General features: G+C 68.8%; 51 protein-coding genes and 2 pseudogenes (1 of these 53 only partly in view). 29 read left to right on the plus strand and 24 right to left on the minus strand.

Features of this window, described 5'->3' with window-relative positions; translation table 11 throughout:
- The 5 genes from QMG61_RS00820 to QMG61_RS00840 all read left to right on the plus strand — a co-directional run.
- A protein-coding gene (locus tag QMG61_RS00820) for a nitrate reductase subunit alpha (protein ID WP_502846980.1) crosses the window boundary here: on the plus strand, positions 1–2,027 show its 3' portion. 1,753 nt of this gene lie to the left of the window's left edge; the window shows 2,027 of its 3,780 coding nt (coding positions 1,754–3,780); its start codon lies off the left edge, out of view; its stop codon occupies positions 2,025–2,027.
- Complete coding sequence (narH, locus tag QMG61_RS00825; protein ID WP_283492431.1) at positions 2,028–3,695, plus strand: nitrate reductase subunit beta; 1,668 nt, start codon at positions 2,028–2,030, stop codon at positions 3,693–3,695.
- Complete coding sequence (gene narJ / locus QMG61_RS00830; protein WP_283492432.1) at positions 3,692–4,384, plus strand: nitrate reductase molybdenum cofactor assembly chaperone; 693 nt, start codon at positions 3,692–3,694, stop codon at positions 4,382–4,384. The genes narH and narJ overlap by 4 nt, the downstream gene beginning before the upstream one ends.
- Positions 4,381–5,154 carry a respiratory nitrate reductase subunit gamma gene (gene narI / locus QMG61_RS00835; protein WP_283492433.1) on the plus strand — a complete coding sequence of 258 codons (774 nt, stop codon included), beginning with the start codon at positions 4,381–4,383 and terminating at the stop codon, positions 5,152–5,154. Before narJ ends, narI begins: the two co-directional genes overlap by 4 nt.
- Positions 5,155–5,307: 153 nt before the next feature.
- Positions 5,308–5,787: a DUF2231 domain-containing protein gene (locus tag QMG61_RS00840; RefSeq protein WP_283492434.1), complete on the plus strand. Its 480-nt coding sequence runs from the start codon at positions 5,308–5,310 to the stop codon at positions 5,785–5,787.
- Between the two features lie 101 nt (positions 5,788–5,888).
- On the opposite strand, the gene QMG61_RS00845 is transcribed toward QMG61_RS00840, so the two are convergent.
- The 7 genes from QMG61_RS00845 to QMG61_RS00875 all read right to left on the minus strand — a co-directional run bounded on the left by QMG61_RS00845 (position 5,889) and on the right by QMG61_RS00875 (position 11,763).
- Positions 5,889–7,214: an MFS transporter gene (locus QMG61_RS00845; RefSeq protein WP_283492435.1), complete on the minus strand. Its 1,326-nt coding sequence runs from the start codon at positions 7,212–7,214 to the stop codon at positions 5,889–5,891.
- A gap of 221 nt (positions 7,215–7,435) precedes the next feature.
- Positions 7,436–7,675, minus strand: coding sequence for a MoaD/ThiS family protein (locus tag QMG61_RS00850; protein ID WP_283492436.1), 240 nt, complete (start codon positions 7,673–7,675; stop codon positions 7,436–7,438).
- Positions 7,675–7,962 carry a DUF6457 domain-containing protein gene (locus QMG61_RS00855; protein WP_283492437.1) on the minus strand — a complete coding sequence of 96 codons (288 nt, stop codon included), beginning with the start codon at positions 7,960–7,962 and terminating at the stop codon, positions 7,675–7,677. Before QMG61_RS00855 ends, QMG61_RS00850 begins: the two co-directional genes overlap by 1 nt.
- Positions 7,959–8,726 carry a molybdenum cofactor guanylyltransferase gene (gene mobA, locus QMG61_RS00860; protein WP_283492438.1) on the minus strand — a complete coding sequence of 256 codons (768 nt, stop codon included), beginning with the start codon at positions 8,724–8,726 and terminating at the stop codon, positions 7,959–7,961. The genes QMG61_RS00855 and mobA overlap by 4 nt, the downstream gene beginning before the upstream one ends.
- A 2-nt stretch (positions 8,727–8,728) precedes the next feature.
- The gene (moaC, locus tag QMG61_RS00865) at positions 8,729–9,226 is read right to left on the minus strand and encodes a cyclic pyranopterin monophosphate synthase MoaC (protein ID WP_283492439.1); all 498 of its coding nucleotides are present in this window, start codon (positions 9,224–9,226) and stop codon (positions 8,729–8,731) included.
- Positions 9,223–10,548, minus strand: coding sequence for a molybdopterin molybdotransferase MoeA (locus QMG61_RS00870; RefSeq protein ID WP_283492440.1), 1,326 nt, complete (start codon positions 10,546–10,548; stop codon positions 9,223–9,225). The genes moaC and QMG61_RS00870 overlap by 4 nt, the downstream gene beginning before the upstream one ends.
- A 3-nt stretch (positions 10,549–10,551) precedes the next feature.
- On the minus strand, positions 10,552–11,763 hold the full coding sequence (locus QMG61_RS00875; protein ID WP_283492441.1) for a ThiF family adenylyltransferase: 1,212 nt from the start codon (positions 11,761–11,763) through the stop codon (positions 10,552–10,554).
- Positions 11,764–11,938: 175 nt separating this feature from the next.
- Here QMG61_RS00875 and fdhA point away from each other — a divergent pair, with 175 nt between their 5' ends.
- From fdhA to fdhD, 3 genes are all read left to right on the plus strand, one after another.
- On the plus strand, positions 11,939–13,153 hold the full coding sequence (gene fdhA, locus QMG61_RS00880; protein ID WP_283492442.1) for a formaldehyde dehydrogenase, glutathione-independent: 1,215 nt from the start codon (positions 11,939–11,941) through the stop codon (positions 13,151–13,153).
- Between the two features lie 391 nt (positions 13,154–13,544).
- Positions 13,545–14,663, plus strand: coding sequence for a GTP 3',8-cyclase MoaA (gene moaA / locus QMG61_RS00885; RefSeq protein WP_283492443.1), 1,119 nt, complete (start codon positions 13,545–13,547; stop codon positions 14,661–14,663).
- 6 nt (positions 14,664–14,669) lie between these two features.
- Positions 14,670–15,551, plus strand: a complete 882-nt coding sequence (fdhD, locus tag QMG61_RS00890; protein WP_283492444.1) for a formate dehydrogenase accessory sulfurtransferase FdhD — start codon at positions 14,670–14,672, stop codon at positions 15,549–15,551.
- Here the strand turns inward: fdhD and QMG61_RS00895 are convergent.
- Both QMG61_RS00895 and QMG61_RS00900 read right to left on the minus strand, forming a co-directional pair.
- A complete protein-coding gene (locus tag QMG61_RS00895) occupies positions 15,533–16,066 on the minus strand; it encodes a dihydrofolate reductase family protein (RefSeq protein ID WP_283492445.1) in 534 nt (177 codons plus the stop codon). The two genes, fdhD and QMG61_RS00895, sit on opposite strands and share 19 nt — an antisense overlap.
- A 127-nt stretch (positions 16,067–16,193) precedes the next feature.
- Positions 16,194–18,509: an FdhF/YdeP family oxidoreductase gene (locus QMG61_RS00900; RefSeq protein WP_283492446.1), complete on the minus strand. Its 2,316-nt coding sequence runs from the start codon at positions 18,507–18,509 to the stop codon at positions 16,194–16,196.
- 167 nt (positions 18,510–18,676) lie between these two features.
- Here QMG61_RS00900 and QMG61_RS00905 point away from each other — a divergent pair, with 167 nt between their 5' ends.
- Both QMG61_RS00905 and QMG61_RS00910 read left to right on the plus strand, forming a co-directional pair.
- Positions 18,677–20,866, plus strand: a complete 2,190-nt coding sequence (locus QMG61_RS00905) for a glycosyltransferase (protein ID WP_283492447.1) — start codon at positions 18,677–18,679, stop codon at positions 20,864–20,866.
- Positions 20,863–22,176, plus strand: a complete 1,314-nt coding sequence (locus QMG61_RS00910) for a nucleotide disphospho-sugar-binding domain-containing protein (protein ID WP_283492448.1) — start codon at positions 20,863–20,865, stop codon at positions 22,174–22,176. Before QMG61_RS00905 ends, QMG61_RS00910 begins: the two co-directional genes overlap by 4 nt.
- Before the next feature lie 6 nt (positions 22,177–22,182).
- Here the strand turns inward: QMG61_RS00910 and QMG61_RS00915 are convergent, their stop codons facing one another.
- The 3 genes from QMG61_RS00915 to QMG61_RS00925 form a co-directional block, all read right to left on the minus strand.
- Positions 22,183–22,731: a DUF2017 family protein gene (locus QMG61_RS00915; protein ID WP_283492618.1), complete on the minus strand. Its 549-nt coding sequence runs from the start codon at positions 22,729–22,731 to the stop codon at positions 22,183–22,185.
- The gene (gene clpS, locus QMG61_RS00920; protein ID WP_502846981.1) at positions 22,731–23,015 is read right to left on the minus strand and encodes an ATP-dependent Clp protease adapter ClpS; all 285 of its coding nucleotides are present in this window, start codon (positions 23,013–23,015) and stop codon (positions 22,731–22,733) included. The genes QMG61_RS00915 and clpS overlap by 1 nt, the downstream gene beginning before the upstream one ends.
- A 93-nt stretch (positions 23,016–23,108) precedes the next feature.
- Complete coding sequence (locus tag QMG61_RS00925; RefSeq protein WP_283492449.1) at positions 23,109–23,741, minus strand: nucleotidyltransferase family protein; 633 nt, start codon at positions 23,739–23,741, stop codon at positions 23,109–23,111.
- 68 nt (positions 23,742–23,809) lie between these two features.
- Between QMG61_RS00925 and QMG61_RS00930 the strand changes: the two genes are divergently transcribed.
- Together QMG61_RS00930 and pulA are read left to right on the plus strand one after the other, a co-directional pair.
- Positions 23,810–24,349, plus strand: coding sequence for a SixA phosphatase family protein (locus tag QMG61_RS00930; protein ID WP_283492450.1), 540 nt, complete (start codon positions 23,810–23,812; stop codon positions 24,347–24,349).
- Positions 24,350–24,560: 211 nt separating this feature from the next.
- Positions 24,561–30,302: a pullulanase-type alpha-1,6-glucosidase gene (pulA, locus tag QMG61_RS00935; RefSeq protein ID WP_283492451.1), complete on the plus strand. Its 5,742-nt coding sequence runs from the start codon at positions 24,561–24,563 to the stop codon at positions 30,300–30,302.
- Between the two features lie 46 nt (positions 30,303–30,348).
- On the opposite strand, the gene QMG61_RS00940 is transcribed toward pulA, so the two are convergent.
- From QMG61_RS00940 to QMG61_RS00950, 3 genes are all read right to left on the minus strand, one after another.
- On the minus strand, positions 30,349–33,144 hold the full coding sequence (locus QMG61_RS00940) for a molybdopterin-dependent oxidoreductase (RefSeq protein ID WP_283492452.1): 2,796 nt from the start codon (positions 33,142–33,144) through the stop codon (positions 30,349–30,351).
- Entirely contained in the window at positions 33,141–33,995 is an 855-nt protein-coding gene (locus QMG61_RS00945) for an FAD binding domain-containing protein (protein WP_283492453.1), read from the minus strand. Before QMG61_RS00945 ends, QMG61_RS00940 begins: the two co-directional genes overlap by 4 nt.
- Before the next feature lie 159 nt (positions 33,996–34,154).
- Entirely contained in the window at positions 34,155–34,676 is a 522-nt protein-coding gene (locus QMG61_RS00950; protein WP_283492454.1) for a MogA/MoaB family molybdenum cofactor biosynthesis protein, read from the minus strand.
- 101 nt (positions 34,677–34,777) lie between these two features.
- Here QMG61_RS00950 and QMG61_RS00955 point away from each other — a divergent pair, with 101 nt between their 5' ends.
- The 6 genes and pseudogenes from QMG61_RS00955 to sufU all read left to right on the plus strand — a co-directional run bounded on the left by QMG61_RS00955 (position 34,778) and on the right by sufU (position 39,629).
- On the plus strand, positions 34,778–35,182 hold the full coding sequence (locus QMG61_RS00955) for a TOBE domain-containing protein (protein ID WP_283492455.1): 405 nt from the start codon (positions 34,778–34,780) through the stop codon (positions 35,180–35,182).
- On the plus strand, positions 35,182–35,988 hold the full coding sequence (gene modA, locus QMG61_RS00960; protein WP_502846985.1) for a molybdate ABC transporter substrate-binding protein: 807 nt from the start codon (positions 35,182–35,184) through the stop codon (positions 35,986–35,988). The genes QMG61_RS00955 and modA overlap by 1 nt, the downstream gene beginning before the upstream one ends.
- Entirely contained in the window at positions 35,975–36,811 is an 837-nt protein-coding gene (locus QMG61_RS00965) for an ABC transporter permease (RefSeq protein WP_502846982.1), read from the plus strand. Before modA ends, QMG61_RS00965 begins: the two co-directional genes overlap by 14 nt.
- A pseudogene (locus QMG61_RS00970) lies at positions 36,808–37,536 on the plus strand (sulfate/molybdate ABC transporter ATP-binding protein); the annotation flags it as partial. The gene QMG61_RS00965 and the pseudogene QMG61_RS00970, both read left to right, overlap by 4 nt.
- Positions 37,537–37,812: 276 nt before the next feature.
- A complete protein-coding gene (locus QMG61_RS00975) occupies positions 37,813–39,129 on the plus strand; it encodes a SufS family cysteine desulfurase (RefSeq protein ID WP_283492457.1) in 1,317 nt (438 codons plus the stop codon).
- Positions 39,126–39,629, plus strand: coding sequence for a Fe-S cluster assembly sulfur transfer protein SufU (sufU, locus tag QMG61_RS00980; RefSeq protein ID WP_283492458.1), 504 nt, complete (start codon positions 39,126–39,128; stop codon positions 39,627–39,629). Before QMG61_RS00975 ends, sufU begins: the two co-directional genes overlap by 4 nt.
- A gap of 159 nt (positions 39,630–39,788) precedes the next feature.
- Here sufU and QMG61_RS00985 read toward each other — a convergent pair whose 3' ends face one another.
- The 9 genes from QMG61_RS00985 to QMG61_RS01025 form a co-directional block, all read right to left on the minus strand.
- A complete protein-coding gene (locus tag QMG61_RS00985) occupies positions 39,789–40,733 on the minus strand; it encodes an N-acetylglucosamine kinase (protein ID WP_283492459.1) in 945 nt (314 codons plus the stop codon).
- A 36-nt stretch (positions 40,734–40,769) separates the two neighbouring features.
- Positions 40,770–41,012, minus strand: coding sequence for a hypothetical protein (locus QMG61_RS00990; RefSeq protein WP_283492460.1), 243 nt, complete (start codon positions 41,010–41,012; stop codon positions 40,770–40,772).
- An 11-nt stretch (positions 41,013–41,023) separates the two neighbouring features.
- Entirely contained in the window at positions 41,024–41,983 is a 960-nt protein-coding gene (locus QMG61_RS00995) for a hypothetical protein (RefSeq protein ID WP_283492461.1), read from the minus strand.
- Positions 41,980–42,681, minus strand: a complete 702-nt coding sequence (locus tag QMG61_RS01000) for a cytochrome b N-terminal domain-containing protein (protein ID WP_283492462.1) — start codon at positions 42,679–42,681, stop codon at positions 41,980–41,982. Before QMG61_RS01000 ends, QMG61_RS00995 begins: the two co-directional genes overlap by 4 nt.
- A complete protein-coding gene (locus tag QMG61_RS01005; protein ID WP_283492463.1) occupies positions 42,678–42,845 on the minus strand; it encodes a hypothetical protein in 168 nt (55 codons plus the stop codon). Before QMG61_RS01005 ends, QMG61_RS01000 begins: the two co-directional genes overlap by 4 nt.
- Before the next feature lie 398 nt (positions 42,846–43,243).
- Positions 43,244–43,627, minus strand: a complete 384-nt coding sequence (gene fliW, locus QMG61_RS01010; protein ID WP_283492464.1) for a flagellar assembly protein FliW — start codon at positions 43,625–43,627, stop codon at positions 43,244–43,246.
- A 26-nt stretch (positions 43,628–43,653) separates the two neighbouring features.
- A complete protein-coding gene (gene flgL / locus QMG61_RS01015) occupies positions 43,654–44,562 on the minus strand; it encodes a flagellar hook-associated protein FlgL (protein WP_283492465.1) in 909 nt (302 codons plus the stop codon).
- 3 nt (positions 44,563–44,565) lie between these two features.
- Positions 44,566–46,032 (minus strand): flagellar hook-associated protein FlgK, encoded by a 1,467-nt coding sequence (flgK, locus tag QMG61_RS01020; RefSeq protein ID WP_283492466.1) that lies wholly within the window; start codon positions 46,030–46,032, stop codon positions 44,566–44,568.
- Between the two features lie 10 nt (positions 46,033–46,042).
- The gene (locus QMG61_RS01025) at positions 46,043–46,528 is read right to left on the minus strand and encodes a flagellar protein FlgN (protein ID WP_283492467.1); all 486 of its coding nucleotides are present in this window, start codon (positions 46,526–46,528) and stop codon (positions 46,043–46,045) included.
- Between the two features lie 433 nt (positions 46,529–46,961).
- On the opposite strand from QMG61_RS01025, the gene QMG61_RS01030 reads away from it, so the two are divergent.
- From QMG61_RS01030 to QMG61_RS17475, 11 genes and pseudogenes are all read left to right on the plus strand, one after another.
- Positions 46,962–47,774, plus strand: a complete 813-nt coding sequence (locus QMG61_RS01030; RefSeq protein WP_283492468.1) for a sigma-70 family RNA polymerase sigma factor — start codon at positions 46,962–46,964, stop codon at positions 47,772–47,774.
- Between the two features lie 120 nt (positions 47,775–47,894).
- Positions 47,895–49,052: a flagellin N-terminal helical domain-containing protein gene (locus tag QMG61_RS01035; protein WP_283492469.1), complete on the plus strand. Its 1,158-nt coding sequence runs from the start codon at positions 47,895–47,897 to the stop codon at positions 49,050–49,052.
- Between the two features lie 154 nt (positions 49,053–49,206).
- A complete protein-coding gene (gene fliD, locus QMG61_RS01040) occupies positions 49,207–50,595 on the plus strand; it encodes a flagellar filament capping protein FliD (protein WP_283492470.1) in 1,389 nt (462 codons plus the stop codon).
- 11 nt (positions 50,596–50,606) lie between these two features.
- Positions 50,607–51,038 carry a flagellar export chaperone FliS gene (gene fliS, locus QMG61_RS01045; protein WP_283492471.1) on the plus strand — a complete coding sequence of 144 codons (432 nt, stop codon included), beginning with the start codon at positions 50,607–50,609 and terminating at the stop codon, positions 51,036–51,038.
- Positions 51,031–51,357 (plus strand): hypothetical protein, encoded by a 327-nt coding sequence (locus tag QMG61_RS01050; RefSeq protein ID WP_283492472.1) that lies wholly within the window; start codon positions 51,031–51,033, stop codon positions 51,355–51,357. The genes fliS and QMG61_RS01050 overlap by 8 nt, the downstream gene beginning before the upstream one ends.
- A 334-nt stretch (positions 51,358–51,691) precedes the next feature.
- Positions 51,692–52,750, plus strand: coding sequence for an IS110 family RNA-guided transposase (locus QMG61_RS01055; RefSeq protein WP_283492473.1), 1,059 nt, complete (start codon positions 51,692–51,694; stop codon positions 52,748–52,750).
- A gap of 99 nt (positions 52,751–52,849) precedes the next feature.
- On the plus strand, positions 52,850–54,277 hold the full coding sequence (locus QMG61_RS01060) for an FAD-binding oxidoreductase (RefSeq protein WP_283492474.1): 1,428 nt from the start codon (positions 52,850–52,852) through the stop codon (positions 54,275–54,277).
- Between the two features lie 160 nt (positions 54,278–54,437).
- Positions 54,438–54,857: a hypothetical protein gene (locus tag QMG61_RS01065; RefSeq protein WP_283492475.1), complete on the plus strand. Its 420-nt coding sequence runs from the start codon at positions 54,438–54,440 to the stop codon at positions 54,855–54,857.
- A gap of 191 nt (positions 54,858–55,048) precedes the next feature.
- Positions 55,049–56,332 (plus strand): hypothetical protein, encoded by a 1,284-nt coding sequence (locus QMG61_RS01070; protein WP_283492476.1) that lies wholly within the window; start codon positions 55,049–55,051, stop codon positions 56,330–56,332.
- A 223-nt stretch (positions 56,333–56,555) separates the two neighbouring features.
- Positions 56,556–57,290, plus strand: coding sequence for a J domain-containing protein (locus tag QMG61_RS17470; RefSeq protein ID WP_502846983.1), 735 nt, complete (start codon positions 56,556–56,558; stop codon positions 57,288–57,290).
- Positions 57,291–57,461: 171 nt separating this feature from the next.
- Positions 57,462–57,593, plus strand: a pseudogene (locus tag QMG61_RS17475) (nuclease-related domain-containing protein); the annotation flags it as partial.
- Positions 57,594–57,671 lie beyond the last annotated feature (78 nt).

Raw genomic sequence — 57,671 nt, forward strand, 5'->3', positions numbered from 1 at the left:
TGACCGGGTGCCAGGGCGTCAACGGCGGCGGCTGGGCGCACTACGTCGGCCAGGAGAAGGTGCGCCCGCTCACCGGCTACGGCCAGTACGCCTTCGGACTGGACTGGGTGCGACCGCCCCGCCAGATGATCGGCACCGGCTTCTTCTACCTCGCCACCGACCAGTGGCGCTACGACGGTCTCTCCGCCGACACCCTGTCCAGCCCCCTCGGCGCCGGATCCTTCACGGGCCGCACCACCGCGGACTGCCTGGTCGAATCGACCAAGCGCGGCTGGATGCCCGGGTATCCCACCTTCAACCGCAACTCGCTCGACCTCGTCGACGACGCGGTCGCCGCCGGTGTCGACCCGGCCCAGTACGTCGTCGAGTCCCTCGGCGACGGCACCCTCGAATACGCGGTGGAGGACCCCGACGCCCCGGAGAACTTCCCCCGGGTGCTCGTGGTCTGGCGGGCCAACGTGATCGGCTCCTCCGGCAAGGGCAACGAATACTTCCTCAAGCACCTGCTCGGCACCACGAGCGCCGTGCGGGCGCCGGAGTCGCCGCCGGAGAAGCGACCCAAGACCATGAAGTGGCACGAGACCGCCCCTGAGGGCAAGCTCGACCTGATGGTCACCAGCGACTTCCGGATGACGTCGACCACCATCTTCAGCGACGTGGTGCTGCCGCCGGCCACCTGGTACGAGAAGAACGACCTCTCGACGACGGACATGCATCCGTTCATCCACTCGTTCAACCCGGCGATCACCCCGCCGTGGCAGGCCAAGACCGACTTCGATATCTTCCACATCCTCGCCGAGAAGATTTCCGAGATGTCGGTCGACCACCTCGGGGTGCGCCAGGACCTCGTCGCCGTGCCGTTGCTGCACGACACCCCGGATGCGATGAGCGCCCCACACGGCATCGTCGAATACGACCAGGTGCTGGTGCCCGGCGTCACCATGCCCAAGCTCGTCGTGGTCGAACGCGACTACCCGGCCTTCGCGGCCCGGCTCGGCGCACTGGGCCCGCTCACCGAGAAGCTTGGCATGGTCACCAAGGGCGTCAAGTTCAACCCCGACGTCGAGGTTGCCTACCTTGCCAAGAAGAACGGGCTAGTGGAGAGCGGCCCCGCCGCGGGCCGGCCACAGCTGAAGACCGCCATCCAGGCCTGCGAAATGGTGCTGGCGCTGTCCGGCACGACCAACGGTCGCCTCGGCACCCAGGGATTCCGGCAGATGGAGGAGCGCACGGGCATGAAACTGGCGCACCTGGCCAGCGACAACGAGGGCAGACGGTTCTCCTACCCTGATGTTCAGGGTGCGCCGGTCCCGGTGCTCACCTCACCGGAATGGTCGGGCAGCGAGCACGGCGGCCGCCGTTACAGCGCGTTCACGATCAACGTGGAGCACCTCAAGCCCTGGCACACCCTGACCGGGCGGCAACACTTCTACCTCGACCACGACTGGATGATCGAGCTGGGGGAGACCCTGCCGATCTTCCGGCCGCCGCTGGACATGCACCGCCTGTTCGACGATTCGATCGTCGGGTCCACCGCGGCGACCGGGGCGACCGGCTCGAAGGGTCGGGCCGAGGTGGCCGTGCGCTACCTCACTCCGCACTCGAAGTGGTCGATCCACTCCGAATACCAGGACAATCTGATGATGCTCTCGCTGTCCCGCGGCGGCCCCACCATCTGGATGTCCCCGCTCGACGCCGACAAGATCGGCGTGCGCGACAACGAGTGGATCGAGTCCTACAACCGCAACGGTGTCGTCGTCGCCAGGGCGATCGTCTCGCACCGGATGCCGGAGGGCACCGTGTACATGTACCACGCGAAGGATCGCACGATCAACGTGCCGATCGCGGAGACCAGCGGCATGCGCGGTGGCACGAATAACTCGCTCACCCGGATCCTGCTCAAGCCCAGCCACCTGATCGGCGGCTACGCCCAGCTGTCCTTCGCCTTCAACTACCTCGGCCCGACCGGGAACCAACGCGACGAGGTCACCGTGATCCGTCGACGCAGCCAGGAGGTTGAGTACTAAATGCGCGTTATGGCTCAAATGTCGATGATCATGAATCTCGACAAGTGCATCGGCTGCCACACCTGTTCCGTCACCTGCAAACAGGTCTGGACCAACCGCACCGGCGTCGAATACGTCTGGTTCAACAACGTGGAGACCAAGCCGGGCGTCGGCTACCCGCGCCGCTATGAGGACCAGGAGAAGTGGAAGGGCGGCTGGATCCGCAACAAGCGCGGCCGGCTGAAACTGCGCTCCGGCGGCCGGCTCAAGCGCCTGGCCACCATCTTCAACAACCCGGACCTGCCCGTGATCGACGACTACTACGAGCCGTGGACCTACGACTACGACATGCTCACCAAGGCCCCGCTCAGCACGGAGAGTCCCGTCGCCCGGCCCAAGTCGCTGCTCACCGGCAAGAACATGGACATCAAGTGGTCCGGCAACTGGGACGACAACCTGGGCGGCTCGCAGGAGACCGCGGCCGACGACCCCATCCTCGCCACCATGAGCGAGCACGTGAAGATGGAGTTCGAGAACACCTTCATGTTCTACCTGCCGCGCATCTGCGAGCACTGCCTCAACCCCGCCTGCGTCGCGGCCTGCCCGTCCGGCGCCATGTACAAGCGCGAGGAGGACGGCATCGTCCTCGTCGACGAGGACGGCTGCCGTGGCTGGCGGATGTGCGTCTCGGCCTGCCCGTACAAGAAGGTCTACTTCAACCACAAGACCGGCAAGGCGGAGAAGTGCACGCTCTGCTATCCGCTGATCGAGCAGGGTAAACCCACCATCTGCTCGGAGACCTGCGTCGGCCGGCTGCGCTACCTCGGCCTGATGCTCTACGACGCCGATGCGGTCCTGGCGGCGGCCAGTATCGAGAACGACCAGGATCTGCTCGACGCGCAACGCGGAGTGTTCCTCGACCCGTTCGACCCGGCGGTCATCGCCGCGGCGAAGGCCGAGGGGATGGAAGACGACTGGATCCTCGCGGCCCAGAACAGCCCCATCTACAAGCTCATCTCCGAGTACAAGGTGGCCCTGCCGCTGCATCCGGAATACCGCACCATGCCCATGGTCTGGTACATCCCGCCGCTGTCCCCGGTGGTCGACGTCATCTCGACCACGAACAACGACGGGGAGGATGCGCGCACCCTCTTCGCCGCCATCGACAAGCTCCGGATTCCGGTCGAGTACCTCGCCGGCCTGTTCTCCGCCGGCGACGTCGTGCCCGTCGAGTCCTCGCTGCGCAAGCTCGCCGCCATGCGCTCGTACATGCGCGACATCAACCTGGGTCGCGACCGCGACGAGTCGATCCCTGAGGCGGTCGGCATGACCGGCACCGAGATCGAGGCGATGTACCGTTTGCTGGCGATCGCCAAGTACGAGGATCGCTATGTGATCCCCAAGGCGCACGTCGAAACGGCTCGTGACCTGGAAGAACTGGCCTGCTCGCTCGACACCGACGGCGGGCCCGGTATGGGGGGACCCACCGCATCCACCGCGTCCGGGCCATCCGGGAAGACTCCGGGCATGCCCCTGAACGGAACGGTCGACAACTACAACGAGATGGTCGGCAAGGGCGGGGAACGCACCAAACCGACGACGCCCGGCCGGGTCAACCTGCTCAACTGGACCGGCGGAGGCGTGCCGGATGGCATGTTCCCGCCCAAGGCAACCGGGGGCCCGGCATGAGGCTCCCAGGGCTCCCGCCGCGCCGGGTGAATGCCCTCGCGCTGTCCGCCGAAGACGGCCGGATGGCGCACATGGCGGCATCCATTCTGCTCGACTACCCCACCGAGGAGCGCCGGGCGCGGTTCACGGCCGTTGCCGCGTCGGTGGCGTTGTTGCCGGACCCGCTCCGGAACGCGTTCGGCGCGTTTCTGGCCGCGGCGGAGGCGATGAGCCAGCAGGAGCTGGAGATCCATTTCACGGCGACCTTCGACCTCAAACGCAAGTGCTGCCCGTACCTCAGCTACTACGCCGCGGGCGACACCCGGCGTCGGGGGATGGCGCTCGTGCGTTTCGTGGAGGCCTACCGCGCTGCGGGATGGGAGGTTGCGGCGGACGAGTTGCCCGACTACCTGCCGATGGTGCTCGAATTCTCCGCGCTCAGCGACTCGCCGATCGCGCAGGAACTCCTCGCCGCGCACCGGGACGGAATCGAGGTGCTCCGCACCGCCCTCGAGGCCGTGCCGAGCCCGTACGCGCACGTCGTGGAGGCGGTGTCCCTGTCGCTCCCGGCGATCGACGAGGAGACCCGCCAGCGCTACCTCAACCTCGTCAACGAGGGGCCGCCGACCGAGACGGTCGGCATGACCTTCCTCGGCAATCTCAAACCGTTCTCGCCGTCCGGCGTTTCCAGTGAGGACCTCAGGGTATGAATCCGATCGACTTCCTGCTCTGGGTGGCGTTCCCCTATGCGGCCATGGCGGTTTTCGTCGTGGGCCACATTCTCCGCTACCGGCACGACCAGTTCGGTTGGACCTCCCGGTCGAGCCAGACCTACGAGAACCGGTTGCTCCGGTGGGGATCGCCGATGTTCCATTACGGCATCCTGATGGTGCTCGGCGGACACGTCGTCGGGCTGCTGGTGCCCAAGGAGTGGCTGGAGTTCTTCGGCGTCACCGAGCAGATTTACCACATCGGTGCCACCTGGCTCGGCAGCGTGGCGGCCGCGCTCACCCTGGCCGGCCTGGCCATCCTGATCTATCGCCGCCGGCTGAACTCGCGGGTGCTGCTGGCCACCACGGTGATGGACAAGGTCATGTACCTGCTGCTGGGGGCGACCCTGGCCTTCGGGACGACCGCCACGGTGCTCTTCCAGGTGCTGGGTGCCGGCTACGACTATCGGGGCACGATCTCGCCGTGGGTGCGCGGGCTGCTCTTCGCCCAGCCCGATCCGTCGCTGATGAGCGACGTGCCCTTCTTCTTCCAGTTGCACGTGTTGACCGCGACCCTTCTGTTCCTGCTCTGGCCCTTCACCCGGCTCGTGCACGTGTTCTCCGCGCCGCTGGCGTACTTCGTGCGGCCGTACATCGTCTACCGGTCGCGTGACGCGCACCGCGGTTCGGGATCCCGCAAGCCTCGACGCGGCTGGGAGAAGAGCGAGCTGCCCGGGAGCGCCGGGAACCGCCAGGACACCCACCGGTAGTCGCCCGCCTCGTCGCTGCCGGATTCACCGGGTCGCGGAGGCGGGTGCCCTCCCGACAGGGCAGGCTGCCCTGTGTGGACCGCCGGGGCGAGAATGCCTAGCATGAGGGTGGCGGGTACCGCACGGCGTCTGCCCGGTAACCCTGGGAGACTCATGTTCGACACATTTTTCGGCCTGCCCGCGCACCCCCTGATCGTGCACGCGACCGAGGTCATCGTCCCCGCCGCGGCGGTGATCGTCGTCCTCGCGGCGCTGTGGCCGCGTTTCCGCCGCTGGGCGGGGCTGCTGCCGCTCGGCCTGGCAGTGGCGGCCCTCGTTCTCGTGCCGCTCTCCGAGCAGTCGGGGGAGAGTCTCCAGGAACGGGTTCCGGAGTCGAGCCTGGTCGAGACGCACGTGGAGCTCGCCGAGGGGCTGCTGCCCTGGGTCATCGGCCTGGTCGTCGTCGCCGCCGTGCTGTTCTGGTGGAACCACCGGGAACGCGCGGAGCGCCGTGCGCCCCGCTGGATCGCCATCGCCCTGATCGCGGCCGCGCTCCTCGCCGGGACGGGAACGAGCGTGCAGGCCATCCGGATCGGTCACAGTGGTGCCGCCGCCGTCTGGTCCACCACCGTCACCACCCCCTCCGGAGACTGACCCTCCCCTGAACCACGCGAAAGTGCAGTTTTCGCCCCTTCAGGTCGCCTGAAGGGGCAAAAACTGCACTCTCGCGGGCAGGATGCGCGGGGTCGGGGTGGTCAGCCGGGGAAGGGGGCGCCCGGACGGGCGTAGTAGTGCCAGGCGAGGGCGGTGCAGAAGACGCAGAAGACGGCGCAGCCGATGAAAAACGCGGTCGGGCTGATGGCCGTGAGTGAGATCCCCACGATGAACGGTCCGAAGGCGGCGATGGCGGAGGTCCAGGCGATGGCGCCGCCGGCCTGGCGCTTCGGGAAGATCATCGGCATCTGCTTGAACGTGCCGGCGTTGGCCATGCCGGAGAAGAAGAAGATCACGATCATCCCGGTCAGGAATCCCCAGAACTCCTCCACCCTGGTCGGGTTCAGGAAGAACGCGGTGAAGACCGTGCCGGTCACCATCCCGACGCCGCCGATGAAGGTGAAGATCGCCCCGCCCCAGCGGTCGCAGCCCGGTCCGCTCGCGGCGCGCACCAGGGCGCCGACGACCGGGCCGATGAAGGCGAAGGCCAGCGGATTCGGGGCATCCGGGAAGTCCCCGTAGACGTTGAGGATGATCAGGCCCATCTGCGCGGCCAGGCCGCTGTACGCGCCGAAGCTCATCAGGTAGATCGCGGTCATGATCCAGGTGTGCTTGATCCGGAAGATGTCCATCTGCTCGCGGAAGTTCGCCTTGACTGGCACCCGGCGCAGGTAAATCATCGCCAGCACGGTGCCGAGGAGCGCCCAGGGGATGAGGACCAGGCCGCCGTTGTGCAGCCAGACCAGGTCGCCCCTTGCGCTGCTCTGCGGGGTGAGCGCGGCGGTGCCGAGCAGGCCGAAGCCGACCACCCAGGGGAGCAGGAGCTGGATCAGTCCGATGCCGAAGTTGCCGAGGCCGGCCTGCAGGCCGAGGGCCGTGCCGGCGAGGCGCTTCGGAAAGAAATAGCTCGTCGAGGCCATGAAACCGGAGAAGGTTCCGCCGCCGATGCCCGCCGCGAAGGCGAGGGAGAGCAGCACCCAGTACGGGGTGGACGTGTCCCTGGCCGCGATGGTCCAGCCCAGCATGGGCAGCACCAGCATGGCCGAGGACATGGCGACGAGGGCGCGGGTGCCCATGATCGGGGGGAGGAACATGAAGACCAGGCGCAGCAGGCCGCCGGCCAGGCCGGGCAGGGCGACGAGCCAGTACAGCTGCGCCGGCGCCAGGGAGTAGCCGATGTCGTTGAGGCGGGGGGCGATCGCGCTGACCAGGTACCAGGCGGCGAAGCTGAGCGTGAGGACGTAGGTGGTGATCCACAGGGTGCGCCAGGCCAGCCGGGAGTCCCAGGTTTCTTCATGCTCCGGATCCCAGTTCGACAGGTCCGGATTGAGCTGCGTGGACACGGGCGGTGAAGAGGCGACTGACATATGCTTCCTTGGCCTGGGCGTATGGTCGGGCGCCGACGGCCCGCGTAACTACCACCCTGACCGTGCACGCGCGCGGCGACAACGCGGGAACACCGTGAAAAATCACCATTTCCCCGGCAGCGGGGGCTCGGGCGGGTTCACCGCCCGCGAAAGTGCACTTTTCGCCCCCTCGGCTCGGCGATAGGGGCGTAAAGTGCACTCTCGCGGTGGGGGTGGGGGCTTCAGCCGCCGGCGAAGGGCGGGAGGACGTCGACGGTGTCGGTCGGGGTGAGGGCGACCGCGTCATCCGTCGCCCGGGTGCCGTTGACCAGGAGCGAACAGAGCCCGAGGATGCGGTCAAACTCGGCGCCGAAGCGGACCGTGAGCTCCGAGCGCAATTCGCCGATCGTGCCGGCGTCGATCGCGGCCCCGTCGGCGGCGGCGGCCTCGGCGGCGGCGGCGAAAAACCGCACCGTGGCCATCAGCGCCCGGCCTGCGGGTGGTCGTCGGCCCAGCTGAGGGCGAGTCCGGTCGCCAGGGCGGCGGCCCGTTCGATGTCCGCCGCGGTGCCGCCGTTCCGGGCGGCAGCGAGCCCGACCAGGAAGGTGCTCAAGGGGGCGGCCGGCCTGGCCACCCCGTGGGCGACGTCACGAGCCACGTCGAGCAGTCGGCCGACGGGGATGTCGGCCGGGTCGAGGTCGAGGGCGGCGGCGAGGGCGGCCAGCCAATCGTCGAGGGCTTCCGGGGGAAGCGGGGCCTGGCTGCTCATGTGACGTCACTCTTCCGTGGGGTGCTCCGCGACGGGGTCAGAAGCGCGGTGCTCTGCTCAACATCCTGCCACGTGTCCACGTCGCTGCCCGCGTGGCCGGCATCCCGGATGCCGCGGAGCGAGAGGCCGGTCAGAAGCTGCCGCACGCTCGCTCCCCGTGCTTCGCTCCCGAGCCGGCGCACCCCGGCCCGGAGCGCGTCGCCGCGGTAGATCCCGGCGAGCCACTGCTCCCGGCCGTCGGCGTCGACCAGGTGGAATCCGTCGAGTTGCCCTGGCCCGTCGAGTTGCCCTGGCCTGTCGAGTTGCCCTGGCCTGTCGAGTTGCCCGGGCCCGTCGCGTTGCCCGGGTGCGCTGGCCGCAACGATCAACAGCCCGGCGGCATCCGCCGCCCAGGGCAGGTCGCAGGCGAGCACGAGCAACCAGGGGTTCCGGGCCAGGCCTGGTTCTACCTCGGCCGCGCAGTCGAGTGCCGCGAGACCGGCGACGATGCCGGCGACCGGGCCTCCGAACGGCGGATCCTCCAGCGCCCAGAGCAGACCGGCGGGCTGCGGGCCTGCCGCCTCCCGTGCCGAATCCGGCCCGACGACGACGACGCGGTCCGCGAGCCCTCTGGCATCCAGCACCCGGGAGAGCAGGGTGCGACCGGCCACCTCCACGGCCGGTTTCACCGCGCCGCCGAGCCGGCTGCCGCGGCCTCCGGCGAGCACGATCAGGTCAGCGATGGGCGGTACGGCCGGGCTCGGAGGCGGAACGGGGAGCGACATGGTCAGCCGTCGCTGCGGTGCCAGTCGCCGGACTTGCCGCCGGTCTTGGTGAGCAGGCGCACGTTCTCGATCAGTACCGATTTGTCCATGCCCTTGACCATGTCGACGACGGCCAGCGCGGCGATGGAGACCGCGGTCAGCGCCTCCATCTCGACCCCGGTGCGGTCAGCGGTGCGAACGGTGGCGGTGACCCGCACACCCTCGTCCTCGATCGCGAGGTCGACGGCGGCGCCGTGTACCCCGATGACATGGGCGAGGGGGAGCAGGTCGGCGCACTTCTTGGCACCCTGGATGCCCGCGATGCGCGCCACCGCCAGCACGTCGCCCTTGGGGGTGCTGCCGTCCCGGAGCGCGGCAACGACCTTCGGGCCGCAGCGCACGAACCCGGCCGCGGTCGCGCTGCGCACGGTGGGCTGCTTGTCGGTGACGTCCACCATCCGGGCCTGACCGGCCGAATCGAGGTGGGTGAACGGGTGCGGGGTCACGGGAGTTGAGGTCACGACAACAGCATGACAGTCAGGAGGTCACCCTCGTCAATCCGGGTGACGTCCTCCGGTACGAGGGCGAGCCCGGTGGCCTGGCCGAGGCCGGCCACGAGGTGCGAGCCCGAGCCGCCGGCGGCCGCGGGGCGCACCAGCGTGCCCGTTCCCGTGCGCTCGATCGTCACCGGCATGTACTGGGCGCGTCCGGCCGGCGAGTTCCAGCCCTGCGCGGCGGATGCGGTAACCGTGGGCCGGAGCAGCTCGGTGTGCCCGGCCAGCCTGCGCAGGGCGGGCCGCACGAAGACCTCGAACGAGACGAAGGCGCTGACCGGGTTGCCGGGCAGCGCGAAGATGACCGGCCCGGGCGCGTCGTCGTCGGTCGTCCATCGGCCGAAGCCCTGCGGTTTACCGGGCTGCATCTTGACCGGGCCGAAGGTCATCGTCGGCAGGGGCGCGAGTACGGCCTTGACCACGTCGTAGACGCCGACGCTGACCCCGCCGGAGAGCACAATCGCGTCGACGGTGTCGGCGAGGGTCGTGATGAGATCCCGGAGGGTGTTCTCGTCGTCGGGTACCGCTCCGATCCTGATCGGCACGCCGCCGGCCTCGGCGACGGCCGCGGCCAGGAGGTAGGAGTTGGAGTCGGGGATCTGCCCGCGCCGGGGGACCTCGCCGGGGGTGACCAACTCACTGCCGGTCGAGATCACGGCCACCCGTGGGGCGGGCTGGGCCAGCAGCGACGATCTGCCCGCGCTCGCCGCGGCGGCGAGGCGGGTGGGCCAGAGCACGGATCCGGCGGTGAGCACGATGTCGCCGGCGCGGGCGTCCTCTCCGGCTCGACGGATGTGCGCGGCCGGCTCCGGCTCGCGCAGCACGGAGGCGAAATAGAGGCCGCCGTGGTCGGTGTCCTCGATCGGCACGACGGCGTCCGCGCCGTCGGGGAGAGGGGCGCCGGTCATGATCCGTGCGGCCTGCCCCGGGTCCAGGGCAGGATTCTCGCTCGTCCCGGCGGCGAGGTCGGCGACGACCTGCAGGGATATGGGGTTCCGCGCCGAGGCGCCGAGCAGGTCGGCCCGGCGCACGGCGTACCCGTCCATTGCCGAGTTGTCGAACGGGGGCGTCGCGGTGGCGCTGTGGATGTCTTCGGCCAGTACCAGACCGTGGGCCGCGTCGAGGGAGGTGAGCGCGGGGGCGAGGGGAGCGGCGATCTGGAGCACGGCGGCAAGGTGCTCGGCCACGGTCTCGGCGTCGGCCGGGGCGGCGCAGGCATCAGGGGCGGAATGCCCGTGCGCCCGCTCGTGCTCTCGCGCCTGCTGGTCCGCTGTCCCGTTGTGGCGCATCGGTCAGTTCCCGTTCGAGAGGGATTCGGCCGCGGCCCACTTGCTTCCCGAGCCGGGCGCGGTGCCGGCGGCCACCGCGGTGTCCCAGGCGACGATGCCACCCGAGAGCACGGACAGCCCGGTGAATCCGGCCAGGTGCAGGGCGGTTGCGGCGGTCTGGGCCCGGGAACCCTGGTGGCAGTGCAGCACGAGCGGAACATCCGTCGGCAGGGAGGCCAGGCCCTCCTCGGTGAGGAGGCTGCCCAGTGGCAGCAGCACCGCGCCGGGCACCGCGCTCTCGGCGTGCTCGTCGGGTTCGCGCACGTCGACGACGAGGAACGGGTCGCCGCCGGCGGCCAGCGCGGCCAGGCGGTCGGCGAGCTCGGTTGCAGTGACCACCGGCCAGGCGGGGACCGGGGCGGCGTCGACCGGGGCCGGCCGGGGGTCGGTCGCGGCGATGCCGGTACCGACCAGCGGCACCTCACTGAAACGACCGGACAGGGCGTCGATCACCAGGATGCGCCCGATCAGCGGGGTGCCGATCCCGGCGATGAGCTTGATCGCCTCGGTGGCCATCAACGAGCCGACCTGGCCGCAGAGGGCGCCCAGCACGCCGGCCTCGGCGCAATTGGGCACCTCGCCGTCGGCGGGTGGGGTCGGGAAGAGGTCCCGCAGATGCACCCCGACGAGTCCGCTGTCGGCGGGGGGCGTGGCCCAGAAAACCGAAAGCTGGGCGTCGAAGCGCAACACGGATGCCCACACCAGCGGCAGCCCGAGCGCGGCGCAGACATCGTTCACCAGGAACCGGGTCGGGAAGTTGTCCGTGCCGTCGATGACCACGTCGTAGCCGCCGATGATGGTCGCCGCATTGTCGGCGGTGAGCCGTTCGGCGTGCTGCACCACTCGCGCCTCCGGCGCGATCGCCGCGATCGACTCCGCCGCGCTGACCACCTTGGGCCGGCCCACGTCCTCGGTTCCGTGCACGATCTGACGCTGCAGGTTGCTGGGCTCGACATCGTCACTGTCGACGATACCGATCGTGCCGACCCCGGCAGCTGCGAGATAGATCAGGGCGGGGGAGCCCAGACCCCCGGCGCCCAGCACGAGTACCCTCGCGTTCGCGAGGCGGCGCTGGCCGAGCTCGTTCAGCTGGGGAAGACGGCGTTGGCGGGCTGTGCGAGCGGACTCGGCGGCGCTGAGCTGCGCCACGGGCTCGACGAGAGGGGAAAGGGCCATACTCCCACGCTAGGCGCTGATTCGGGGGTTCGGCTGCGGATCGGTGAATCCCCTTGTATTCTCAGGGTTTTTGTTGTCGAGTGGTAGGGCACCAACTAGAAATCCCCTGCAATCTCGCGCGACCGAAGGGGCCGCGTTTCGAGAAATGACGACAAGGAACTAGGAAGGTACTTTCATGACGGGGAACAGAGCAGTTGCCTACAAGAGCCCGGGTCACGTCGAGGTCATCGACATCGACTACCCGAGCTTCGAACTGAAGGACGGGCCGGGCGTGAACCCGGCGAACGTCGGCAGGAAGGTGCCGCACGGCGTCATCCTCCGCACGGTCACCACGAACATCTGCGGCTCGGACCAGCACATGGTCCGCGGTCGCACGACCGCACCGATGGACCTCGTCCTCGGGCACGAGATCACCGGTGAGGTGGTTGAGACCGGGCCAGACGTGGAGTTCATCAAGGTCGGGGACATCGTCTCGGTGCCGTTCAACATCTCCTGCGGGCGGTGTCGGAACTGCAAGGAGCGCAAGACCGGGATCTGCCTCAACGTCAACCCCGACCGCCCCGGCAGCGCCTATGGCTATGTCGACATGGGTGGCTGGGTCGGCGGACAGGCCGAGTACGTGCTGGTGCCCTACGCGGACTGGAACCTGTTGAAGTTCCCGGACCGCGACCAGGCGCTGGAGAAGATCATGGACCTCACCATGCTCTCCGACATCTTCCCGACCGGCTATCACGGTGCGGTCAGCGCGGGTGTCGGAACGGGGTCCACGGTGTACGTCGCCGGGGCCGGACCGGTCGGCCTGGCGGCCGCGGCATCCGCGCACCTGCTGGGCGCCGCCGTCGTGATCGTCGGCGACCTCAACGAGGAGCGGCTGGCGCAGGCCCGCAGCTTCGGCTGCGAGACCATCGACCTCCGCAAGGGCGACCCGCAGGACCAGATCGAGCAGATCCTCGGGGTTCCCGAGGTCGACGCCGGTGTGGACGCGGTCGGCTTCGAGGCACGCGGACACGGCCAGAGCGCGGGGGAGGAACGGCCGGCAACCGTACTGAACTCGCTGATGACGATCACGGCCGCCGGTGGCGCCATGGGCATCCCCGGGCTGTACGTCACCGGTGACCCGGGCGGGGTCGACGAGGCCGCGAAGGTCGGTTCCCTGTCGATCAGGCTGGGCCTCGGCTGGGCAAAGTCGCTGTCCTTCACCACCGGACAGTGCCCGGTGATGAAGTACAACCGGCAGCTGATGATGGCGATCCTGCACGACAAGGTGCAGATCGCGAAGGCGGTCAACGCCCAGGCGATCACCCTCGAGGATGCCCCGCGCGGGTACGCCGAGTTCGACGCCGGCGCGGCCACGAAGTATGTCCTCAACCCGAACGGCTACGTGAAGTAAGCGGCGCCGCTCACCGGCCGGCCTGTCGGGATCCGCGGATCCCGCGGGCCGGCTCCCAAAACCGGGATCTCGACAAGCTCGATCACCGCGTGCGAGTCGAGCCATGCGGTGGTCGAGCCATGCGGTGGTCGAGCCATGCGGTGGTCGAGCCTGTCGAGACCCGGCGGCCTCTCCTTCAGGTTTCCCGGTGGTCGAGCCTGTCGAGACCCGGCGGCCTCTCCTTCAGGTTTCCCGGTGGTCGAGCCTGTCGAGACCCGGCGGCCTCTCCTTCAGGTCTCCCGGTGGTCGAGCCTGTCGAGACCCGGCGGCCTCTCCTTCAGGTTTCCCGGTGGTCGAGCCTGTCGAGACCCGGCGGCCTATCGTTCCCGGCCGGCGCGATTAGTGTGGTGACATGACCGGTGCCGAAAATCAGGAACCCGTCCCCAGGTTCTACAGTTCCCTGGCGGACCTCCCCGCGGTGACCGAAACCGCGACGGGCCGGGTCGCCGACACGCTCAACCGGCCGCTGCACGACCTGCGGATCTCCGTCACCGACCGCTGCAACTTCCGCTGCGTCTACTGCATGCCGAAGGAGGTCTTCGGCAAGGACTTCGCCTTCATGGAACGCGACGAACTGCTCTCCTTCGAGGAGATGACCAGGCTGGCCAGGATCAGCGTCGCCCACGGGGTCGAGAAGATCCGTCTCACCGGCGGGGAACCGCTGCTGCGCAAGGGCCTCGAGGAACTCGTCGCCATGCTCGCCGCCCTCCGCACCCCCGACGGGCGACCCGTCGACATCGCCCTGACGACGAATGGGTCGGCGCTCGCCGTGAAGGCGCAGGCGCTGAAGGATGCCGGGCTCACCAGGGTGACCGTGTCGCTCGACTCTCTCGACGACGCGACCTTCCGAACGATGAACGACGTGAACTTCCCGGTGGCGAAGATCTTGAACGGGATCGACGTGGCGCACGAGGTGGGCCTCGGCCCGATCAAGATCAACATGGTGGTCAAGCGTGGCCAGAACGAGCACGACATCGTGGCCATGGCCCGGCACTTCAAGGGCACCCCGTACATCCTCCGCTTCATCGAATTCATGGACGTCGGTTCCAGCAACGGCTGGGAAATGGGCGCCGTCGTGCCGTCCCGCGAGGTGCTCGACCTGATCAACGCCGAACTGCCGTTGGAAGAGGTGGCCCCGAACTACGACGGCGAGACCTCTCGCCGCTGGCGGTATCGCGACGGGAGCGGCGAGATCGGCGTGATCTCCAGCGTCACCCAGTCGTTCTGCCATTCCTGTTCCCGGGCGCGGGTCTCCACCGACGGCAAACTGTTCACCTGCCTGTTCGCCACCGACGGTCACGACCTGCGCGCCCTGATGCGCGGGGGTTGCACCGACGAACAGCTCACCAGCGTGATGGCGCAGATCTGGCGGGAACGCACCGACCGCTACTCCCAGCTGCGCAGCGCCAAGACGATCCAGCTGCGGGCGGCCGGCAAGAAGAAGATCGAAATGTCCTACATCGGAGGTTGAGACCTGATGAGCAGAATCACCGCCCGGCGCAAGGTCGTGCGACTGACGACCGGGCATCCGCCCACCAGCCGTGAAGACGTGCTCGCCGTGGAGGAGCCCCTGGAAATACGGGTGAACGGTCGTTCCCTGGCCGTGACGATGCGCACGCCGGGCAACGATTTCGACCTGGCCGCCGGCTTCCTCGTCTCCGAGGGCGTCATCACAACGGGGGAGCACTTCTTTGCCGCCCGCTACTGCGCCGGCGCCACCGTCGACGGGCTCAACACCTACAACGTGCTCGACGTGTCGCTCGCCCCGGGGGTTGCGCCGCCCGACCCGAGCCTGGAACGGTCATTCCTCACCACCAGCTCCTGCGGCCTCTGCGGCAAGGCCAGCATCGACGCCGTGCGCACGAAGTCCTCGTTCCCGGTGGTGGATGATCCGGTGCGAGTCGACGCGGAACTGCTCACGACTTTCCCTGACCGGCTACGCGCTGAGCAGACCGTGTTCGAGAAGACCGGGGGAATCCACGCTGCCGCGTTGTTCGACGCCGCCACCGGGCGGATGCTCGTGCTGCGGGAGGACGTGGGCCGCCACAACGCGGTCGACAAAGTCATCGGCTGGGCGGTCAAGGAGAACCTGCTGCCCCTGACGGGCACGGTGCTCATGGTGTCGAGCCGGGCCAGCTTCGAGCTGGCCCAGAAAGCGATGATGGCCGGCATCCCGGTGCTCGCCGCCGTCTCGGCGCCGTCGTCGCTGGCGGCCGAGTTCGCGGCCGAGGTGGGCATGACGCTTGTCGGCTTTCTCCGGGGCGATTCGATGGTGATCTACACCGGCGACGAACGGATCGTCGAGAGCGAACGGGCCGAGAGCGAACGGGCCGAGAGCGCTCAGCGCACCACGGTGTAGCGTTCCTGGACCATCCCGCCGCCGATCGGGGCGGCGGCCAGGGACTCGAGCCGGACATCCGCCGGCAGCGCCCCGAACAGCGGCAGCCCGGCGCCGAGCAGCACGGGGACCCGGGTGATCACCAGGTCGTCGATGAGGCCCGCGGCGAGGCAGGACGTGATGACCCGGCCGCCGTCGACGTACACGCGCTCGGCACCGGCGTCGGTGAGGAAGTCGACGGCGTCGTCGAGGCTGCGCACAACGGTGACGCGGTCGTCGTCCGTGCTGAGCGTGCTGCTGAGCACGACGACCCTCATCCGCGAGTACGGCCAGGGGTCGAAGGCGGCCACCGTCTCGTAGGTGCCGCGGCCCATCAGCAGGTGATCGATCGCGGCCGTGAACTCTGAGTAGCCACCGTCGCCGTCGGGCGCCGGCCCGTCGGTGAGCCAGTCCAGCCCACCGTCCGGCCTGGCGATGTAGCCGTCGACGCTCGTCGCGATGAAGACGTGGCCGGTCCAGGTGCGTGGCGTGGTCATGGTGATCCTCCGTGGGGTGTCGGCCCAGTGTCGCAGGGCTGTCTCGCCGCGCCCGAAACCGCAGCCCGCGACCGCGGCGGAGGGCGCGGGCTGCGGAAAGGGGCGCGGCGGCGCGGGGCGGGGCGGGTCAGCTGAGCTGCGGGACCTCGACCGGTTCGTGCGCGATGAAACGCACGGCCATCGCCTTGAAGCCGGGGGTGTTCGACTCGCGGGCGACGAGTTCCCGATGCATCAGGGCGTTCGCCTCGGGGAAGTACGCCGCCGCGCAGCCGCGCGGGGTCGGGTAGAACACCAGCCGGAACTCGTTCGCCCGGCGCTCCTCGCCCCGGAAGGTGCTGATCACGTCGACGACGTCCTGGTTGGCGAAGCCGAGCTCCGCGGCATCCTCCTCGTGGATGAGGATCACCCGGCGGCCGTTGGAGACGCCGCGGTAACGGTCATCGAGCCCGTAGATCGTGGTGTTGTACTGGTCGTGGCTACGGATGGTCTGCAGGATCAGGTGCCCGGCCGGCGGGGTGAGGTACTCCAACGGGCTGACCGTGAACCGGGCCCGGCCGATATCGGTGGCGAAGCTGCGGCTGTCGCGCGGGGGATTGGGCAGCACGAAACCGTTCTTCGTTCTGAGCCGCGTGTTGAAATCGGCGAAGCCGGGCAACACCCGGGAGATGTGGTCACGGATCACGTCATAGTCCTCCGCCATCGCCTTCCAGTCGACCATGTGGTCGTCGCCGAGGGTTGCTGCGGCCATCCGCGCCACGATGACGGGCTCGGCGAGCAAATGGTCGGACACCGGTTCCAGCCGACCCTGCGTCGAGCGCACGACCGACATCGAGTCCTCGATCGAGAGCAGCTGACGGCCGCCCGGATGCTTGTCGTCGGTGTCCGTGCGGCCGAGGGTCGGCAGGATCAACGACGTCATCCCGTGCTTGACGTGCGAGCGGTTCGGCTTGGTCGACACGTGCACGGTGAGCCCCACCCGCTGCATCGCGGCCTCCAGGGCCACGGTGTCCGAGCACGCCGACGCGAAGTTGCCGCCCATCGAAATGAACACGTCGACGTCGTCGTTCTCGAACGCCTCGACCGTGTCGACGGAATCGAACCCGTGCTTGCGCGGCGCCTCGATGCCGAATTCCTTCTCCAGGGCGGCGAGCATCCACTCGTGCGGCTTCTCCCAGATGCCCATCGTGCGGTCGCCCTGCACATTGGAGTGACCGCGCACCGGGCAGGCTCCCGCGCCGGGTTTGCCGAAGTTGCCCTGCAGCAGGAGCAGGTTGATGATCTCCTTGAGCGTGTTCACCGAGTGGGGCTGCTGGGTGAGGCCGAGAGCCCAGCAGATGATCGTGGCCTTCGAACCGACCAGGAGCCGGGCGACGCTGGCGATCTGCAGCCGAGACAGGCCGGTCGCCTTCTCGGTCTCGTCCCAGTCGATCACAGAGCGGGCGGCCCGGTACTCGTCCAGGCCGGCCGTGTTGGCTTCGACGAACGCGTGGTCGACGACCGATCCCGGCACGCGCTCCTCCTCCTCGAGCAGCAGGTGGCCGAGAGCCTGGAACAGGGCCAGGTCGCCGCCGACCTTGATCTGGAGGTACTCGTCGGCGAGTGCGGTGCCGCTGCCGATGAGCCCGGACAGCGTCTGGGGGTCCTTGAAGGTGAACAGCCCGGCCTCCGGAAGCGGGTTGACGGCGACGATCTTGCCCCCGTTGTCCTTGCATTCCTTGAGGGCCGACAGCATCCGGGGGTGGTTGGTGCCCGGATTCTGGCCGACGACGAGGATCAGCTCTGCCTCATGGATGTCTTCGAGCGAGACGGTGCCCTTGCCGATGCCGATCGTGGGGTTCAACGCGGACCCCGACGATTCGTGGCACATATTGGAGCAGTCCGGCAGGTTGTTCGTGCCGAGCGAACGGGCGAACAGCTGGTACAGGAAAGCGGATTCGTTGGCGGTGCGCCCCGAGGTGTAGAACACGGTGCGGTCGGGGGTCGTCGCCCGGATGGTCTCGCCGATCAGGTCGAAGGCGTCGTTCCAGCTGATCTGCGAGTAGTGCGTGTCGCCGGGGCGGATGACGACCGGATGGGTGATCCGGCCCTGGTTGCCCAGCCAGTAGTCGGTCTTGCCGGCCAGCTCGGCGACCCCGTGCTCGGCCCAGAACTCCGGCGTGACGGTGCGCACGGTGCTCTCCTCGGCGACGGCCTTGGCGCCGTTCTCGCAGAATTCTGCCGTCTTGCGGTGACCCAGCGACTCCGGCCAGGCACAGCCGGGGCAGTCGGTGCCGTCGCGCTGGTTGAGGCGCAGCAGCGCACGCGCGGTACGGCTGACGCCCGCCTGCGCGACACCGCGTTCGAGGGCGACGACCACGGCCTCCAGCCCGGCCGCCGACTTCTTCGGCTTCTTGATCCGCAGGGTGTTCTCGTTGATGTCTTCGATCGGTGCGCGACGGGTCATACGTCCATCCTGCCCCCGATGCGCGGTAAATGGACCAGGCGCGGAAGTCTCGGCGGATTCCCAGCCGCTATCTGAGCGCTGGTCAGGCAAATGATGTTGACTCGATAACCCGGCCGGGCTCGCCAGCTTGCGCGGCCCGATTGCACCGACGACAGGGAGAATGCCCCGTGGGAACCCATACGACCCTGGACACCCTGCGCCAGGCGCGTTCGATCCTGGAGAGCATCCGCGCCGCGGACGACCTCACCGTCGCCGCGAGCCGGGACGGCGGCGTCCGGGCCGTGCGCCTGCTCGCCCAGGCCGCGGTCGACCCGGGGGACCAGCTCACCGCGATCGCGGCGATCCATGCGCTCGCTCAGGTCTTCGACGAGTCGGCGGACGATGTGCTCGTTTCCCTGCTCGGCGACGAGACCCCGTTCATCCGCGAGCATGCGGCCTGGGCCTTCGGCGCGCGACTGCCGCGCCTCGACGCCATCTCCGGCCTGGTCTCCCTGGTCGTCGCCGGCGGCTTCCCCGGGATGATCGCGCAGCGCACCCTCGAACAATGGGCGTCCTCCGTGCCCGACCACACGGCCCTCGCCCTCGAGGGAGCCCTGGTCGGGGTGGCCTCGCCCGGGCCCCGGTCCCGCCTGGTTGAAACGCTCGGTCTCGTCTCCGGTCGCATCCCCGAGCGGCTGCTCCGCCGCGTCGCCGTGGACCCGTCCGAGGCGACCGAGGTGCGGGTGGCCGCCATCGCCGCCCTCGGCGACCTCGGCCCGAACGACACCACCATCGCGATCGTGGCCCAACTGGCCGGGGGAGACGATGTGCTCGCCGAGGTGGCCAGGCTCGCCATGGTCGACCTGACCGTGCCGGCCTACCCCCGACCGCCCTGGAGCCGGGGGGCGACGATCGCCCAGCTCTTCCTGCACGCCGACATCGACCGTGACCTCAGCCAGGTCGGCGCCGGCGACAACGGCGGGATCGCGACCCTGCTGGTGCGCCTCGGCGACGCCCTCGTCACCGAGACGGGCCCCGACCGCGAACGACGGGTCGAACGCGTGCTCACGCTGTCCAGGGGCGGCTTCACCGCCGCCTTCGACTCCCTGGCGGAGGCCGGATCCAGTCTGGCCACGCACGCCTTCGCGACCGTCCCGTTCCTCGGCGAGTCGGTCGCCTCCGTCGACGCCTGGCCGCGTCGGATCGCGACCCAACGGGGCATCCGTCGCATCCTGCGTGCCGCGGGAACGGTCGACGCGATCCACCTGCGGATGGGGGACGTCGGCACCCTCGCCGCCGCCACCGTCGCCAGGGAGCTGGACATCCCCATCGTGTTCACCGTGGCACCTGACCCGCACGGCGTCATCCGCTCACTGGACGACTCCGGCGCGTTGACCCGCGCGAATTTCGGCACCATCGATGCGGCCGAACACTTCTGGTTCCGGGTGCGACTCGTGCAGCGAACGGCCGCGGATGCCGCGCACACGGTGATCTTCCCTCGGCCAGACCTGCAGCGGGACCTGCGTGACCTCGTCGGAATCGACCTCCTGGAGCATCCGGAGCGGCACTCCGTGATCGCCGAGGGTATCGACCTGGCCGTGACCGGGCTGGCGCTGGCGGATGCCGCGGCCGCGCGCGCGGACGCAGCCGGCCCCGTGAGCGCGGTCGGCGCCGCGGCGTTCTCCGATCTCGACGACCTGCTCGCCACCCTTCCACCGGAGCGCCGGGACCTGCCGCTCGCCATCACGGTCGGGAGGCTGCACCCGGTGAAGGGCATGGCCGCCCTCGTTGAGGCCTGGGCGGCGGATCCCGCCCTGAGCGCGGCGTGCAACCTCCTCATCGTCGGCGGTGACCTGCACGCCCCGTCGGCGGACGAGCGCGCCCAGCTGGACCGGATCGCTCTGGTCGTGCCGCTCGCGGATGCCGCCGGCCGGGGTGTCCTGCTCGCCGGGCATCGCAGCAACGACACCGTGGCCCGGTGGCTCGCGGCGACGCGGTTCGGCCGCACCGGATTGGCCGCACCGATGGGCGTGTATGTCTGCGCGAGCATGAAGGAGGAATTCGGGATCGCGTTGCTCGAGGCGATGGCGACCGGCCTGCCGGTGGTGGCCCCGAACTCGGGCGGACCGGCAACCTACGTCGAGAACGGGGTGACCGGCCTGCTCGTGGACACCGGCGACCCGGCAGCACTGGCCCGCGGGATCACCGACGCCCTGGCCATCGCGGCCGGACCGTCCGGGACCGCCTTCGCCGAGCGCGCCGCCGAGATGGTGACCCGCTCGTTCACGATTCAGGCCATGGCGTCCACCCTGGCGGGGGTCTACCAGGCGGTCTCGCTCCCGAGTGTCGAGCCCGTCGCGATGCGGCGCCCGTCATGACGCTGCTGATCATCAGCCCCGACTACGCCTCACACCTCTTTCCCCTGGCGACCCTGGGCACGGCCTGGCAGCAGGCAGGCGAACGCGTCGTCGTGGCCAGCGGCCCCGCCACCGCGGAGATCGTGAGCGCCTTCGGTTTCGAACGGATCAACCTGCAACTGGGCCGCGGCTCGAATCCAGGCACGATCCGGGCGGAGCAACAGCCGAGCGGTGAGGACGACGCCCTCCGTGGTTTCTTCGACGCGACCAGGCTGGGAATGGTGGAGACGCTCCTGTTCCAGGCCGAGGCGCGCAGTGCCGACCTGCTCTGGAACCCGGTTGAGGTCGCCCGCGCGGTGCAGCGGATCGTGCGTGAGGTGAATCCCGACCACGTGATCGTCGACCACCTCGCGTTCAGCGCCCGGCTCGCGTTGCAGAGCGCGGGCATTCTTCATGCGGACGTCGTGCTCGGGCATCCGTCGGCCCTGCCGCTCGGCGACGAGGTGTACGGCTTCCCGCCGGAGTGGCCGGTCGCGTTCCGACCGGACCCGGCCGCGCTCGGCGCCCTGCGACTGGTCTGTGAGCGGGTGCGCGATGCGTTCACGGCGCAGTGGAACGCCGCCCTGCTCTCGCTTGATCCGACGGCGGCCCCGAGCCAGGATGCCTTCGCCCAGTCGGGCGAGGTGCTCCTGCTCAACTATCCGGCCGAGTTGCACGACCCGGCCCGCACCGCATTGCTGCCGCCGCACGCGTTCCTCGGCTCCGCTGTGCGCGAGGAGGCCCGCGACGACGAGGTCGAACGGTGGCTGGCGGACGGCATCCTGCCGGTCGTCTACGTGAGCTTCGGCAGCTTTCTCTCCGTGCGCGGCGACGTGCTCGCCCGGGTGGCGGCGGCGTTGGGCGGCCTGGCCGTGCGGGTCGCGATCGCGACGGGCGTGACCGACCCGGCCGAACTCGGTCCGATCCCCGACGGGTGGCTGGTGCGCGGATTCCTGCCCCAGGTCACCCTGCTCCGCCGGGCGGTGATGGCCGTGACCCACGGCGGCAATAACAGCGTCACCGAGGCGATGACCGCCGGGGTGCCGCTGCTCGTGCTGCCCTTCTCGACCGACCAGTTCGCCGGCGCCGCCGCGATCGAGAGGGCCGGATTCGGGCTCGCCCTCGACCCGAACACCGTCACCGTCGACGAGCTCAAGGTGGCGGCCGCGGCCCTGCTCGCCCTCGATGGCCCGGCCCGACTGCACCTGGACCGGCTCAGTGACTCTCTCGCCGACGGCGCGGGACCACGGCGGGCCTACGAGGCGCTGCTCGCCATTCCCGTGGTCGGTTAGTCAGGGTCAGACGTCGATGGCGTAGACGAGGGACTCCTGCACCATCCCCAACCACTCGTAGACGTCGTGCAGGAATGGGGCGTCCTCCGAGTCCCGCCGGGGCACCCCGTCCGGGGCGATATCGAGGCGTTCGGCCAGGGTGAGGCGGAGGTCGGTGAGGGTGCGGAGCCAGGACTGCACGTCCGGCGGGTCGAGCACGATCGCGAGCGGCGCCTCGTCATAGTCGTCCTGGAGCAGACTCTCGTCCGGCTCGTCCGAGATCGGGTCCAGCGGTTCGTCGCCCAGAGTCGCCAGCACGACCTTCGCGTTGAGGACCTTGCGGTCGAGGAGATCGCCGGCGGTGAAGCGCCGGAACTCCGCCGCGGCCTCCGGGTCGTCGTGATAGGCATCCGGCAGCAGTCGTTTCAGGGCGGGGTCGGCTGCCTCGGCCGGGGCGCTCGCGTCGCTGGCCTCGAGCATCTCAACCAGCTGGCTTGTCGCCAGGCGGAGCAGCCCCACCTCGACCAGTTCGAAATGCGCCGACACGCGCCCTTCCGCGGCCGGCTCGAACTGCATCACGAGTCCTCCCTGGCCAGCGTTGCCGACAGGCCGTAACCGTGCATGGCCTCGACGTGTCGCTCCATCGCTTCCCGGTTGCCCGTGGCGACGACGGCTCGACCGGTGTTGTGCACCTGCAGCATCAGGCGCTCCGCATCCTCGGCGGTGACGCCGAAGTAGCTGCGGAAGACGTAGGCGACGTAGGACATCAGGTTCACCGGGTCGTCCCAGACGATCGTGACCCATGGTCGGTCCAGGGATACCGTCTCCTGCAGATCGGGGCGTTCGACAGTCTTCGGCACCCCCCTAGGCTCCCACGCCGGGGACGGGATTTCCACCGGTTCCGCCTCGCGGCCTGGCCGGCCAGGGGGTGTCGACGGCCAGGGGGTCGACGGTCAGGGGGTGTCGACGTCGGCCCCGGATTCGAGGTCGCCGCATTCAACCCGAACAACGTCGTGCGCGAGCAGGTAGGGGCGGGCGCCGGCGTCCCCGGCCAGCGAAGCGACGAGGTCACCCCAGTGAGCGCGCCCGATCACGACCGGATGCCCGGGCCGCCCGCCGAATCGGGCTTGCCGCAGGGTGGCGGGACCGATATCAGCCGGGCCGAGTGCCGCCGGACCGTCCGGTGCCGCTCCGATCAGCCGCCGCACGGTCGCCTCGGCCAACCCGGGTACGTCGACGGGGACGACAGCCACCGCGACCGGGTGCGAGAGGAGGGAGGTGGCGGCCAGCAGGCCCGCCCGAAGCGAGGCGGAGACCCCGTCGGCCCAATCCTCGGCCCGCACGATCACCGGTGCGGGTGTCGCGGCGTCCAAGCCGGAACTCCGCAGCAGGGCCGTGGCCTTGTCGGCCCCGGCCCCGAGTACCACGATGACCGGGCTGCAGCCGGCGGCGGCGAGCGTGTGGGCCGCCCCGGCCAGCCAGGACCTGCCGTCCTTCGCCACGACGAGCGCCTTCGGCATCCCGTAGCGTGAGCCGGCTCCGGCGGCGAGAACGAGACCGGCGACCTGCTGGGCGGGGGGTGTCATGCCTGCCATCGTAAGGCGACCCTGCCCCGAACGGTGGCGGCCGACCGAACGGTGGCAGACTGGGCCACATGGCGCAGCGACACGACGGACCATCGATTCCCGAACCATCGACCGACGAGCAGACCGCGCGGTCCGAGCGCACACTGATCCTGCTGCGGCACGCCAAGTCCGATTGGGCAGGCGACGAGGCAGACATCGACCGCCCGCTCAACGGTCGGGGTCGGGACCAGGCACCGCTGGCCGGACGCTGGCTGGCCAGCAGCGTGGCCGGGATCGACCTGGCCGTCGTTTCGCCGGCCAATCGGGCCGTGACCACCTGGGAGCTCGTCTCGGCGGAACTCGGCGCCCGGCCCGCCACCCGGATCGACGAACGTGCATACGCCGCCTCGGCGGGGCAGCTTCTCGGGGTCGTACGTGAGCTGCCCGACGATGCGGTCACCGTGGTTCTGGTCTGCCACAACCCGGGGATCGAGAGCCTGATCGCCCTGCTGACGGGGGAATCGGTGCGGATGTCGACCTCCGCGCTCGCGGTCATTGCGTTCGAGGGCGACTGGTCTGCCGCCGGTCTCGCACCCGCGGTTCTGCGCGCCTCTGGCCGTGCTGAATAGAGTCAACAGCACCGATTTGCAAACGTTTGCAGACCAGGGAACGACCAATGGCGGGAATTTGACTCTCCGACGAGGGGTTTTTCGGGCCGATATGGGTCAAACGGGCCAATCGTCGATCTAAGTCATGTAAACGCTTGCAGGATGGGCGCGGCGCGGAGTAGCGTCTGACCTGTTGTTCTTTGCGCCGTTCGGCGCCGAACGGGGAGAGTCAATGCTGACCACGCGCACCGCTGCACGCCGAATTCTGGCCACGATCGGTTCCGGGGCGATCATCGTCTCCGGCCTCGTCTTCGCTCCGATCGCCGCGGTGGCGGCAGCGCCGACCGTAGCCCTGGTCGGAAGCCTCCAGAACGAACTCGGCTGCAGTGAGGACTGGCAACCGAGCTGCGCAGCGACCGAGCTCGCCCCGACGGGGACCGACGGCGTCTGGGCGGCCGAGTTCACTCTCCCGGCGGGCAGTTACGACTACAAGGTTGCGCTGAACGATAGCTGGGATGTCGGCTATGGACTCGACGGCGGCGCCGACAACATCCCGTTGACGATCGCGGGCGAGAGCACCCTGCGGTTCACCTTCGACCTCGCCAAGAAACGGGTCGGTCTCGACGCGGTGTCCCTCGCCGGCCCGTATTCCGGAGCGGATGCCGCACTCGCGGCCGCCCCCATCCGCGAACCGGGCAGCGACGAGCAGTTCTACTTCGTGATGACCGACCGGTTCAAGGACGGCGACCAGACCAACAACACCGCCGGACTCGGTGCCGATCCGCTGGTCTCGGGCTTCGACCCCACCAACAAGGGTTTCTACAACGGCGGCGACCTGGCCGGGCTCCGCTCCTCCCTCGACTACATCCAGGGGCTCGGCACGAGCGCCCTGTGGCTCACGCCGTCGTTCATGAACAACCCGGTGCAGGGCGAGGGGGCCAACGCCTCGGCCGGGTACCACGGCTACTGGATCACCGACTTCACCCGGATCGACCCGCACCTGGGCACGAACGCCGAGCTTGAGGCCCTCATCGCCGACGCGCACGCCCGCGGCATCAAGGTCTACTTCGACATCATCACCAACCACACCGCAGACCTGATCGACTACGCAGAGAAGCAGTACAGCTACATCGACAAGGCGACCTCGCCGTACACGACCGCCGCGGGCGTCGCCTTCGATCCGGCCGACTACGCCGGCACGGCCGACTTCCCCGTGCTCGACACGACCTCGTTCCCGTACACGCCGACCGTGACCCCGGCCAACGCCGACCGCAAGGTGCCGGCCTGGCTGAACGACCCCACGCTCTACCACAACCGTGGCGACTCGACCTTCGAGGGCGAGAGCGCGCTCGACGGCGATTTCTCCGGCCTCGACGACCTGATGACGGAGAACCCCGCCGTCGTGAACGGCTTCATCGACGTCTACAAGACCTGGGTCGACCTCGGCATCGACGGTTTCCGGATCGACACCGTCAAGCACGTCAACCTCGAGTTCTGGCAGACCTGGTCCACCGCGGTGCGCGACTACGCACGCTCCACGGGCAAGCCCGACTTCTTCATGTTCGGCGAGGTATACGACGCGGATGCCGCCAAGACCTCTCCCTACGTGCGGAAGACCGACCTCAGCTCCGTGCTCGACTTCGGCTTCCAGTCGCAGGCCACGAGCTTCGCGGCCGGCAACTCGGCCAAAGGCCTCAGCCAGCTGTTCGCCGGCGACGACCGGTACACGACCCCCGACTCCAACGCCTACGCCCTGCCGACCTTCCTCGGCAACCACGACATGGGCCGGATCGGGTCCTTCCTGAAGAGCACCGACTCCCCGGTGCAGCGGGACAAGCTCGCCCACGAACTGATGTACCTGACCCGCGGCCAGCCCGTCGTCTACTACGGCGACGAGCAGGGCTTCGCCGGCTCCGGCGGCGACAAGGACGCCCGCCAGTCCCTGTTTGCCAGCCAGGTCACCGATTACACCAACCAGCCGCTGATCACGGGGGAGACGGCCGGGTCGGTCGACCGCTTCGGCACGGATGCCCCGCTGTACACCTTCATCAGCGCCCTCTCCACACTCCGCAAGGATCACCCGGCGCTGGCGACCGGCGCGCAGATCGAGCGTTACACCGACACCGGAGCCGGCATCTACGCTTTCAGCCGGGTCGACCGCACCGAGAAGATCGAGCACCTCGTCGCCGTCAACAACTCGGCTGCCGCGAAAACCGTCACGGTGCCGACCCTCACCGACGGCGCGGCCTTCTCCGTGCTCTACGGATCCGGCACCCCCGGCAGCGCCACCGCCACCGGTGAGCTGTCGGTGACCGTCCCCGCGCTCGGCTCGGTCGTGCTCGTCGCCGATCGCCGGGTCACGGCGCCGAGCGCGGCCGCCGCGATCACGGTCGCCGTCCCGCAACCCGGCGCCGGCGTATCCGGAATCTCCCCGGTCGCCGCCACGGTCGACGCGAACACCTGGGCCGAGACCGGCTTCGCCTGGCGCGTGGTCGGTGCCCCGGACTGGACCGCCCTCGGCACCGCCGAAAACACCAGCCCGCGGGTCTTCCACGACACCGCCGGACTGGCCAGGGGAACCCTGGTCGAATACCGTGCGGTGACCACGGATGCCGCCGGCAACCGGGCGGCCGCCTCCACCTTCGCGTCGGTGGGCAACACCGTCACCCTCGCCGACACAGGCACCCCTGCGCCGGCCATCGACCTGGTCACCGTCGCCGGCAGCCTTGACTCGGAGATCGGCTGCGCGGGCGACTGGCAGCCGGGCTGTGAGGCCGCGAAACTCACCAAACGCGCCGATGGCATCTACGCCGGCACCTTCGACCTGCCGCCCGGTGACTACGAGTACAAGATCGCGATCAACGGTTCCTGGGACATCAACTACGGTGCCGGCGGCGTGCCGAACGGCGCGAACGTCGCCTTCACCACCCCAGGCGGTCCGGTGACGTTCTACTTCGACCCGCGAAACAACTTCTTCCAGAACTCGGCGCAGGGCCCGATCGTCGTGGCTGCCGGTTCCTTCCAGGAGGAGGCCGGTTGCCCCGGCGACTGGAAGCCCGACTGCCTCGCCACCTGGCTGCAGGACATCGACGGCGACGGCATCCTCACCTGGAGCACGAGCGCCCTTCCCACCGGCAGCTACGAGGGCAAGGTCGCGCACAATCTCGGCTGGGCCGAGAACTACGGCGCGAACGGCGTGCCGAATGGCGCCAACATCGGCTTCAGTGTGACCGAGGGCAAGCAGACCACGTTCAGCTACGACCTGGCCAGCCACGTGCTCACCATTCTCGCCACCGACCCGCCGCTCGCCGGCACCGGTCAGCAGCGCGCCCACTGGCTGGGCGAGAAGACGCTGGCGTGGCCGCGCGACCTGCTGCCGGTGAATGCGGACCCGGCCGACCTGGTCTACGCCCTCCACACCTCACCGGACGCGACCCTGACCCTCGCAGAGGGCGCCGTGACCGGCGGCGACACCGTGAAACTCGCCTACGACACGGCGGGCCTGACCGACGCGCAGAAGAAGGCGTTCCCCGCGCTGGCGACCTCCGTCGTGCTGCGCCCGGTCGGCACCGACCGCGCCGCCATCGAGCGGCTGCTCACCAGTCAGCTGCAGGTCAGCCAGGCCGGCGCCGACGGCACGCTGAGCGCGCTCACCGGGGTGCAACTGCCCGGTGTGCTCGACGACCTCTACGCGGATGCCGCCGCCTCCCGTCCGCTCGGCGTCACCTGGTCGAAGAAGCGGCCGACCGTCGCGGTCTGGGCGCCGACCGCGCAGAAGGTCGACCTGCTCGTCTGGACCGCCGGCGACGCCGCCGAACCCGAGCGGGTCACCCTGAAACGCCAGGCCGACGGAACCTGGACGGCGACCGGCGCGAAGGGCTGGGCCGACGCCTCCTTCCTCTTCGAGGTCACGGTGTTCGCGCCGACCACCGACAAGATCGAGGTGAACCAGGTCACCGACCCGTACTCGGTGGCCCTGACGACCAACTCGACCCGGTCGGTGTTCGTCGACCTGGCTAACCGGGACTTCCGGCCCAAAAAGTGGGAGCGGGCCGAGTCGCCCGAGATCGACAACCCCGTCGACCGGTCGATCTACGAACTGCACGTGCGTGACTTCTCCATCTCCGACGAAAGCGTGCCGGAGCCGCTGCGCGGAACCTACGGCGCGTTCGGCGTGGACAGCGCCGGCACCAGACACCTCGCCGAGCTGGCGGATGCCGGCCTCAACACCGTGCACCTCCTGCCGACCTTCGACATCGCCACCATCGAGGAAGACCGCAGCAAGCAGACCGTTCCGGCCTGCGATCTTGAATCCTTCGGACCGGCCTCCCCGGAGCAGCAGGCCTGCGTGCAGGCCACGGCCGACGCCGACGGCTTCAACTGGGGCTACGATCCGCTGCACTTCCAGGCGCCGGAGGGCTCCTACGCGGCGAACCCGCGTGGCGGGTCCAGAGTGGCCGAGTTCCGCAGCATGGTCGGCGCCTTGCACGAAGACGGCCTCCAGGTCGTGCTCGACGAGGTGTACAACCACACCGCGGCGAGCGGCCAGAGTACCAAGTCCGTGCTCGACAAGGTCGTGCCCGGCTACTACCACCGGCTGAACCCGCTCGGCGCGGTCGAGACCTCGACCTGCTGTCAGAACGTGGCCACCGAGCACCGGCTGGCAGAACGGCTCATGGTCGACTCGGTCGTTCTCTGGGCCAGGGAGTACCGGGTCGATGGTTTCCGGTTCGACCTGATGGGTCACCACTCGAAGGAGAATCTGCTGAATGTGCGCCGTGCGCTGGACAAGCTCACCGAGCGGAAGGACGGCATCGACGGCACGGCCATCTACCTCTACGGCGAGGGCTGGAACTTCGGCGAGGTGGCGAACAACGCCCTGTTCGAACAGGCCACACAGGGTCAGCTCGGGGGCACCGGAATCGGAACCTTCAACGACCGGTTGCGCGACGCCGTGCACGGCGGCAGTCCCGTCGACGGCGGCACCGTGCAGCAGCAGGGCTTCGGCACCGGCCTCGGCACCGATCCGAACGGGGCCTCTATCAACGGCACCACGGATCAGGCTCTGGCCAGGCTGGCCCAGGCGAGTGACCTGGTGCGGCTCGGACTCGCCGCGAACCTTCGGGACTTCAGTTTTGTGACCCAGGACGGCACCGTGAAGCGTGGCGACGAGCTCGACTACAACGGTTCCCCGGCCGGCTATGCCGACCAGCCCGATGAGGTGATCAACTATGCCGACGCGCACGACAACGAGACGCTCTTCGACCTGCTCGCCCTCAAGATGCCGGCCGATTCCGCGATGACCGACCGGGTGCGGATGAACACCCTCTCCCTGGCCACCGCGACCCTGTCCCAGGCGCCGTCGCTCTGGCACGCCGGCACCGACCTGCTGCGCTCCAAGTCGCTCGACCGGGACAGCTACAACTCGGGCGACTGGTTCAACCGGATCGACTGGACCGGGCAGACGAACAACTTCGGGGTGGGGCTGCCGTCGGCGGCCGCGAACAAGGACAAGTGGGGCATCCTCCGGCCCCTGCTCGAGGACCCGGCGCTCGTGCCGACCCCGGTCGATATCGCGGCCGCGTCTGACCAGGCCAAGGACCTGCTCCGGCTCAAGCAGTCGACCGAGCTGTTCCGGCTCGGCGACGCGAAGCTGATCAAGCAGAAACTGTCGTTCCCGGCCGGTGGACCGACCCAGATCCCCGGGGTCATCGTGATGCGCATCGACGACACCGTCGGGGCCGACGTGGACCGCAGGCTCGACGGGGTGCTCACGGTGTTCAACGCGAGCCCGGAGCCGCAGACGATCCGGTTGGCGGATCTGGTCGGCAAGACCTACACGCTCAGCCGCACCCAGGCCGCGGGCACGGATGCCGTGGTCAAGACCACCACCTGGGACCGGGCCACCGGCACGATCACCGTGCCGGCCCGGACCGTGGCCGTGCTCGTGGACGACCAGAAACGGGGGAGATAGCCCCGGTGGTCGAACCCGGACTCGACGGAGTCCGGGTTCCCGACGCTCAGCCCTGGCCCGGGTGCAGCAGGCGCCAGATCCGGTCGCGCGACATCGGCAGCTCGTAGGGGCGGATGCCGATGGCGTCGCGCACCGCGTTGGCCAGGGCCGGGGCGACGGGGTTGTATGGCGACTCGCTCATCGATTTCGCGCCGAACGGGCCGAGCAGATCCGAGGTCTCGGCGAAGTACACCTCGGTCACGGGCAGATCGGCCAGCAGGGGAACGTGGTAGTTCCGCAGCACCCCGGTGGTGACCGTGCCCTCCCCGTCGAGGATGACCTCCTCGAACAGCGCCGTGCCGATCGCCTGGGCCACCCCGCCCTCGATCTGGCCCCGGCACTGCTCGGGGTTGAGCACGACACCGGCATCCGCGGCCTGGATCGATTGCAGGATGCGAACCTCGCCGGTGCGGGTGGACACGGCAACCCGGAACGCCTGCACGTTGAACGCGACCGACCGGCGCGCGCCGTCCTCCGCGCCGGCGGCGGTCAGGTTCCGCCCGGAGGCACCGGCCAGCACGGCCAGCCGGGCCAGCGGCAGCATCGTGTCGCCGCAGCGGATGCCATCGGTCTCGAGGGACCAGTCGTCGCGTGACTGTCCGGCCGGGGTCGGCCCGGCCAGGTCGGCGGCGGCCTGCCGGAGCAGCCCGGCCAGTTCGGTGGCGGCGGCGAGCACGGCCTTGCCGGCCACGACCACCCCGGCCGAGCCGTACGCGCCCGTGTCGTAGCCGGAGGCGTCGGTGTCCGCGTGCAGTATGTCGACCCGGTCGGGGTCGGTGTTCAGCGCCGTCGCGGCGAGCTGTGCGTGCACGGTGGTGGTGCCGTTGCCGAACTCCGCCGTTCCCGCCCGCACCGTGTACCGGCCGGTCGGTTCCAGGGTCACCGAGGCGTTGGCGAAGTGGCCGCGCGGCGGCATGGTGGCGATCATCGCCGTGGCCATGCCCTCGCCGAGCCGCCACTCTGCGCCGTCGGGGACCGCCACGCCGTTGCCGCGTTCGAGCGCGGCCTGGGCCAGATCCAGACACTGGTCGAGGCCGTAGCTGCCGAAGATCAGGTCGGCGCCCTCCACGTGGGTCACCACCAGGGGGTCGGACGGACCGACGCAGTTGAGCCGGCGAAGGTCGAACGGGTTCATTCCCAGGTCGTGGGCGAGGTCGTCCATCGCGGACTCGATCCCGAAGAGAACCTGGCCGAGACCGTAACCGCGGAACGCGCCGGAGGGGAGGTTGTTCGTGTAGACGCTCCGGGCATCCACCCGTTTGTTCGGTACGGAGTAGAGGCTGACCGATTCGGAGGTGCCGTGGAACATCACGCCGGGACCGTGGTTGCCGTAGGCGCCCGTCTCGGAGAGCACATCGAGTTTCAGCGCGGTGAGCCGGCCCTCGTCGGTCGCGCCGAGGGTGACCTGCACCCGCATCGGGTGTCGGGTCGGCGCCGCGGTCAGCTCGTCGGTGCGACTGAACTCGTACTGCACCGGGCGGCCCGTCTTCAGCACGGCGAGGGTGACGACGTCCTCGGTGAGAATCTCCTGCTTGCCGCCGAACCCGCCGCCGACCCGCGCGGTGAACACCCGCACGGCGTCGGGATCGAGGTCGAACAGGCGGCAGATCTCCCGGTGCACCAGGAACGGCACCTGCGAGCTCGTACGCAGCACGAGGCGGTCGTCTTCGAGCCAGCCGATCGTGGCATGCGGCTCGAGGTGGGTGTGCGCCACCCGTTGGGTCCGCCAGATGCCGGTGACGAGCCGGGTGGCCTCGACCAGCCCCGCGCCGATGTCGCCGTACTCGCCGTGCAGCTCGGCGACGAGATTGCGGCTCGGATCGGCCAGGCGGCTCGCGGCGGCATCCTTGTCGCCGTGCACGAGCGCGGCGCCCGGCCGGAGCGCCTCCGCCGGGTCGAAGACCGCGGGCAGCAGCTCGTAGTCGACGACGATCAGCCGGCAGGCGGCCTCGGCGATGGCCACGGTGTCGGCGACGACCGCGGCGACGCGCTGGCCGCGGAAGCGCAGCACCCGGTCGAAGACGAGGCTGTCGTCGGGGTCATCGAGCCGGTCCTCGTGCCGGGCGGTGGAGAACAGGGTGGTCGGGGAGTCGGCGTGGCTGAGCACGGCGTGCACTCCGGGTAGAGCCGAGGCCGCACGGCTGTCGATCGAGCGGATGCGGGCGCTCGGGTGCGGGCTCCGCAACACGACCAGGTGGGTGAGACCGGGCACGGCCACGTCGAGCGTGTACGGCTCCTGCCCGCTGACGATGCGTTCGGCCGCCGGGGCGCGCAGCGAGGTGCCCACCTTCCCGGTGCGAATGACCCTGCCGAGGGTGGGGGCAGGGGCGTCGATGGTGCCGGTGCCGTCGAGGGTGCCGGTGCCGTCGATGGGAGTGCGGGTGCCGCGGATGGCGTCCGCGATCGACCGGTAGCCGGTGCAGCGGCACAGGTTGCCCTTGAGCAGGCGCGGCAGGTCGTCGTGGTCGTGCTCGGAGAGGGTGGAGGCGGTGACGACCATGCCGGGGGTGCAGAAGCCGCACTGGAACCCGGCTGCATCCACAAAGCGCTGCTGGACCGGTGCGAGGTTCCCGGGAAGACCCAGGCCGGCCGCCGTCGTGACGCTCGTGCCGTCGGCGCGGAACGCCGGGAAGACGCAGGAGTGCACGGGGGTGCCGTCGACGAGCACCGAGCAGGCGCCGCAGTCTCCCGTGTCGCAGCCCTTCTTCACCTCGAAATGCTCCCGCTCGCGCAGGAACGATCGCAGGCACTGGCCGGGGGCGGCCGGGGCCTCGACCGGAGAACCGTTCACGGCGAGCCTCATGCGCGCACCTCCTCGCGCGCGTCCGCCCAGGCCGTGGCGGACCCCCCGCTTTCGAGCTCTCGCCGGATCTCCTCGCCCAACCCGACGCTCACCCCGCGGCGCCAGTCTGCGGCACCGTGGGCATCGGTGAACCAGACGTCGATCGCAGCGATGTCACGGCTGAGCGCGCTCGCCGAGGGTGCCCGGTCGTAGCGCAACTGCACCGGGTGCCGGGTTCCGGCGGTGACGGTGAGCACGAAGCCGCCGCCGACATCGGCGCGGCCGATCAGCAGGGTCGCCGACCGTCCGAGCGGGGAGAGGGCGAACCGGCGGAAGGCCGTGCGGGAGCCCAGCGTCGACGCCGGCAGGAAGATCGAGCGCAGCACGTCGCCGGGCTCCAGCCGGTTGGTTTGGTTGCCGGTCACGAAGTCCACGGCGGGCAGGCGTTCGTCGGTGCCGTTGCTGCGCCAGACGAGGATCTCGCCGTCGAGGGCCGCGGCCAGGGCCGTCATCGGTCCGGCCGGCAGTGAGGCGCACAGGTTGCCGCCGACCGTGGCGACGTTCCAGATCTTGAACGAGCCGTAGAGCGCCGCAGAACACTGGAAGAAGAGCGGATGCGCGGCCAGGCCGATCGCCTCCGGCAGGCGGGACAGCTCGGCGATGGTGCAGGTGGCGGCAATGTCGAGACCACCGTCGGTGACGGTGAGGGGCGCCCAGCCGAGGGTCTGCAGGTCGACCAGGCCGGTCAGGTGGGCCTGTGGATCGCCGAACAGGTCGGTGCCGCCGGCCAGCGGCACCACCGTCCTGCCCAGCGCGGCCAGGTCGGCGCGTGAGCGCGCGGAAATGAGCGTCAGTACGGTGTTCAGGTCCATCAGGTCTCCCCAAGTAACTAAGTTGCTTAGTTTCTGAACTAAAACCTAGCCGGGGACGCGTGAGGCCGCCCGATTCGGGCGCATCCTCACGGCCTCTTCACAACAAAGGCTCGTCGGCGTCGCCCCGGCTGCAGGCATCCTAGCGCGAACGAGTGCGCCTCAGGCGGAGTGGTCGACCCCGTGCAGCTGGTCCAGGATATGGTCGAGCACGTCCTCGAGCACGCCGAGGCCGTCGCGCACCCCGCCGGTCGACCCGGGCAGGTTGACGATCACCGTGCGGCCGCGGTGGATCCCCGCCCGGCCGCGGGACAGGATGGCCAGGGGCGTCGAGGCGGCGCCCCGACGGCGAAGCTCCTCCATCAGGCCGGGCAGCTCCCGGTCGAGCAGGGGTGCGGTCTGCTCCGGGGTATGGTCGTGCGCACTGACGCCCGTGCCGCCCGTGGTGATCACCAGGTCGCAACCCGCGTCGACGGCGGCCCGCAGGGCGTGCCCGACGGGGTCCCCATCCGGCACCACGTGGCGCCCGAGCACGGTCCAGCCGCGCTCGATCAACCAGGCCTCGATCAGGGGTCCGGTGCGGTCGGGGTAGATCCCCGCCGCCGCGCGCGTCGACGCGACAATGACCTGGGCGGTGCGCTCCGGGTGCGGGGCGCGGGTCGGGGCTGTCGCGGATGCGTTCACGCCTCCATCCTGCCCCACCACCCCAGGTCGGCCCCACCGCTGCCGCAGATCGGCGCCGCAAGGCTGGGTGAAACCGCGAATACGGTAATAAGATGCGTTCCATGTCGCAGATACGGATCAAAGACGCCGCCGGGTTCCTTGGGGTGAGCGATGACACCGTGCGCCGTTGGATCGACAACGGCACCCTGACCGCATCCACCGACGACTCCGGGCGAATGGTCGTCGACGGCCTCGACCTGGCCAGGCTGGCGAGGGAGAACGCGCTCGCGCCGGCCGACCCGGCCGACACGGCGAGCTCGGCCCGAAACCGGTTCATCGGCCTGGTCACCAGCGTGCTGAGCGACCCGGTGATGTCCCAGGTCGAGCTGCAGTGCGGCCCGCACCGGGTCGTCTCCCTGATGAGCACGGAGGCCGTGCGCGAGCTCGGCCTCGTTCCCGGTTCCGTTGCCGTCGCCGTGGTCAAAGCCACCACCGTCATCGTCGAGACTCCCCGGGGTCACCCGTGATCCGGCGCCACCGGCTGTCCGCCGCGCTCGTACTGGTCCTGGCCACCGGGCTCACCGCCGGCTGTGCCGGCCAGGCCGGCACCGCGGCGGCACCCGTCTCCTCGGGCTCGGCCGGGTCGTCCGGGTCGTCGCCGGAGACGCTCACTGTCTTCGCCGCGGCGTCCCTGGTCGGCACCTTCACCGCGCTGGCGGACCAGTTCGAGGCGGCCAACCCCGGGGTCACGGTGACGCTCAACTTCGCCGGTTCGGCCGACCTCGTCACCCAGATCACCGAGGGTGCACCGGCGGACGTCTTCGCGGCCGCGGACACGAAAAACATGGCCAGGCTCAGCGACGCCGGTCTCGTGGCCGGCACGCCGACCGTCTTCGCGACCAATACGCTCGAAATCGCGGTTCCGCCGAATAACCCGGCCGGCATCACCTCCTTCGCCGACCTGGCCCGCACCGGTGTCGCCGTCGTCGTCTGCGCCCCCCAGGTGCCCTGCGGCGCCGCGGCGGCGACGATCGAGGCGGCCACCGGTGTCACCCTCACCCCGGTCAGCGAGGAGAACGCCGTCACCGACGTGCTCGGGAAGGTCTCCTCCCGGGAGGCGGATGCCGGGCTCGTCTACGTGACCGACGTCGCCGCGGCCGGCACGTCGGTACTCGGGATCCCGTTTCCCGAGGCGGACCGCGCCGTGAACAGCTACCCGATGGGGGTCGTCGCCGGCAGCCCGCATGCCGGGCTCGGGGCATCCTTCGCCCGGTTCGTCACCGGGCCGGCCGGCCGGGTTGTGCTGGAGGCGGCCGGTTTTGGCACTCCCTGAGCTGACCGGGCGGCCGGCGGCCCGCGGTTCCGCGCCGGCGGGTCCGGTCACGCTTGGGGTGCCCCGCTGGATCCTCGCCATTGCGGCCGTCGGCGCCCTCTTCATCGTGCTGCCGATCGTCGGCATGACGGGCCGGGTCGACTGGGCCCATTTCGGCAGTCTGGTCACGTCGCCCTCGGCGGTCACCGCGCTGCTGCTGAGCCTGCGCACCGCGGCCGCCAGCACCGTGCTCTGCCTGCTCCTCGGGGTGCCGATGGCCCTCGCGCTGGCCCGCAGCCGGTTTCCCGGGCAGCGACTCGTGCGCGCCGTGGTGCTGCTGCCCCTGGTCCTGCCGCCGGTCGTCGGCGGCATCGCCCTGCTGTCCACCTTCGGCCGCCGGGGCCTGCTCGGCCAGACCTTCGAGCTGCTCGGCGTGCAGATCGCGTTTTCCACCACGGCGGTGATTCTGGCCCAGACCTTCGTCGCGCTGCCGTTCCTCGTGCTCAGCGTCGAGGCCACTCTCCGCGCGTTCGGCGCGCGGTACGAGGCCGTCGCGGCCACCCTCGGCGCCACCCCGAGTGTCGTGTTCTGGCGGGTGACCCTGCCGCTCGTGCTGCCCGGTCTCGTCTCCGGCGCGGTGCTCGCCTTCGCCCGTGCGCTCGGCGAATTCGGCGCTACGCTCACCTTCGCCGGAAGCCTCGAGGGTGTCACCCGCACCCTGCCGCTGGAGATCTACCTGCAACGGGAGACCGATCCGGATGCCGCGGTCGCGCTCGCGCTCGTGCTCGTCGCCGTGGCCGTGGTGGTCATGGTCACCGCCCATCGACCGAGGGGGCTGTCGTGACCTTTGAGCTGTCGGCCGTGATCGCCCGACGGGGACTAGACGTCTCCTTCACCGTCGCGCAGGGGGAGACCGTGGCCCTGCTCGGCTCGAACGGGGCAGGCAAATCCACCGTGGTCGAGATCAGCGCCGGACTGCTCCGCCCCGACGCCGGACGGGCCGCGCTGGCCGGCCGTGTCCTCTACGACCTCGGAGAGGGCAGGCCCGCCGCCTGGTTGCCGCCGCACGCCCGCGGCACGGCTTTGCTCGCTCAGGAACCGCTGCTGTTCCCTCACCTCTCGGTGCGGGACAATGTGGCGTTCGGCCCGCGAAGCGCGGGGGCATCCCGGGCCAGGTCCCGGGAGATCGCCGACGACTGGCTGGCCTCGGCCGAGGTCGCCGACCTCGCCGACCGCCGGCCGACCGCACTCTCCGGCGGACAGGCCCAGCGGGTGGCCGTGGCCAGGGCCCTCGCGGCGGACCCCCGGCTCCTGCTGCTCGACGAGCCGATGACCGCGCTGGACGTGGCAGCCGTACCGGCGCAGCGCCGGCTCCTGCACCGGGTGCTCGCCGGCCGCACGGTCATTCTCGTCACCCATGACCCGCTCGACGCCCTGGCCCTGGCCAGCCGGGTGATCGTGCTCGAGCGGGGCCGGATCGTAGAGGAGGGCCCGACGCGCACGGTCTTCGCGCATCCGCAGACCGCGTTCACCCGCGCCCTGACCTTCGGGCTCGATCTCTCGGCCGGGGCCTGACCGCCGCCCCCGTCGTCGCCACACAAAACTGAATCCCGCCCCCGCGTGTGGCTAACTCAGGAGAAAAGGATGCCGCCTGCCGGGCTCCCGTGTGAATCCGGGGGTGAGGCGGAACATCCGCGCGGATTTCCTGAGTTAGCCACACGGGGGCGGCGAGAACAGGGGCGGGGAGAACAGGGGCAGGATACTCGGCGCGGAGGCGCGGAGGCGCGGGGGACCGCGGGGCGTCACCGGGTGCGCTTTCCCCGTGCGAAGGAATACCCTTAACCCATGACCCTCCCCGCACCTTCGTCCACCCGTGCGACCGCTCGCCCGTTGACGGACGAGGAGGTGGCCCGGATCCGCAACGACTTCCCCATCCTGGAAACCCGGGTGAACGGGCATCCGCTCAACTACCTGGACTCAGGCGCCACCTCCCAGAACCCGGTCAGCGTGATGGAAGCGGAGCAGGAGTTCTATGAACAGCGCAACTCCGCCGTGCACCGCGGCGCCCACACCCTCGCCTTCGGCGCAACGGAGGCATTCGAGGGCGCGAGGGCCACGGTTGCGGCCTTCGTCGGCGCCCGCGCCGACGAGATCGTCTGGACGTCCAACGCCACCGAGGCGATCAACCTGGTCACCTACTCCCTGTCGAACGCGTCCCTCGGCCTCGGCGGGCCGCAGGCGCGCCGGTTCGCGCTCGGCACCGGCGACGAGATCGTCGTCACCGAGATGGAGCACCACGCCAACCTGATCCCCTGGCAACAACTGGCATTGCGCACGGGCGCGACCCTGAAGTTCATTCCCGTCCTGGACGACGGCACCCTTGACCTGGCCGCCGCCGGCACGGTGATCGGAGCCCGCACCCGTGTGCTCGCGTTCACCCACGCCTCCAACGTCGTCGGCACGATCAACCCGGTCGCCGAACTCGTCGCCCTGGCCCGCGCCGTCGGCGCGCTCGTGCTGCTCGACGCCTGCCAGTCGGTGCCGCACCTGCCCGTCGATCTGGCCGCGCTCGACGTGGACTTCGCCGTCTTCTCCGGGCACAAGATGCTCGGCCCGACCGGCATCGGGGTGCTCTACGGCAAGGCCGAGCTGCTGGCCGACCTGCCGCCATTCCTCACCGGCGGCTCGATGATCACGACCGTCGACATGCACACGGCCGAGTTCCTCGCCCCACCGCAGCGGTTCGAGGCCGGCACCCAGCGCATCTCGCAGGCGATCGCCCTCGCCGCGGCGGTCGACTACCTCACCGAGACCGGAATGGGCCGGATCGAGGCCAGAGAGGCCGAACTCGGCCGCAGGCTCCTGATCGGTCTCAGCGACATCCCGGGGGTGCGGGTGCTCGGCCCCGGGCTCGAAGCGGAACGCATCGGCCTGGCCGGCTTCGACCTGGCCGGCGTGCACGCCCACGATGTCGGGCAATACCTCGACGAGGCCGGCATTGCCGTGCGGGTCGGTCACCACTGCGCCCAGCCGTTGCACCGGCGGCTCGGCGTGACCGCGTCCACCCGCGCCAGCACCTACCTCTACACGACCACCGACGAGGTGGATCATTTCCTGGCAACCCTGCGCGAGGTTGCGCCGTTCTTCGGAGTCCGCTCATGACCAGCACCGCCCTGCAGCAGCTCTACCAGCAGATCATCCTCGACCACGCCAAGGCGCGGCACGGCTCATCCGCCGGGCCGTTGGCAGCGTTGCCGGATGCCCCGCTGCCTGACCCGGCATCGGGCGAGTTGCGGCTCGCGGAGTCCCACCAGATCAACACCACCTGCGGCGACGATGTGACGGTGCGGGTCGGCGTGCGCGGCGACGGCACCGCCGCCGTGATCGAGGAGTTCGCCTGGCGCGGCGACGGCTGCTCCATCTCGATGGCTTCCGCATCCGTGCTGCACGACACCGTGCGGGGCGTGACTGTCGTCGAGGCCAGGGCGATGCTAGACACCTATCGGGAGATGTTGCGCTCGCGCGGCACGATCGAACCCGACGAGGAGATCCTCGGCGACGCCGCGGCCTTCTCCGGGGTCTCCCGTTACCCCGCCAGGGTCAAGTGCGCCATGCTCGCCTGGGTCGCCTTCGAGGCCGCCCTGCTGCCCGTCGTCGACTGACCCGCGCCGGTCGGGCCCCGCTGGTCAGGCCTGCCGGTGGTCGAGCCGCCCGGTGGTCGAGCCTGCCGAGACCATGTCGACCCACCGGTGGTCGAGCCTGCCGAGACCATGCCGACCCGCCGGTGGTCGAGCCTGCCGAGACCATGCCGACCCGAGCGTTCACTCGCCTTCGGCGACCCCGACGGAGACCGCAACCCGGTCGCGAAGGGCGCTGCGGGCCGACAGCACGGGCAGCAGGGCGGCACCCTCCAGCGAGCTCGCCTGCGGCGGGCGGATGTCGATGGCCGGCCACAACGCGCGCAGCCCCTGCTCAAACGGCACGTTGATCTCCTCAGCGCGCAGCACCCCGCCGAGGCCGCAGACGACCGGCGCGGGCCCGGAGCCCTCGCCGACGCCATGCAGCCCCGCCGCGACCGAGAGCACGAGTTCGGCGGCCGCCGCGGCGCAGATGCCGGCGGCGACGGCATCCGTCGGGGCCAGCGCGGTGACATGCCGGGAGTACCCGGCGATGCGGCTAACCCGGCCCGGATCGCCCTGCAGCTCGAGATAGGCGGTCTCGAGGTTCGGGAAATCCGCGCGCACCGCGTCGGTCAGCGCCGAGTGTGGACCGCGCCCGTCGTAGTCGCGCATCGCGGCGTCGAGGCCGGCGCGGCCGATCCAATAGCCGCTGCCGGCATCCCCGATCAGGTTGCCCCAGCCGTCGATCCGGCGGACCGCCGCCTCGCCGACGGCGAGGGTGACCACCCCGGTGCCGACCGCGATCACGGCGCCCAGGCTGTCGCCGAGCGCGCCGAGGTAGGAGGTGACCGAGTCGTGGGCGAGACGGACCTCGCGCACGCCGAGGGCGTCCGTGGCCGCGCGCAGCTCGTCGGCGTCGGCCGGCGAGTAGGTGAAACCGGAGATCCCCGCGCTGACGGTATGGATCGCCATCCCGGATGACCCCGCCACCCGGGCCACCACGTCGACCAGCTGGGGGATCAGGTCCGTGTCGGTCAGGATCCCGTCGAACCCGAAGGTCTCATCGGCCGTGTCCCCGCCACGGAGCAGTGCCCGGATGCCCGTCTGGCCGGCATCGATGGAGAGGGAGCGGTGATGGTCAGTCATGGTCGGTCAGTCCTTGCGGGGCGCGGTTACGCTGGGTCAGGAACGCCCCGGCGGGTTGCCGAAGGCGCAGTAGTTGTCGATACAGGATGCCTCGCCGGCGGCGAACATGTCCTCGTAGTATCGCAGCTGCTCCCCTCCGGTGGTCGACCTGCCGGTGCTCGACCTGCCGGTGGTCGACCTGCCGGTGGTCGACCTGCCGGTGGTCGACCTGCCGGTGGTCGAGCCGCCGGTGGTCGAGCCTGTCGAGACCCCGCCGGGCGCTGTGTCTCGGCCCAGCACCCGCTCGGCGATCAGCGCCTGCGGTAATAGTCCCGCCAGATCAGCCGGTGCACCGGGATCCAGCGCGGGATGTCCCGGAGTCCGGGGATGAACGGCGCCAGGGTCAGCGCAACGCTGAGGAGCAGCATCAGGAGCACCACCAGCAGGTCGGCGTTCGGCGCCGAGGCGAACGGCTCCACCTGGTACCAGAACGAGAACAGCCACAGCCAGGACTGGCCCGGGGTGTTCCCGGTTTCGTTCATCATGCCCCACTGGTCCCCGGTGAGATGCTGGGCGGTGGCCAGGTCGCCGAAGTACGCTCCGTCGCCGAGGAACAGGGTGCCCAGGGTGTAATCGAAGTTGTAGAAGTCGCCCTTCGCCGCGAGCACGCCGTCTAGCGCTCCCTGCTTCGCCATGGTGAGCAGCGAGTCCGTCAGCACGGGGACGGGGCCGTATGCGCCTGCGTCGGCCGCCACGTTGGCCGGGTCGTTGTCGGTGGCCTTGGCGAGGGCATCCGAGTAGGCGGTGCTCCAGCCGGTGCGCTGGGCGTCGCTCGCCTTCACCCAGTCGGCCAGCTCGGGTGGCGGAGCGTTGAGCGTGCTGAGCGGGTCGATCACGAGGTCGTTGGCCGTGTCGATCGGGAGTTGCACGCCGGAGAGGCTTTGCAGGTCGAGGGGGCCGAGGGTCTGGGTCGCGTCAGGCGTGTTGTTGTACGGCGGCCCGTAGCCGGCGGTTTCGCTGCTGCCTGCGAGCTCGGCCGTGGCGGTGGCGACGAAGTCGGCCGGGGCGGCGTTCGCCCAGGACTTCAGGGTGACGCTTGCCTCGTCGGGGGAGCCGAAGATCGCGGAGAGTCCAAGAGTGAGGATGCCCATCACGACCAGGGCGACGGTGAGCTCCTTGAACAGGTCGTATTCGCGCACCGTGCCGCGCCAGGGGCGGCGGGCAAGCCCGTCCTTGTCCGCGCGGGTCGCGCGCAATCTCGGGTTGTTCATCGTCCGGCCTCCTCGGAGTCGGGGCGCACGCCGGTTTGGAGTTGGGCGTCGCTCTCGGCGGCCTCGAGCGGGGGAACAACGCCGTGCATCCGCACGAGGAGGACGTGCAGGGCGACGACGGCGCCGACGGCCAGGGGCAGGAGGATGATGTGGAACATGAAGATCTGACCGAGGTTGGCCACGTTGAACCAGGCGCCGATGCCGGCGGAGTTCAACGCGTCCTTGCCCTCGAAGGCGATCCACTGCGAGTCGAAGTTGGTCTGCAGCAGGTAGCCGGTGAACGCCGTCACGATGGAAACCAGGAACGCTCCCATCCCCGTGATCCAGGTCAGCGTCCGCCCACCCCGCCAGGCGGCCATCCAGTACTTTCCCCACAGGTGCACGACCATGGTCATGAAGAAGAGCTCGACGCTCCACAGGTGCACGCTGTTCACGAAATGGCCGAGATCCGAAAGGTGGTACCAGGCCGGGCCGTTCAGGCCGAGAATCACTCCGGACGCGAGGATGAAGACGAGGGAGACGATCGCTCCCATGCCGAACACGTAGATCCAGGATGCGACATAGCTCGGCTGGTCCTCGGGGAGCAGCTTGTCGGCGGGCAATCGCCGCAGCAGCGCGCCCCTGGCCTTGCCGGTCCAGGTGTGGTACTCGTCTTCCTCCGGCGCGTGTTCGCGCGGCGGGTTCTCGCGGAGGCTCATTTGCGTTTCCGACCACTCGGGAACGGCAGGAAGAGGGCCAGGACGAAGAGCAGGATCATCACGAGGATGACGATCAGGTTGCCCAGCTGGATCTGGAAGGCACCCCAGCCGAGGTAGATCCCCGGACTGTCGAGACTGGCGAAAATGCTGACTAAATCGTGCATGAGCAGCTCCATTACCTGAACGACCTGTGCCGGTGAACAGGTGTTCAACGGCTGGTGGTCCTATACCCGCAACGGTATTCCCGAAGGGCGGATCGGCTGCCATGATTGGCCCGGAAACTCTCTGAGACTATGCACAGGTAGAGCGTCACGCGGTCGAGCGACCGCGGTGGTCGAGCGACCGCGGTGGTCGAGCGACCGCGGTGGTCGAGCTACCGCGGTGGTCGAGCTACCGCGGTGGTCGAGCTACCGCGGTGGTCGAGCCTGTCGAGACCCGGCGGGCCAGGTGATTTCGACACGCTCAATCACCGCCGGTGGTACAGCGTCCAGCGGTCGAGCGGTCCCGGTGGTCGAGCGGTCCCGGTGGTCGAGCCTGTCGAGACCCGGCGCGTCAGAACGACCTACGCCGAACGGGCACCCAGCTCGGCCCGGAGCGGCCAGTCCTGGCCCTCGAGGATGATCTGGGCGCAACTTCCGGTGATCGAGTTGACCACGATCGGCGCCATCAGGTTCACGGTCGTGCCGCCCTCGCCGGGGTTGGTCACCACGAGAACGAGCGCGTCGGTCGGGTCGGAGAGCTCGAGCGAGCTCGCCTGGTCGTCGCTGATCACGGGGGAGTAGTCGGGCAGATACACCGAAGCATCCAGCACGAACAGTCGGGTGCGCTGGTCGCTGGCTGCCTGCAGCGTGAAGAGACCGGCCGCGCCGGGAATCTCGATCAGCGTGAACTCGGTCAGCGGCGCGAGGCCGGGAGGCGGTGTCACGAAGGTCAGGGTGGCGTTCATCGGGCCTGTTCTCACTCGGTTCGACATCATCGGAGGAAGTCCATCAGGGTTGGCTGGAGCACCTTGGCGGTCACCGCGAGGGCCGACTGGTAGGTGACTTCCTGGAGTTTGAGGTCGAGGATCGCCTGGCCGAGGTCCATGTCCTCAATCGAGGAACGCTGCGCCTCGAGGGCGCCCGTCTGCTTCACGAGGGTGGCTCCGGCCTTCTGGATCTGGGTCTGGCGCACACCGACGTCGGCCTGGGCGGTGAGTACGGTCTTCATCCGGGCATCCACCTCGGTGAGGAAATGGCCGATGTTGCTCGGCGGCGTCGTGGCCGTGCCGCGAAGGGCAGCGCTGATGTCGTCGATGAGTGCGAACACCGAGATGGAGTTCGTCGCGTTCGCGCCGAAGACGTCGGCGCCGTTGACATCGACCTTGATGGTCGTGCCCGTGTCGATCCGGCGCACGACGCTGGCCGTGGCCGTTCCGGTGAAGGAATAGTCCGGCTTGAAGGCCACGCCGGCATCCGAGTTGCCGGCGAAGACGGTGCGGCCGAGGTACGACGCATTGGCCTGGCTGAGCAGGTCCTGCTTGAGGCCGTCGAGACGCACGGCGATCGCTTCCTTCGCGGTGGCGTTGAGCGATCCGTCGTTGGCGCCCTGCACGGTCAGATCCCGCACCTGGTTCAGGATGTCGGTGGTGTTCGCGAGGGCGGAGTCCGCGGTGGTCAGCCAGCTGTTGCCGTTCTCGGCATTGCGGCTGTACTGGGTGACGGCGCGCTGTTCGGCGCGCACGGCCAGGGCATCGGCGGCCTTGGCCGGGTCGTCGGAGGGCCGTTCGATGGCCTTGAGCGAGGATGCCTGCGCCTGCAGCTGGGCCATCCGGGCCAGGTTGGTCTGCAGGTTCGCCTGCGCCGAGCGCATCTGGGTCTGGGTCGTGACACGGGAGATCATGGCTTACCTTCCCACCAGTCCGGTGCGGTTGATCAGGGTATCGAGCATCTCGTCCACGGCCGTCATGACCCGCGCGGCACCCTGGTAGGCGTGCTGGAACATGAGCAGGTTCACGTTCTCCTCGTCGAGGTCGACCGAGGCGTTCGAGAGCTGGGCCCCCACGGCGGCCGTCGAGGTGAGGTCGGCGAGCGTCGCGTGCTGCAGTTCGGTGCGGGTGGTCACGGCGAAGCTCGTGACGAAGTTCGACCAGTCGGTCGAGGGGGACTGCACGTAACTGACGGGCGGGCCGGCGGATGCGACGGCCTTGCCCGCGCCGAGCTGGGCGAGTTCGTCGGCAATGGACCCGTCGAGGGCCCCGTTCGCGGCCAGACCGGTGGAGAGCTCAGCGACGGTTTTCGGAACCACGCTGAGACCGGTCGCCGCGGGCACACCGGTCGCGACCGCGAAGAAGTCTCCAGACGGCAGGGTCGAGTTCGTGCCCTGCGAATAGATCGCGTTGACCTTGACGGCCAACTGGGTGGCCATCGTGTTGTACGACTCGGCGGCCTCGGCCAGTGCCCCGCCGGTGCCCGTGCCGGCTCCCGAGGTCACGGCGGGTGCGAGCAGCGAGATCGCCCCGGCGAGCTCGCCGCCGTCGACCGCCACGGACGTGCCCGGGTGGGCCGCCCATTCGACGTGGGGCGCGCCGCCGGTTCCGGTCATCGACCTTGCGCCGACCGCGATGAGCTTCTGGGCCGAGTTGCCGCTGACCAGGGCGTTGCCCCCGACGAGCACGTCGACCGTGCCGTCGCCCCGGTCGACGACGGTGCCGCCGGTGAGGGCCGCGAGGGTGGTGGTGAGCGCGCTGCGCTGGTCGAGAAGCTCGTTCGCGCCGCCGCCGGCGGCCTGCTCGTTGCGAATCTGCGCGTTGAGTGCCGCGACCTGGGCGGCTGCACCGTTGATCTCGGTGACCATGCCGTCGACGCTGCCGCGGGTGGTCGACCACTGGTTGGCGACGGCCTGGTAACCCTGGGCGATCCGGGTGGTGAGCACGCCGGCCTGGCCGAGCAGCACGCCGGCGGGTGCGTTCTCGCCGGGGGCGTTGGCCACGTCCTGCCAGCCGGCCCAGAAGTCATTGAGCTGGGCGGATAGCCCGTTCGCGCCGGGTTCGTGCATCGACCCCTCGACCGCGGTCAGGGCGTTGGAACGCACGGCGGAGTAGCCGGCGACGGCCGCGGACGAGCGCACCTGGGCATCCAGCTGCGCGCTGCCGAGGCGGGAGACGCCGTCGACGTTGACGCCCTGGCCGGCCTGCACGCCGGCGCTCATCAGGCCGACGCGGCTGATGGCATCCACCGCTGAGGTGGAGATGCGCTGCCGGGTATAACCCTGAGTGTTGGCGTTGGCGATGTTCTGGCCGACGACCTCGAGGCCCTTGCGGGCGGCAACCAGGCCGGTGTACGCGGTGTTCAGTCCGCCGAAAGTGCTCATCGAGGCATCCTCACAGGATCTGGTCGAAGAGGCGGGATGCGGCGCTGCGCACGTCGGACGTGCCGCGGGAGTCATAGGTGCTCGAGTGTGTGCGCACGTCGGCGAGCGTTTCCTGGCTGGAACGCGCGGCGGCGCGCAGCAGCTGCTCGTTGTTGTCGCGGAGTTCCTTGATCTGGGTGGTCAGTTCACCGAGGGCCTTGAGGTGCGAGGCCATGATCTCGGTCCAGGGCCCGGCGGGGGCGTGCGCGACGAGTTCGCGCAGGGTGGCGTCTTCGGCGGTTCCCCATTCGGCGGCCATGGCGGAGACCTCGACGGAGCGCGCCAAGCCGGCTTCCCGCACGTGGCCGAGAACCTGTTCGACCTCGCGGGTGCCCTGCTGGAGCCAGCGGGTCTTGCCGTTGGTGAGGAGGAGCTGTTCTTCGTCGAGCTTGAAGATCAGCAGTTCCAGGAGCTCACGCTCACGCCACAGCAGTGCCGACAATTCGTTCGCGCCCACGTCGCCCACCTGCCCTTTCCATTCCTTGACGAGTACCGCGCCAGAACGCGTGCACTCCTGCATCTGAGACGCACTATCGGCATGGTGGTCTGCACCGTTAGCGATCAACTGCAAACAGGATGCCAGTCGGGCGCCTCACGTGTCCACCAAAGGGAGGACACGATCCCCGAACCAGCCCGGTGGGTGTACCCCGTTCCGGGGTGATTCGCCCCGGACTGGGGGTGTTCATACCCATTGTGGGGGGAGCCGCTCCGGTTCTTCGGCGCGTGTCCCCAATACGTTTTAACCAGCGGAGGAGAAATCCCCCGCTGGGGCCCCGAAACCCCGCTCCACAGCTTGTTTTAGTCCCCGTGCTTACCCGGCAATATGCGCTCGATCTGGTCTCCAGTTTCGATCCGCACCCCGTCCGTCTAAGCATCCAGGGAGGTCCGACATGAATCGGACAGAACGCAACCAGCTGGTGATTGAGAACCTCCCACTCGTGGGCTACCTCGTCTCCGAAGTCTGGGCGAAGGCACGCCACCTCTCGCGCGACGACCTGGCCTCGGCCGGTGCTCTCGCGCTCATCACCTCAGCGGATGCCTTCAACGCTGATCTCGGCGTTCCCTTCGGTGCCTTCGCCCGCCGTCGCATCATCGGCGCGTTCGCCGACGAGATGCGCTCCAACGACTGGGCCACCCGGATGGCTCGCCGCCGCATCAAGGACACCCGCGCCGTGCAGGAGACCATCGCCGCCGCCCTCGGCCGCGCCGCCTCGGTCGACGAGGTTGCCGCGGCCCTCGGCGTGGACCGCGAGACCGCCATTGCCGGCCTGGTCGACTCCGAGCGCACCGTCTCGACGCTCGACGATGCCACGGCCGAGTTCCTGGTCTCCGGCGCCGAGCTGCCCGAAGATTCCCTTCTCTCTGCGGAACGCCTCGCCTACCTGCGTGCGGCGATCGACGCCCTGCCGGAGAAGATGCGCGAGATCGTTCAGCAGGTGTACTTCGACGACCGCTCGGTCAAGGAGATTGCCGCAGAGCTGGGGATTACCCACTCGGCCGTGTCCCAGCAGCGCGCGGAGGCCATCCGTTTGCTCCGTGACGGCATGGGCACTCACTACGCCGACGACGCCGAGGCCGAGTACGTGCCGGAGTCGCGCATCGCGCCGGCCCGCCGGAGCGCCTACCTGGCCCGTCTCGCCGACAAGTCCATGTTCGGCATGGCCACCGCGTCGAACGCTTTCTATGCGTCCGAGTCCGCGTAGCGGAAGAGGCTCAAACTTTCTTTGCTCGATAGCTAACGCGATCCCGCCCGGGGCCGATAGCTCTAGGTGTCAGCCCATGGATGGGCCGGCGCACAACACCCAATCACGGAGGAATACATCATGGGTATGCAGGTCAACACCAACCTCGCGGCAAACAACACCTACCGCAACCTGGCCGCAACACAGAACGACATGTCCAAGTCGCTGGAGAAGCTGTCCAGCGGTCTCCGCATCAACCGTGCTTCGGATGACGCGGCCGGCCTCACCATCTCGGAGGCACTCAAGTCGCAGGTCGGTGGCCTCACGGTCGCCAGCCGCAACGCCCAGGACGGCATCTCGGTCGTTCAGACCGCAGAAGGTTCCTTGAACGAGGTGCAGTCGATCCTGCAGCGCGTTCGTGACCTCGCCGTTCAGGCCGGTAACGACTCGAACAACGCCGCCTCACGTACGGCTATCACGACCGAGGTCAGCGCACTGTCCAAGGAACTCACGCGTATCGGTGATTCCACGAACTTCAACGGCACCAACCTCCTTGATGGCTCGAGCAAGTCCTTGAGCTTCCAGGTCGGCGCGAACAGCGGTGCGAGCAGCCAGATCACTGTCGACCTCTCCGGAGCCAACCTCAAGACGATCACGGGTGCAATCGGGTCAACGAACACGGGTTCCTCGTTCACGGATGCGGCCGATGCGGCTGCAGCGATCACGGCATCGAATGCCGCACACACCTTCACGGTCACGAACGGCGATGGTTCGACGACCGGTGTGACAACCGCGATCCTTTCCGGTGTAACAGGAACCACTGTTGCAGAAGTGAATGCAAACCTCGCTACGGCGCTCAATGCAGATTCCACATTTGCCGGCAGCATGGTGGCCTCCGTTGATGTAAACGGCAAGGTCAACGTGAAGTCGCTGACCGGCGGCGACGTTGCTTCATCGACCCTGACTGGTGGCGCTGCTGGACCAGCTGCATCCTCGGGACTGGACTTCTCCTCGGCCGCGTCGGCAGCCGCGTCCATCAAGGTCATCGACACGCAGTTGGCTGCAGTCTCCACGGCCCGCGCCAACCTCGGTGCCGACCAGAACCGGTTCGAATCTGTCGTCAAGACGCTCGCCGTCTCGACGGAGAACCTGACCGCTGCCGGTTCGCGAATCCGCGACACCGACATGGCCGCCGAAATGGTCAAGTACACGCGTTCCAGCATCCTGACCCAGGCCGGTACCGCCATGCTCGCGCAGGCGAACCAGTCCAACCAGGGCGTGCTGTCGCTCCTTCGCTAACCCGAAGTAGTAGAACCTTTCGGGCAACCGCACGGTGAACTATGGCTGGTGGTGACCGAGAGATGAACTGGACCTCATCCCTCGGTCACCACCAGCCATTCACATTTCCATCGCACTATCCAGCACCATCGCAGAACCGTAAGGAGGGGAAGACATGACGAACGCAATCGACGGGCTCGTCTCAGGGCTCGATACCACGAGCCTGATCAACTCCCTCATGACGGTCGAAGCCCAACCGCAGGCCCTGCTCAAAGCCAAGGTCAGCACCTCACAGACTCTTATCGCGGCACTGCAGGGTCTCAACTCGCAGGTTTCGACTTTGACGGATCTCGCCACGAAGGCCGCGAAGCCGGCGGCACTCGACCTCTACACGGCGTCGAGCAACTCAGCGACCGTGACCACCTCCGTCTCCGCCGGCGCGGGCGCCGGGCAACTCGACGTCGTCGTCGGGGCTCTGGCCCGCAGCCAAATCGGCGTCTCGGCGGCGATGACTGAGTGGCCCGCTACTCCGGCCGCCCTCACGATCGTGACGGGTGGGATCACCACCGAGGTTTCGGCAGCCTCGACATCGCTCGATGACGTTGTGACCGCCGTGAACGCTTCCGGTACCGGCGTCATGGCGACCAAGGTCGCATCCGGCGTCGATGCCGGTGGGGCTCCGCAGTACCGCCTTCAATTCACGAGCAGTGCCACCGGTGCCGCCAGCGCGTTCACCGTGTATCAGGGCACCGAGGCCGAAGTCACGGCGAATACCGCCCCAGATCTGCTGGCGGCCCCGGGCGCGGCAGTCATCCGCACGGCGCAGGACGCGAGCGTCACGCTCTGGGCGGGCACCTCGGCCGCGCAGACGATCACCTCCTCCACGAACACGTTCGCCAACCTGCTGCCCGGCGTCGCGATCAGCGTGTCCGCGGTCTCGACCGACCCGGTCACCATCAAGGTTGCCCGCGATGACGCGCAGATCAGTTCCCTGGCGTCCGGACTGGTCAGCTCTCTGAACGGGGTCTTCGCCCTCATCTCCACCAAGACCGTCGTCGTCAACAGTACGAACGCGTCAGGCGCCGCGATTGTTTCCCGGGGGGTCTTCACCGGCGACAGCACGGTTCGAGACGTCAAGCAGAAGATTCTCACCGCGGCATCCGCTCCGGTCAACGGCCACTCGCCATCGGAGTACGGCATCAGCATCACCAAGTCCGGCACGATGGAGTTCGACGCGGCGAAATTCGCCACGGCCCTCGCCAAGGATCCGGCCACAGTTAAGGCCGCCCTGACCGAGATCGCCACGCGGGTCGCGGCTGCGGGCACGGCGGTGTCCGACAAATACGACGGGCAGCTCACGGCAAAGATCACCGGGCAGCAGTCCACGGTCAAAGACCTGGGCAACCGGATCGATTCGTGGGACATCAGCCTGGCCAGCCGCCGGGCCACCCTGCAGAGCACCTACACCGCGCTCGAGGTCTCCCTCAGCGCCCTCAAAGCTCAATCGACCTGGCTCACGGCCCAGGTCGCCGGTCTGCCCAGTTCCACCTCGAGCACAGGATGATGATGGCTGTTATGAGCATGATGGGCGGAACCCAGGCGCGGCGGGCGCAGCTGAACCGTGAAGCCGTTCTCTCGGCGACCCCGGTGCGGCTCTTGACGATGCTCTACGATCGTCTGCTGCTCGACCTCAACCGTGCGGAAGCAGCGCAGGTCGTCGAGAACTGGGCTGTCGCATCCGAGAACCTGGTGCACGCGCAGGCGATCGTGTCCGAGCTGACCACCTCGCTCAACGTCAAAGCGTGGGAGGGCGGCGAGGGCCTCTTCGCCATCTACGTCTACGTGTCGAACTCGCTGATGAGCGCAAACATCCACCGCGACGTTGACCGCACCCGCGAGAGCATCGCGCTGCTCGAGCCGCTGCGACAGACCTGGCACGAGGCCGCAGAACTCGTTCCGGCCCAGTCCATGTCGGCTCACCTTGGCGGTGAGTACGGCATTGCCTAGGGAAGCGAGCCGCCACGACGAGTGGGTCGAGGTGTTGAACCAGCTCGAAGCGAGCCTGGGCGCCGGTGCGCGCAACGCCGTTCTGGCTGCGGCGGGGGAGCGGTTCTCCACCGGTGTGCAGTGGCGCGCTCCGGAGCACCTCGGTCAACTGCCGCGGGACCTGGAAAAGCGCGCCCGCCTGCTGCTCGCGGGCCAGCTCGAGCTCATTCGCGAGATCGAGGATGCCCGGCGCTCGGCCAGCGTGCACCTCGCCGCCGTGCGCACCATCCTCTCTACCCAGCACACCGAGCACCCGGTCTACCTCGACGTAGCCGGCTGACCCGCCCTCCTCCCAGCCGCCGTTCCATCCCCGGAAGTCGAGCCCCCGGTGGTTGAGCCCCCGGTGGTTGAGCCCCCGGTGGTCGAGCCCCCGGTGGTCGAGCTTGTCAGTGATGATGGTTGGTGGGGTCAGGGTGGTCTGACTCAGAGCTTGTCTGACGCTTCGGCTGTCTTGGTCTCGATGCGTCGGCCGGTCTGGCCCTGACATTGTTTTGTCACGTTCAGGATGCCGATCATGACTTGATAGGAGCCTGGCTAAAGTCTCTTCACTGACCTGTCTGCCGGCAGCCTGAACGCTGACCCTCACAAGAAGGGCTGTATTCAGAATGACTGATGTGGACCGAAAAATCATTATCGGTGTCGATACTCACAAGGATTTCCATCACGTTGCCGTGATTACGGCGCTGGGTGAATCGATCGGGGATCAGCGTTTCGACGCGACCCCGACCGGCTACCGGGACTTGATCGACTGGGTGCAGGCCCAGGGCGTCGTGCTCCGGGCCGGGGTCGAGGGAACCGGGTCTTATGGGGCTGGCCTCACGGCCCGGTTCCGCGGGCTGGGCTGGGACGTGATCGATGTCATCGCCCCCGACAAGCAGGAGCGGCGGCTGCGGGGCAAGACCGACCAGATCGACGCGTATTCCGCGGCCCGGGCTGTTCTCTCGCGGCGGGCGAGGACGGTTCCGAAGGTCAGGGACGGGCAGGTCGAAGCGATTCGCGCCCTGCGCACGACCCGGCGGTTGCTGGTCAAGCAGCGCACCGAAACCATCAATCAGCTCCACGGGCTGCTCGTCAGCGCCCCGGAAGAGCTGCGGGTCAAGCTCGCCGGACAGACCCGGAAGAACCTCGCCCTGGCCTGTTCGAAGCTGCGCGACCGGGCCGGTGATGATGTCGTCACCGCCGCGACGAAAGACGCCGCCCGTTCCCTCGGCCGCCGCTTCGTTGACCTCACCGCTGAGGCGGCCCGGCTCGACACCCGGATCCTGGTCCTGGTCACCGACTACGCACCCGAGTTGCTTGCCGTTCACGGTGTTGGCCCCGACGTTGCCGCTGCCCTGCTCACCGTCACGGGCGAGAACGTTGACCGGATCAGCAGCGAGTCCGCGCTCGCCCACCTCGCCGGAACCGCACCCATCCCCGCCTCATCGGGCAAAACCAACCGGCACCGCCTCAACCGCGGCGGCAACCGGCAAGGCAACGCCGCGTTCCACCGGATCGTGCTCGTCCGAATGAAAACCCACCCCGAAACACGCGACTACGTCTTGAAAACCCTCGCCCGCGGCAAAACCAAACGCGACGCCATGCGCCTACTCAAACGCTACCTCGCCCGAGAAATCTTCCCCATCCTCAACGCCATCCAACAACGCCACACCCCAACCCAAATCGCCGCTTGACATCAATAGGAGCATCGAGACCCTCGCGACCACCCGGCACTTTCGCATCGCCCCGCCCGGTTCTACCATGTACTCCGTGGACGCAAAGGTGCCGACACCATGACCATGCTGGCGACGATCAGCGGCGGCCGCGTCGATCTCGATGAGCGCGCGGTGGCCGACCTCGCCACGCACCTGCGCGGCGAGCTGATCCGACCCCGCGACGCGGCCTACGACCAGGCGCGCCGGGTGTGGAACGGCTCGATCAGCCGATTCCCCGGCCTGATCGCCCGGTGCGCCTCCCGCGACGACGTGAGTGCCGCGGTTCGCTTTGCCCGACGCCATGATGTGCTGGTGGCGGTGCGCGGCGGCGGGCACAGCTTTCCGGGACACTCAGTCTGCGACGACGGACTGGTCATCGACCTGTCGCCGATGAACGGCATCCGGGTCGATCCCGACGCACGCACGGCGAGCGTGCAGGCCGGGGCGCTACTCGGCGATCTGGACCGCGCCACGCAGCAGCACGCGCTCGCGGTGCCGTCGGGGATCGTGACTCATACCGGTGTCGCCGGGCTCACCCTCGGCGGCGGCCTGGGCTGGCTGATGCGCAAGCACGGGCTGTCCATCGACCAGCTGCTGTCGGTGGGCATGGTCACGGCCGACGGCGAGTTCGTGCGGGCGAGCGCCACCGAGAACCCCGAGCTGTTCTGGGGAGTGCGCGGAGGCGGCGGCAACTTCGGGATCGTCACCGAGTTCGAGTTCCGGCTGAACCGGGTCGGCCCGATCCTTATGGCCGGGCCGGTCTTCTGGCCCGGGACCGAGTCGGTGAAGGTGCTGCGTTTCTACCGCGAGTGGATTGCCGAGGCGCCAGACGACCTGATGACCATGGTGGTGCACCGCCGCGCCCCCGATGCCGACTGGATGCCGTCCGATCTGCGCGGACAGCCCGTCGTCGCCGTCGTCAGCTGCTTCGCGGGCCCGGTGGATGACGGCGAAGAAGTGATGAAGCCGCTGAAGGCGTTCGGTCATCCGGTCCTGGATCTGTGCGGGCCGAAGCCGTACCTGGAACATCAGGCCATGTTCGACCCCAGCTACCCGCCCGGCCGGTGGTACTACATGCGGTCCTGCGATGTCGCTGAGCTCACCGACGAGGTCATCGACATCACGGCCGATCACGCGGCCAGGATCACGTCCCCGCTGACCGCATTCCCGATCTGGCAGGGCGGGGGAGCCGCGTCCCGCGTCGCCGAAGACGACACCGCGTTCCACGGGCGCGCGACCGGCCACACATTCAACATCACAGCCGCCACCGAGGGTCCCGACGGGTTCGACCGGGAACGCGACTGGGTGCGCAACTTCTGGTCAGACCTCGAGCCCTTCCATACCAGCGTCTACGTGAACTTCCTGATGGACGAGGGCGAAGAGCGGGTTCGGCAGGCGTACGGCGAGGCGAAGTACACCCGGCTCCGCGCCCTCAAACGCGCCTGGGATCCGGAGAATTTCTTCCGGCTGAACCAGAACATCGCGCCTCTGCCCGCTTTAGGGTGACCACCGTGAGCGTGGCCACCATGGCGACCACGGCACGGATGCCCGGGGTCGCGTTGGCGACGGCGCCCGGCTCCCGCTGGAGCCGCGTGATCGGTTAGCCGTGACGGGGGCATTCCGCGATAAGGGTTCTCGCCGGTCGGCGTGCGCCGACACGGGACGAGTGCGGTGGAGAACTGAGCGCGCGGAGGGCACCGTCAATCGCAAGGCCTTCCGTAAAATCGCCCAGGCCCCGCGGTGCACGGCGGCGGTCACCCGCGAGGACCGGGCGCACATCGACGACGTGCGCTACGCGCCGGTCAGCTTCCGGCAGTTCGTGCCCGCCGACCTCGACCTGCGGGTGATCGTGGTCTCGCAGGAGATCTTCGCGGCCTCGATCCGCTCCGAACCGGAATACCGCACCGGTATCGGCTCCGCGGAGATCAACGCGGACCAGCTGCCCGACGTCGCGGCGGCCAGGGTTATCTATCGGCGGTTGTGCGAATTTCTGCCGCGGCTGGGCAGTCGGCTGCCACACACTCGAAACCGCGAAACCGCGAAACCGCGAAACCGCGAGACCGCGAGACCGCGAAACGCACCATAATGGTGCCAACTTGCGGACGGGAATCCGAAGCAGGTCGCGAGGCTCAAGACGGAGGCCAGCTAGTGGACCTAATCAATTGGGTGACTCACCGAATGAAATCGCCCCGCCGGACTCAACCGCGCTGGAGTGAGATCAAGGTGTCGAACCTCTCGAAATCGGCCGCACGGCCAACGCTGCCAATCGGATGGAAAGTGGCAGGGTACGCGGGAATGCTGGCCTTTTTCGTGGGTCTGGCTGGCTTGCTTGGCCTGGCACCGGTGGTTCAGAACTCTTTCGCGTGGCCTGCCGGGCCGCGATGTTGTGGTGACTGGGCGGACGAGGTACTCCTGTCTGTCCTGCAGGGAGGAAGGTATGCGGCTGCCGGAGTGGCCCTCGTGGGTCTCCTCCTTTCCGGGGCGTTCGTGGTCCGCCGCATCATGCTCCGTGTAAGGCCACGCTTTTGGACGATGACTCTGTTTTGGATGGTGCCAGCAGTGCTCGTCTTTTTCTTCTTCTCGGCAATCATCCCGATAGTCATAGCAGGACGAATGCCTCAGGAAGAGGACCTGGGTTTTGTTATTTGTATGGGGTCGATGAGCTCGGCCGGGCTGTGGCTTGCCTTTCACGCAAATCGAACTCGTTCAGCCCCAGATGTAATTTGGGCCGCAGGGACCCAAGTCACACGGGAGGTCCAGGCAGTCATCATTGCATTCCTCGTGGCCGTTGCTCTCTTGGACAAATTCTCCGACGATCTCACGGCACTAATGTCGGACCAAATTTGGTCTGCGCTCAATTTCTTCACGATTGGCGTCTGGTTCCTTGTGATCGGGCCGGGTTGGACAGCCATCGTCACGGCCGAGACCCAGCTGGGTAAAAGAAGGCGCGGGTCGCGCGCTGCGCTGTCTTCAGGACACCAGGGATCGACAAGGAGGATCCCCGAAGTTCTGACTGTCCTCCTGTTCGCCGATGTCCTTGTGCCCTGGTTCTTCTGGCCCTTCTTCAACGTGACTAATCCGGAGGTCGTCTGGTTCTGGCTGGCGAATCTGGTTGCAGCAACGCTACTTCTGATCGCTCGGCTTCATCACCTTCGGGACGCGACCGACGACGAGTGGCCGAAATGTAGCGAAGCCGCGCGACAGCTCGTCGTCGTACATGGCTTCTCTGTTGCCTACGTCGCCCTCGAGAATATCTATCCGCACTATTCGAATTTGTTTGGTTACTACGCCATCACCGTCATCGGCGCGGTAATGGCGGCCTTGTGGATTCTGATTCTTGGCCCTGACCTGACTGTGTACCGTGCGACGGTCACGCAGATTCGGCTTCGAGCGTGGCTTGCAAGCGAGGGAGAGGGTACGTCGACGGCTGCGCTTTCCCCTTGGGCATACCTAAAGTTCGCGTGGAAAGCAACCGTGGCGACGAGGTTCGAGACACCCATCCGGGCCTCGGAACTGGACGGCGAGAGGGCAACGGCCGTCGCAGACCCTGGCGTGAAGTGATCCATGACCCGACGCAGGGCCGATGCCGTCGTTCGCGCTTCGCGGCGGGATCAGCGATACGCGGCTGTTCTACGCGGCTGTGACCCGCGCCGCACCCGCTGGATTCAAAACGGGCATAGGGGAACCATGCTGAAACAAATGACGGATGTTGAAAAGTGGGGCGTGGGAGGGGCAGATTCGGCCTGGTCAGCAGCGCCAGGGTTTCTGATGCGTGTATCCGCGGGTGAGCTCACGTGACCACCTCCCGAACCACCCACTACAGCGTGCTGGGAGTGCTGCATCCGTCAGCGCGCACGAGCTCAGGCGTGCCTATCGACGGATGCAGCGCACCAGCCATCCGGACACCGACGGTACCGCAGAGCAGTTCCGCATTGTGCAGGACGCGTGGGCCGCGCTGGGCACCCCTGACACGCGCGCGGCCTACGACTGCACGCTGAGTGCCGGTTCGGCTCACCACAGTGCGGCTGAGCCGCGGGTCGGACCGACGAGTCAGACGAACCCCCAACCGAGTCGGTCATCGACAGCCGAGGAACGACCACGAGTTCGGCGTGCGGACAGACATGGGCATCCTGGGGGAAGTTTCCGCCTGAAATACCGTGATCTGGTGATCGCCTGGCTGGTCAACCCCACCCCGCCGTCGCCGCCTGTGCCCTGGGTTCCGGCGCGCAAGGCGCGCGGCAGGTTTCTCCGCCAAGGGCTGCGACTGGGCGCGCAGATGACGACATCGTTCGCTGCGGTTGGAGCGGGCCTCGTCCTTTTCTTTGCCTGGAGACAGGGACTTCTCGCGGAGGGCATCGCCGCAATCTGGATGCCGCTGCTCCTGGTGGCCGGATTAGGCGGTTTGGCCGGAGCGATCAGTTCCGTACCCGTTTCAGTACTAAGGATGCACCGGGATTCCTACCGCCGGGAACTCATCCGATATGCGAAGGAAAAGGCTGCGACGTTCGCCGCGGCCTAGGCAGATTTCCGCCGTGCGCAAAGGGCCTTCGAGATTGATCTCCGTGCCCGGCCGTCCAACACCGCACCACTTTTGGCGGCGCCGTACTCGGAGGACACCGTGCGAGTGGCGCCGCCGAGCATCCGTGTGTGGTGGGACCGGGCTCTGGCGTAGGAAAACACGGCCCGCGAGCTGGCTTCCGTCGGACCGCGCTTCTCGATTTGGCACGACGTGGAACTTGGTGCGGGGCACGCGCGGTTCGATCACTTGGTAGTCGGTCCGCAGGGTCTGATCGTGATCGAATCCATGACCGAGGCGGGGCCGGTGACCGTGGAGCACGATTCTCGGCGGCACGGCGGCCGCACGGTTCCCGACGTGCGCGACACACTCCGGCCCCGTCTG

Origin of the sequence: Cryobacterium sp. PH31-AA6, assembly GCF_030063195.1 — a bacterium.
Classification (GTDB): Bacteria; Actinomycetota; Actinomycetes; order Actinomycetales; family Microbacteriaceae; genus Cryobacterium.

Coding starts and splice junctions, on each gene's coding strand:
- narH (WP_283492431.1), top strand. CDS start 2,028: ATGCGCGTTATGGCTCAAATGTCGATGATCATGAATCTCGACAAGTGC.
- narJ (WP_283492432.1), top strand. CDS start 3,692: ATGAGGCTCCCAGGGCTCCCGCCGCGCCGGGTGAATGCCCTCGCGCTG.
- narI (WP_283492433.1), top strand. CDS start 4,381: ATGAATCCGATCGACTTCCTGCTCTGGGTGGCGTTCCCCTATGCGGCC.
- QMG61_RS00840 (WP_283492434.1), top strand. CDS start 5,308: ATGTTCGACACATTTTTCGGCCTGCCCGCGCACCCCCTGATCGTGCAC.
- QMG61_RS00845 (WP_283492435.1), bottom strand. CDS start 7,214: ATGTCAGTCGCCTCTTCACCGCCCGTGTCCACGCAGCTCAATCCGGAC.
- QMG61_RS00850 (WP_283492436.1), bottom strand. CDS start 7,675: ATGGCCACGGTGCGGTTTTTCGCCGCCGCCGCCGAGGCCGCCGCCGCC.
- QMG61_RS00855 (WP_283492437.1), bottom strand. CDS start 7,962: ATGAGCAGCCAGGCCCCGCTTCCCCCGGAAGCCCTCGACGATTGGCTG.
- mobA (WP_283492438.1), bottom strand. CDS start 8,726: ATGTCGCTCCCCGTTCCGCCTCCGAGCCCGGCCGTACCGCCCATCGCT.
- QMG61_RS00870 (WP_283492440.1), bottom strand. CDS start 10,548: ATGCGCCACAACGGGACAGCGGACCAGCAGGCGCGAGAGCACGAGCGG.
- QMG61_RS00875 (WP_283492441.1), bottom strand. CDS start 11,763: ATGGCCCTTTCCCCTCTCGTCGAGCCCGTGGCGCAGCTCAGCGCCGCC.
- fdhA (WP_283492442.1), top strand. CDS start 11,939: ATGACGGGGAACAGAGCAGTTGCCTACAAGAGCCCGGGTCACGTCGAG.
- moaA (WP_283492443.1), top strand. CDS start 13,545: ATGACCGGTGCCGAAAATCAGGAACCCGTCCCCAGGTTCTACAGTTCC.
- fdhD (WP_283492444.1), top strand. CDS start 14,670: ATGAGCAGAATCACCGCCCGGCGCAAGGTCGTGCGACTGACGACCGGG.
- QMG61_RS00895 (WP_283492445.1), bottom strand. CDS start 16,066: ATGACCACGCCACGCACCTGGACCGGCCACGTCTTCATCGCGACGAGC.
- QMG61_RS00900 (WP_283492446.1), bottom strand. CDS start 18,509: ATGACCCGTCGCGCACCGATCGAAGACATCAACGAGAACACCCTGCGG.
- QMG61_RS00910 (WP_283492448.1), top strand. CDS start 20,863: ATGACGCTGCTGATCATCAGCCCCGACTACGCCTCACACCTCTTTCCC.
- QMG61_RS00915 (WP_283492618.1), bottom strand. CDS start 22,731: ATGCAGTTCGAGCCGGCCGCGGAAGGGCGCGTGTCGGCGCATTTCGAA.
- QMG61_RS00925 (WP_283492449.1), bottom strand. CDS start 23,741: ATGACACCCCCCGCCCAGCAGGTCGCCGGTCTCGTTCTCGCCGCCGGA.
- QMG61_RS00930 (WP_283492450.1), top strand. CDS start 23,810: ATGGCGCAGCGACACGACGGACCATCGATTCCCGAACCATCGACCGAC.
- pulA (WP_283492451.1), top strand. CDS start 24,561: ATGCTGACCACGCGCACCGCTGCACGCCGAATTCTGGCCACGATCGGT.
- QMG61_RS00940 (WP_283492452.1), bottom strand. CDS start 33,144: ATGAGGCTCGCCGTGAACGGTTCTCCGGTCGAGGCCCCGGCCGCCCCC.
- QMG61_RS00945 (WP_283492453.1), bottom strand. CDS start 33,995: ATGGACCTGAACACCGTACTGACGCTCATTTCCGCGCGCTCACGCGCC.
- QMG61_RS00955 (WP_283492455.1), top strand. CDS start 34,778: ATGTCGCAGATACGGATCAAAGACGCCGCCGGGTTCCTTGGGGTGAGC.
- QMG61_RS00975 (WP_283492457.1), top strand. CDS start 37,813: ATGACCCTCCCCGCACCTTCGTCCACCCGTGCGACCGCTCGCCCGTTG.
- sufU (WP_283492458.1), top strand. CDS start 39,126: ATGACCAGCACCGCCCTGCAGCAGCTCTACCAGCAGATCATCCTCGAC.
- QMG61_RS00985 (WP_283492459.1), bottom strand. CDS start 40,733: ATGACTGACCATCACCGCTCCCTCTCCATCGATGCCGGCCAGACGGGC.
- QMG61_RS00995 (WP_283492461.1), bottom strand. CDS start 41,983: ATGAACAACCCGAGATTGCGCGCGACCCGCGCGGACAAGGACGGGCTT.
- QMG61_RS01000 (WP_283492462.1), bottom strand. CDS start 42,681: ATGAGCCTCCGCGAGAACCCGCCGCGCGAACACGCGCCGGAGGAAGAC.
- QMG61_RS01005 (WP_283492463.1), bottom strand. CDS start 42,845: ATGCACGATTTAGTCAGCATTTTCGCCAGTCTCGACAGTCCGGGGATC.
- fliW (WP_283492464.1), bottom strand. CDS start 43,627: ATGAACGCCACCCTGACCTTCGTGACACCGCCTCCCGGCCTCGCGCCG.
- flgL (WP_283492465.1), bottom strand. CDS start 44,562: ATGATCTCCCGTGTCACGACCCAGACCCAGATGCGCTCGGCGCAGGCG.
- flgK (WP_283492466.1), bottom strand. CDS start 46,032: ATGAGCACTTTCGGCGGACTGAACACCGCGTACACCGGCCTGGTTGCC.
- QMG61_RS01030 (WP_283492468.1), top strand. CDS start 46,962: ATGAATCGGACAGAACGCAACCAGCTGGTGATTGAGAACCTCCCACTC.
- QMG61_RS01035 (WP_283492469.1), top strand. CDS start 47,895: ATGGGTATGCAGGTCAACACCAACCTCGCGGCAAACAACACCTACCGC.
- fliD (WP_283492470.1), top strand. CDS start 49,207: ATGACGAACGCAATCGACGGGCTCGTCTCAGGGCTCGATACCACGAGC.
- fliS (WP_283492471.1), top strand. CDS start 50,607: ATGAGCATGATGGGCGGAACCCAGGCGCGGCGGGCGCAGCTGAACCGT.
- QMG61_RS01060 (WP_283492474.1), top strand. CDS start 52,850: ATGACCATGCTGGCGACGATCAGCGGCGGCCGCGTCGATCTCGATGAG.